Here is a 57,008-nt window from a genome sequence, read left to right as displayed (position 1 = left end):
GAGCACCCTCACCGCGCCCGTCGACGCGTCCCCGGCCGCCCCCGCCCGTCCCGCGTACCGGGTGACCGGACGGCGCGTACTGGCCTCGGAGTGGGCCAAGCTGTGGTCGCTGCGCTCGACCTGGATCACCCTGGGCCTCGGTCTGCTCTTCCTCGTCGCCTTCGGCCTGATCGCCGCGAACCACTACAGGTCCGGCGTCGGCTCCCCCCACCAGGACCGCGACTTCGCCACCGCGACGGCCCTGAGCCTGTCCCTCTTCGGCACCAACTTCGCCCAGCTCGCCCTCGGCGTGCTCGGCGTGCTGGTCACGGCGGGGGAGTACTCCACCGGGATGATCCGCTCCACGCTCACGGCCGTACCGCGCCGGCTGCCCGTGCTGTGGTCCAAGGCGGCCGTGTTCGGGCTGGTCGCGCTGGTGGTGGCCACACTGGGCGCGTTCGTCGCCTTCCTGTTCGGCAGCCAGATCGTGTCCGGCACGCCCGCGGCCATGAGCCTCTCGCACGCCGGTGTCGTACGGAGCCTGCTGGGCGCCGGGCTCTACCTCGGCCTGGTCGGCGTCATCGGCACCGCCCTGGGCGCCCTGCTGCGGTCGGTGGCCGGCGGCATCTCGGTCCTGGTCGCCTCCCTGATGCTGGTCCCGGGCCTGATCTCGCTGCTGCCGAGCTCCTGGCAGGACAACATCAGCCCCTACCTGCCGTCCAACGCGGGCGAGTCGATGTTCGCCCTCACGCACGACTCCACGACCCTGTCGCCGGGTGCCGGACTGCTGGTCTTCCTCGGCTGGACGGTGCTCGCGCTGGCGGGGGCGGCGTACCGGCTGGTGCGCTGCGACGTCTGACCGCCTGCACCATGGGCAGGTGACAACCTTGACCACCAGCACGATCACTGACGACGTCGGCGCGATGGGCCCGCTGGTCGCCCGGTTCGCCCGGGCCGGCCAGCGGCTCCGCCAGGCGGACCGGGCCCGCCCGTGGGTGCTGGACACCGCGGTGGTGGTGCTGGTCCTGCTCATGTTCTGTCTGCCGGACCTGCTGCACCACGGCGGCGCGGGGGACGGGGACGGGGACGACCGGCACAGGTTCCGGTTCGTCTTCACCCAGCTTCCCCTGGCGGCCGTGCTGGCCCTGCAGGCCGGGCTGGTGCTGCCGTTGCTGTGGCGGCGGCGCCGGCCCCTGGCGGCCTTCGGCGCCATCGCCGCGGTCTTCGTCCTGCAGTGGTCGCTGGATGCCGTGCTGCGCGCGGACGTCGCCCTGTTCGTCGCCCTGTACAGCCTGGCCCTGCACGGGCAGCTGCGCCGGCTGCCGTGGGCCTGCGCGGTCATGGCCGCGGGGATGGTGCTGGTCGCGGTGCGGGTCTCGCCGGCCGTGTCCGTCTGGGACGCCCTGTTCTTCCTGCTGAGCACGGCGACCGCGGCCCTGGCCGTCGGCCTGATGGTGCGGACCCGGCGGGCCCGGCTCGCGGGGCTGCGGGAGCGGGCGGCGCGGCTGGAGACGGAACGCGACCAGCGCATCAGACTCGCGACCGCCACGGAACGCGCCCGGGTCGCCCGTGAGATGCACGACATCGTCGGGCACAACCTGTCCGTCATCATCACCCTCGCCGACGCCGGCGCGTACGCCTGCGACACCGCTCCCGAACGCGGCAAGGAGGCCCTCCAGCTCATCGGCGACACCGGCCGCACCGCCCTCGGCGAGCTGCGCAGGGTGCTCGGCGTCCTGCGCGAGGCGTCGGACGGCGCCCGGCAGGCACCCGAACTCAGCCCCCAGCCCGGGCTCGCGGACATCGAGACGCTGTGCGACGGCGTACGCACCGCCGGACTGGAGATCGTCTACCGCACCGTCGGCGAGGTGGACGCCCTGGACCGCGGGATGCAGCTGACGGTCTACCGCATCGTCCAGGAAGCCCTGACCAACACCCTGAAGCACGCCGGCGCCGGCACCCAGGTGAACCTGACGGTCGTCGTCGAGGACGAACGGCTGGTCATCCGGATCCGGGACAACGGCCCGGCCGGACCCGCCGGACCATGGAACGAGGAAGGACACGGACTGGTGGGCATGCGCGAACGAGCGGCGCTGTACGGAGGGACCGTGAGCGCCGGACCCGCGGCCGACGGGGGCTGGGCCGTGCAGGCCGTCCTCGACCTGGCCCCGCAGGGAGGCACCCGGTGACCACGGTGCTCGTCGTCGACGACCAGCAGCTGCAGCGCTACGGCTTTCGGGTGCTGCTCGACTCCATGCCCGAGACGGAGGTGGTCGGCGAGGCCGCGAACGGCGCCGAGGCCGTCCGCAGGACCGCCGAACTCCGTCCCGACGTGGTGCTGATGGACGTACGGATGCCCGGCATGGACGGCATCGAGGCGACCCGCCGGATCGCCGGGGCCGGGGGGCGGTCCCGGGTCCTCGTGCTGACCACCTTCGACGTCGACGAGTACGTGCATGCCGCCCTGCGGGCCGGGGCCAGCGGTTTCCTCCTCAAGGACGCGCGCCCCGACGAGCTCCTCGCCGGGATCCGCGCGGTCGCCGGAGGCGACGCGGTGATCGCGCCGGCCCTCACCCGCCGCATCCTGGACGAGTACGCCCGGCACGTGCCGGCCGGCCGGGGCGACCCCGGCGAGGACCCGCGCCTGGCCTCCCTCACCGAACGCGAGCGGGAGATCCTCGTCGCCATCGGCAAGGGCTGGACCAACGGCGAGATCGCCGCCCGCTTCGTGGTGGCCGAGTCCACGGTGAAGACGCACGTGGGCCGCGTCCTGGCCAAGATCGGCGCCCGGGACCGCGTCCAGGCCGTGATCTTCGCCTACGACCAGGGAATCGCCCGCCCCGGCGCCGGCTGAAGGGAACGGGCGCCGAACGGAACGGCCGTCTTCTCACCCGCCTCTCACCCTGTGAGCCGTAGGGTGGGATGTCCTCCTACGAGCTGTAGGAGGATCCGGCCCCGCGGCCGGTTCGACGGAGTGCGACGACGAGAGGCACACGATGACCGAGGGCCCGACCGCCACGACGACCGGCGTGCCCCGCATCGGCCTCCCCGCACGGGCCGTCCGGACCCGGCGCCCTCGGGGCGAGCCCCGGCTCGGGGCCGTGGCAGCCGCCTTCACGCTCGCCCAGCTCGTCCTCGTACGGCCGGATCTCGGTCTCGGCTGGGACGAGTCCGTCTACGTCAGCCAGGTCAGCGGTCACGTTCCCGCCGCCTACTTCAGCGCGCCCCGCTCCCGCGGCATCTCACTCCTCGTGGCGCCGATCGCGTCGTGGTCCGACTCCACCGTCCTGCTCCGGATCTACCTGGCCGTCCTGTCCGGCCTCGCCCTCTACCTCGCCCTGCGCGTCTGGCGAGGCCATGTCGGTCGCGGCGTCCTGGCCCTCGCCGGCGCCCTGTTCGCCTCGCTGTGGGTGACGCTGTTCTACGGTCCCGAGGCCATGCCCAACTACTGGGTCGCCATCGGCGCCCTGGCCTGCGTCGGCTGCTTCCTGCGGGCCCGCGCGAACGCCCGGGACCGGGCGGCCTGGTGGGGGGTGTTCGCGGGCGCGGCGCTGATGGCGTGGATGCGCCCGATGGACGCGGTCTACGTCGTGCTGCCCCTGCTCGCTCTCTGCGTGCGTCGGCCGCGTCTGCTCGTCGTGCTCGGCATGGGCCTGGCGGCCGGTGCCGGCGAGTGGGTGATCGAGGCGTACACGAGCTACGGCGGCCTCGCTCAGCGCCTGTCCGCCGCCTCCGCCATCCAGGGCGGACTCGGCTGGCACCTCGCGGTCGTCGACCAGCTGCGCAGTCTCGGCGGACGTACTCTGTGCCGGCCCTGCACCGGAGCGGCCCCCAGCCCTGTGGTGACGTTGTGGTGGTTCGTGCTGCCGCTCCTCGCCGTCCTGGGAGCGGTGGCCGCCGTTCGCGTCCGGCGCGCGCTGCCCGTGCTGCTTCCACTGGCCTGCGCGGTCACCGCTGCCGTCCCCTACCTGTTCCTCATCGGCTACGCGGCCCCCCGCTTCCTGCTGCCCGCCTACGCCCTGCTCGCCCTGCCCGTCGCCCACGGCCTCGCCCACCTGGTCACCGCCCCGGCGGGCCGGACGGCGCGCACCGTCGCCTTCGGCCTGGTGGCGATCGGTGTGGCGGGTCACCTGGCCGTGCAGTACGTCGTCCTGGAGCACACGGTGGACAGCTCCGCGGCCTCCCGCGCCGACTGGTCCCGCACCGCCGCCGCCCTCCATGCGCTCGGTGTACGGCAGCCCTGTCTGCTCAGCGGGTACGACGCCGTGCCGATCGCCTTCTCCGCCGGCTGCGGCTCCGCCCAGACGACGGGGCACGACGCCAGCACCACCGTGGCCGAACTGAGGCGCGCCGCTCACCGCACGTCCTTCGCCGTCCTCGCACCACCCGGGGGCCGCCCGCCCGCGTACGCGCGCACCTGGCCCGCGGAACAGGCCGGCGGGCTCCGGGCGTACGTGGCACCCGGTGCAGGGACGGGAAGGTGAGCGTGGTGACCGCCACCGAGAGCCCGCCGATCCCTGTGGGCAGGCGCCCGTACGTCCAGCTGGGCGTCACCCTGATCGTGCTCGCCGCCGCCGGCTGGGTGCTCGCCGCGCACCGGGCCACGCTGGACAGCGGCACCGACCGGCTGGCCGCCGCCGACCGGGAGTGGCTGGTGCTCGCCTGCCTCGCCGCCATGGGCACCTGGGTGTGCGCGGCCGTGGCACAGCAGGGGGCCGTGGTCGAACGGCTGCCCAGGGGGCGGCTGGTGGCGGCGCAGTTCGCGGCCGGCGCCGCCAACCACCTGCTCCCGGCGGGGGCCGGGGCGACGGTGGTGAACCTGCGGTTCCTGACGCGGTGCGGGCTGTCCACCCGGCGCTCGGCGACCGCACTGGCGGTGAAGGCGGCCGTCGGCGGACTGGTGCGGTGTGCGATGGGCGTGGCTCTGCTGATCGCCTCGCCCGGCACGGTCCCTCTCTCCGTGCGGGTCCCGCACGTCCTGGTCCTGCTGCCGGTGGCGGCCGGAGCCGTCGTCCTGGCGGCCGCGGTCAGCGGCCGCCTCAGACGACTGGTGGCCCGCGCCTTCGCCGACGTGCGGGACGTGCACCAGTGCCGAGCGCGGGCCTGCGCGCTGTGGGGCGGGTCGGTCGCGTTCGCCCTGCTGCATGCCAGTGTGGTCCTCGCCGTGATCCATGCGATCGGCCTCGGCCTCCCTGTGAACCGCGTGGTCATGGCCTACCTGGTCGCCAGTGGCGCGGCAGCGCTGCTGCCGACGCCGGGCGGGCTGGGGTCTCTGGACGCCGCGCTCGCCCTCGCGCTCACGGCGGCCGGCGCGCCGGGAACGGCGGCGGTGACGACGGTCCTCGGCTACCGCCTGCTGACCGGCTGGCTGCCGATGGCCCCCGGACTGCTGGTCCTGGCGCTCCTGGCCCGCCGCTCGGCCCTGTGAGCCGGCGCGGTGTTCGCCGTCCCGGGGTACTCCGCCCGCCCCCTGCCCGGCCGAACTCCCCGGCCCCCGGCGGAACTTCGGGATCGCGCAGGGCACGGCGGTAAGAGACGGGTGCCTTCCCGGTGGGAGGTTTCACGCGAACCGCTTACCGACTACGTCCTTGTAGACGCCAGGTGAACTGGAGAGGATCGAAACGGGACGCCCATGCGTCCCTGCCCTGAACGACGGGAGCGCGAACTCCGTGCCGGGGCGGTCGGACGAGCCTCCGGCCCGGCGGAACCGGCCGGCCCCACACCTGCGGTCGCCGCCCGGCGGGGACGAGGCAGAGGAGGCAGATCTTGGCTGACACCCATCGGGGCGGAACGGGCGTCGAGATCCGTCCTCGTGCCACGACGCACCTGGCGGCACCCCCCTCCACCCGGGCCCCGGCCCTCGGCGTCCCGGACGCCGGACCCCAGCAGTGGCACCGGGGGATGACCCTGCTGGCCGCGATCAGCCTCTTCATCGGCACACGCGCCGCCTGGACGACCGCGATGGACTCGCGTCCGCCGGTCGCCGCCGTCATCTCCGTCTGCTACGCCTCCATCCTCGTCTGCGCCGTCCTCGCGCTCCTCGTACCGAGCCGACGGGCCCTGGTCAGGGTCGACGCGGCGGTACTGCTCACCGCCGTCGCACTGGTCATCTGCGGCTACCTGCTCGACCACGCGGGCGCGGACGAGGCCGCGCTGACCTCCCAGGCAGCGGACCAGATCCTGCACGGCCGTCCGGTCTACGGCCAACCGTGGCCCTGGTTGTTCGGCACACACGGCGTCGCTGTCACCAAGACCATGTCCGGCGGCGCCGACTACACCTACGGCTACCCCCCGCTGACCGCCCTGCTGGCCGCCCCGGTGGACGCCGTCCTCCACTCGACGGCAGCCGCGACCCTGGTTCCCACCGCCGCGCTGCTGGCCTCCTCGGTCCTGCTGTGGTTCCTGCTGCCGGCGCCCTGGCGCTCCGCCGGCACGGCCGTCTGCCTCGGCTTCGGCCTTCTGCCCCACTACGCCTACGCCGGCTACCCGGCGGTCACGGCCCTCGCCCTGCTCGTCCCCGTCGTGGTCCGCTGGCCCGGCACGGGCGAGCGCGGTGTCCTCGGACCAGGGGGCGTCCTGCGGGCGGCCTGCCTGGGCGCCGCCTGCGCCGCCCAGCAACTCGCCTGGTTCCTCGCCCCGTTCCTCCTGATCGGCCTCTACGCCGTCCGGCGCGGCGAACTCGGCCCCCGGCGCGCCCTCGCGGTCACCGCCCGCTACACGGCCACCGCCGCCCTCACCTGGTCCGCGGCCAACGCGTACTTCGCCGTCCAGGACTTCCCGGCCTGGCTGAACGGAATCCTGCTGCCACTGGAGCAGAAGGCGATCCTGCACGGCCAGGGCGTGATGGGCATCTCCTACTACTTCACCGACGGCAGCAGCCGCCTCGACTACTACTCCTACGGCAGCCAACTGCTCCTGCTCGGCCTCCTCGCGGCCACCCTCCTGTTCGTCCGACGGCTGGGTCCGGCGCTCACCGTCCTGCCGTGGCTCGCGTTCTACCTCGCCACCCGCTCCCAGGACGGCTACTTCCTGATGATGACCCCGCTGTGGCTGGCGGCCGCCGCCACCGTCCCGGCCGCCGCGTTCGCCACCGCCTGGCAGCCCCGCCTGCCCCGCCTATCCCGCCGCCGCGCCAAGGCCGTTGTCGCGGCCGGCCTGCTCGCCCCCGCCCTCGCCTGCGTCGCGATCGCCGCCGCGAGCCCGCCGCCGCTGCGCATGAGCCTCGCGCCGCACTTCGCGGAACACGGCGCACGCATCGGGGTCACCGCCATCGACGTCCGGGCCGTCAACACCACGGGCACGGCACTCCGGCCGCACTTCGCGAGCCGCACCGGCCAGGGCGCCTCCGACTGGTGGACGATCGCCTCGGGACCGGCCGTACTGGCCCCGCACGCCTCCGCGGACTACCGCGTGAAGCCAGAGGGCGGCTTCCTCGCGATGCCCCGTGGCCACGGGCCGGGCAGCTCCCTCATCGCCGTCACCGGCACGCCGATGACGATCACTTCCGCCCACATTCCCGTCAGCCGGAAGCCGAGGGCGCGTTGACCGCCGAGAACGGCGCCGCCGGTGGGTTCGGGACTCCGGCCGACCGCGGCGACCGACGGTGAACGAGTGGCAGCAGGCGCTCCTCGACTCGCGGGTCTCCGGCGACCTCTGGTGCCCGCACCTTCGTCATGCGAGCCACGCGGACTCCTTGTGACGTATGCGCGGGGAGACGTCCGAGTGGCCCGAGACGGCCGACGTGCCCGTGGTGCCGGGTGCGGCCGAGTGCCCCAGGTGCCGGTGCACGAAGTGGATGGCCATGGCGCCCTCACCGGCCGCGGAGGCCACCCGCTTCACCGAGCCGCTGCGGACGTCCCCCACCGCGAAGACCCCGGGGAGGCTGGCCTCCAGGGTCATGCACGAGCGCCCGCGGCCGTGCCACACCTCGGGGGAGGCGCAGGCTTCCTGGGCCTCCGGCCCGGTGAGGACGAAGCCGCGGGCGTCCAGGGCGACGGTGCCGGCGAGCCACTCGGTGTGGGGCTCGGCGCCGGTGAAGACGAACAGGCTCCGTACCGCGAGCCGGCGGTGGCCGCCCGTGCGGTTGTCGACCACGTCGAGCTCCTCCAGCACTTGCTCGCCGATGACCTCGGTGACCTCGGTGTGCAGCATGACCTCCACCCGCGGATGGCGCTCGACCTGGTCGATCAGGTAGCGGGACATGTTGGCCTCAAGGCTGGCTCCTCGGACCAGCAGGTGCACCTTGGGCGCGTACCCGGCGAGGAACAGCACCGCCTGGCCCGCCGAGTTGCCGCCGCCGACGACGGCCACCGGGTCGTTGCTGCACTGCTGGGCCTCGTAGACGGTCGCCGAGTAGTGCACGCTCGTTCCCTCCAGGCGTTCGATGCCGGGCACCTGGAGCCGGCGGTAGCGGGCGCCCATGGCCAGGACGACGGCGCGGGCGGCGATCTCGCTGCCGTCGGCGAACGCCACCACGTAGTGGTCCTCGTCCTTGGCATGGAGGCCGGTCGCCTCCAGCGGAAGGCTGATCCTGGCGCCGAACTTGTCCGCCTGGAGCACGGCGCGTTCGGTGAGTTCGGCGCCGGAAATGCCGGACGGGAAGCCGAGCAGGTTCTCGATGCGGGACGACGTGCCGGCCTGGCCGCCGGTGGCCATCGCCTCCACTACCGTGGTGCTCAGGCCCTCGGAGGCGGCGTACACCGCGGCGGCGAGGCCCGCGGGTCCGGAGCCCACGATGAGGACGTCACCGTGACGGTCTCCGGCGGGCAGTGACGGCAGGCCGATGAGCCGGGCCAGTTCCGCGTTGCTGGGGTTGCGCAACAGGGTGGTGTCCCGCCAGATGACGAGCGGTGTCTCCGCCGGGCCGACGCCGAAGCGGCGCAGCAGCTCCTCGGCCTCCTCGTCGGTCTCCAGGTCGATCCACCGGTGCGGCAGCCGGTTGCGGACGGCGAACTCGCGCAGCCGTCTGGTGTCGGGCGAGTAGCGCGAGCCGACGATGCGGAAGCCGGCGCCCTGTCCGACGAGCAGCGCGCGCCGGCCCAGACAGGCGCGCAGCACGACGTCCCCGATGCCGGAGTCCCGGGCCACCAGGCGGCGCAACTGGTCCAGGGAGACGACGAGGACCTCGCCGGGCTCCCTGGCGACAGCGGTGTAGAAGGCCACCTGTCCGTACAGCAGGCCGAGTTCGCCGATGAAGCGACCGGGGCCGTGCACGCGCAGCACGTGCTCCTCGGGAGTGCCGTAGTCCTCGACGACAACGACGGTACCGCTGAGGACGACGAAGAACGTCTCGCAGCGTTCCCCCTCCCGGATCAGCACGTCGTTCGCAGCCATGCTCCGGCGTTGCCCGTGCTCCGCCAGCCGTGCTATCTGGTCCTCCGTGAGGCGCGGATACGCGCCGTAGATGTCCGGGGTCTCCCAGAAGGTGGCCTCGTCCGCCGTCTCCGGCACCGGCTCTTCGCCCGGCAGCGACCGCTCGCCGGACATCAGACGAACGCCTCGTGGACGTAGCACCAGCGCCAGTCCTCGCCGGGCTGGAACGACTGCACGATCGGGTGGGCGACAGCAGCGGCGTGCTTACGCGCGTGCTTGTTCGGCGAGGAGTCGCAGCAGCCGACGTGTCCGCAGGTCAGGCAGAGCCTCAGGTGGACCCACGGGGAGCCGAGCATCAGACACTCCTGACACCCTTCTGGGGTCAGCGGCTGGACCGGCCGGACGAGCGCGAGGTGGGGGTCTGCGTGCAGGGTCATCCGGATCACCCTTTCCGGGCGGTGAGCGACTGTTCCACCCACTGGCGCAGAGCGGGGGCGGGCGCCGCCCCCGCCTGCCGGGCGACCGTCTCGCCCCGGTCGAGGATCAGCAGGGTCGGTACGGCCTGCACCTCGAAGCGCTGCGCCAGTCGCGGGTTTTTGTCGATGTCGACCTTGACGAGTTTGATGCGGCCGGCGAGATCGGTGGCGACCTTCTCCAGTGCGGGGCTGACCATGCGGCAGGGGCCGCACCAGGTGGCCCACAGGTCGACCACGACGGGGATGCCGGCCCGCTCGGCGACCTCGGCGAAGTCGTCGTCGCCCGCGTCCACCATCCACGGCAGGGGCTGCTTGCAGTGGCCGCACTTGGGGCGGCCCTCCGCGGCCACGGGCACCCGGTTGGTGCGCCCGCAGTGCGGACATCTGACGGTCGTCGCCTGCATCGTGCTCATGCCGCCCGCGCTCCCTTCACGTCCTCGGGCTGGTCGTAGGTGACGACCAGTTCTCCGTGTTCGGCGTCGACGCGGACCGTCGCGCCGTCCTGGACGTCACCGCGCAGCAGGGCACGGCCGATCATCGTCTCGACCTCGTGGGAGATGTAGCGGCGCAGCGGCCGGGCCCCGTACACCGGGTCGTAGCCCTCGTGGGCGATCACCTCGCGTGCGGCATCGGTGAGTTCGACGGTGACGCGGCGTTCGGCGAGGCGGCGGCGCAGTTCGTCGAACTGCAGCTCCACGATCCGCTCGATCTGCCGCTCGCCGAGCGGCTTGAACAGCACGATGTCGTCGACGCGGTTGAGGAACTCCGGGCGGAAGTGCCCGCGCAGCTCGCCCATCACCAGAGCGCGGGCGTCCGGCTTGATCTCGCCCTCGGCGGTGGCGCCGTCGAGGAGGTGCTCGGAGCCGATGTTCGACGTCATGATGATCACGGTGTTGCGGAAGTCGACGGTGCGGCCCTGGGAGTCGGTGATGCGGCCGTCGTCGAGGACCTGCAGCAGGGTGTTGAAGACATCGGTGTGCGCCTTCTCGATCTCGTCGAACAGCACGACCGAGTACGGCTTGCGGCGTACGGCCTCGGTGAGCTGGCCGCCTTCCTCGTAGCCGACGTATCCGGGCGGTGCGCCCATGAGCCGGCTGACGGTGTGCCGCTCCTGGTACTCGCTCATGTCGAGGCGGACCATGTTCTCCTCGGAGTCGAACAGGGCCGCCGCGAGGGTCTTGGCCAGCTCGGTCTTCCCGACGCCGGTGGGCCCGAGGAAGATGAACGAGCCGATGGGGCGGCGCGGGTCGCGGATGCCCGAGCGGGCGCGGATGATGGCGTCGGCGACGAGCTTGACGGCCTCGTCCTGGCCGATGACGCGCTCGCGCAGGATCTCGTCGAGGCGCAGCAGCTTCTCGCGTTCGCCCTCCTGGAGACGGGCGACCGGGATGCCGGTCCAGGCGGCGACGATCTCGGCGATCTCCTCCTCGGTGACGACCTCGCGCAGCAGCCGGTTCTGCCCCTGTTTGGCGGCCAGTTGCTCCTCCTCGGCCGCCAGCCGGCGCTCCAGGTCCTGGAGGCGGCCGTAGCGCAGTTCGGCGGCGCGGTTGAGGTCGTAGGCGCGTTCGGCCTCCTCCGCCTCGAGGCGGACCTGCTCCAGTTCCTGGCGCAGTTCCTGCACGCGGCGGATGGCCTGCCTCTCGGCCTCCCACTGGGCGCGTTTGGCGTCGGCCTCGCCGCGCAGGTCGGCCAGTTCCCTGCGCAGTTCCTCCAGGCGGGCCTTGCTGGCGGCGTCGGTCTCCTTGGACAGGGCCGCCTCCTCGATCTCCAGGCGGGTGACGCGGCGGGTGATCTCGTCGAGTTCGGCCGGCATCGAGTCGATCTCGGTACGCAGCCGGGCGCACGCCTCGTCGACGAGGTCGATGGCCTTGTCGGGCAGGAACCGGTCGGTGATGTAGCGGTGGCTGAGGGTGGCCGCGGAGACCAGGGCGGTGTCCTGGATCTTCACGCCGTGGAAGACCTCCAGGCGTTCGCGCAGTCCGCGCAGGATGGAGATGGTGTCCTCCACGCTCGGCTCGTCGACCAGCACCTGCTGGAAGCGGCGTTCGAGAGCGGCGTCCTTCTCGATGTGCTTGCGGTACTCGTCGAGGGTGGTGGCGCCGATCATGTGGAGTTCACCGCGGGCGAGCATCGGCTTGAGCATGTTGCCCGCGTCCATGGCCCCTTCGGCGGCGCCCGCACCGACGACGGTGTGGAGTTCGTCGACGAAGAGCAGGATGCGCCCCTGGGCGGCCTTCACCTCGGCCAGCACGGCCTTGAGGCGTTCCTCGAACTCGCCGCGGTACTTGGCGCCGGCGACCAGGGAGCCCATGTCGAGAGCGAACACCGTCTTGTCGCGCAGGCCCTCGGGGACGTCACCGCGGACGATGCGCTGGGCCAGGCCCTCGACGATGGCGGTCTTGCCGACGCCGGGATCGCCGATGAGGACGGGGTTGTTCTTGGTCTTGCGGCTGAGGATCTGGGTGACGCGGCGGATCTCCGCGTCACGGCCGATGACCGGGTCCAGCCGCCCGGACCGGGCCTCCAGGACCAGGTCGCGGCCGTACTTCTCCAGAGCCTCGTAGGCCACTTCGGGGTTGGCGGAGGTGACGCGCTGGTTGCCGCGGACCTGGGTGAGGACGTTCAGGAACGAATCCCGGGTCACGCCGTGCTCCTTGAACAGGCGTCCGGCGGCGGTCGCCGAGCCCTCCTCGGCCAGGGCGAGCAGGAGGTGCTCCACGGACACGTACTCGTCCTTGAGGCGTTTGGCCTCCCGCTCGGCGGCGTCGAGCAGGCGGGACAGGCGCTGGGTGACGAAGACCTGGCCGGGTGCCGCGCCGGGGCCGGTGACCTTCGGGCGACGGGAGAGTTCCTCGCGCACGGCCGCGCGCAGTTCCTTGGGCTCGGTGCCGGCCTGCTGCAGCAGCCGTGGGATCAGGCCGTCCTCCTGATCGAGGAGCGCGAGCAGCAGGTGTTCCCCGTCGACCTCGGTGTGCCCCATGCCGATGGCCGCGCTCTGGGCCTCCTGGAGGGCTTCCTGCGACTTCTGGGTGAGACGGTTCATGTCCATGGGGGTGTTTCACTCCTCGTGCCGCGGCCGCGCAGGGCGGCTTCGAGCAGGCTGATGCGGTCGAGCAGGTCGAGCACCAGGCCGATGGATGCGTAGTTGAGGCAGAGTCCGGTGCGCAGCCGCTGGATACGGGCGAGAACCGCCGGGGCCGTGGGGTCGAACACCAGTCGTCCCGCCGAGTCGCGTTCGGCGTCGACCAGGCCGAGGGCGACGAACCGGCGGATCAGATCGGGGTGGAGGCCCGAGCGAAGGGCCACGGCGGCCAGGGAGAGCCTGGGGACGGGTACGAGCGCGTACCGGACAGCCGTCGCGGTGCTGATGTCGGCGCCCGTTCGTACCGGGCGGGCGCCCACGCCGGTCCGGCCGATGCCTCCCGCTCCCGCGGGTCGGTCGTTCATCGCGTCCTCCTGGGGTCGAACGAGGAAGTGGCGGCCAGTTCCTCGAACAGTTCGCGCTCCCGGTCGCTGAGGACGGGAGGCACCATCACGCGGAGCTCGGCGTACAGGTCGCCGTTCGGGCCCCGCGGGTTGGGCATGCCCTCGCCGCGCAGCCGCAGCCGCCGGCCGCTGGAGGAGCCCGCGGGCACCGTGACCTTGGCCGTGCCGCCGCCGGGCGTGGGCACCGGCACGGTCGCGCCCAGGGCCGCCTCCCACGGGGCGACCGGGACCTGGACGTGCACGTCACGGCCGTCCAGCCGGAACCGGGGGTGGGGCTGGATACGCACCCGCAGGTACAGGTCGCCCGCGGCGGCGTCACCACTGCCCCGGCCGCCCTCGCCCGCCAGCCGGATGCGCTGCCCGTCGGTGACGCCCGGCGGCACGTCGACCTCGTACCGCCGCGGCTGCCCGGTGGGGCCGGCGAGGGTGACGGTGCGACGGCCGCCCCGGTACGCCTCCTCGACGGTGAGCGGCAGTTCGGCCTCCTGGTCCGCTCCGGGGACGCCGCCCCGGGCGGCGCCGCCTCCGAACATGGAGCCGAGCAGGTCCTCGATGTCGATGCCCTCCGCGCCGAAGCCGTCCCCGAATCCGTCGCCGAAGCCGGTGGCGTACCGGACGCGAGGACCGCCACCGCCCGCGGTCCGGCCGCGGAAGCCGCCGCCCGCCCCGGCCGCGACCCGCTCGTCGAAGTCCTCGGGGATCTTGCGGAAGTCCTCGCCGAAGCGGTCGTAGCGGGCCCGGGTCTTGGGATCGGACAGGACGCTGTACGCCTCGTTGAGGTCCTTGAAGCGTTCCTCCGCCTCGGGGTCGTTGTTGACGTCCGGGTGGTACTTACGGGCGAGTTTGCGGTACGCCTGCTGGATCTCGTCCTGGCTCGCGGTCCGCGACACGCCCAGTACCTCGTAGAAGTCCCGTGCCATCGCCGTTCACTCCCGCTTCGCGACGGTCACGGCGGCGGGCCTGAGCTGCCGGTCGCCGTCCCCGTAGCCGGGGCGCAGCACCTCGACGACGGTGCCCGGTGCGGCGTCGGGGTCCTGGACGACGCCGACCACCTCGTGCCGGGCCGGGTCGAAGGCGACGCCGGTCTCCGCGTGCCGCGGGTAGCCGAGCAGTTCGAGGACGTTCACCGCCTGGTCGCGTACGGCCCGGACGCCCTCCACGATCGCGCCGGGATCGGCGCCGGCGTGGGTCAGGGCGAGTTCGAGGTTGTCGAGGACGGGCAGGAAGGCGGCCGCCGTGCGGGCCCGCTCGACCGCCCGTTCGCGCTCCAGTTCCCTGGCGTGACGCTTGCGGAGGTTGTCGAGGTCGGCGAGTGCGCGCCGCCAGCGGTCCTCCAGTTCCCGGATCGCGGTCGTGTACTCGTCCTCGGCAGGCGCGGGGCCCGCGGCATCGGGCCCCGGTTCGCCGTTCGCCCCTTCGGGCCCGGCCGGGCCGGGCCGGGGCAGATCCTCGCGAGGAGGAGGCCCGGCGCCTTCCGGGACCCGCACGTCCGGATCCGACGCGGTCCGGTCGGGTTCCTGGGGTTGGGTGGGCATGGCGCGCCTCAGCCCTTGTCGAACTCGGCGTCGATGACGTCGTCGTCACCGACACCACCACCGCCACCGCCAGTCGTGGGACCACCGGTGTCGGTCTCCTGGCCGGGACCGCCGCCCGTGGCGGAGGCGCCCTGATGGGATGCCAGCCCGGCGAGCACCTGCTGGAGTTCGGAGGTCAGAGGCCGCACGCGCTCCACGCCCGCCTCGTCCTTGACCGCCGCCCGGGCGTCGGACACGAGCATCTCGGCGCGTGCCCTCTCGTGCGCGGGCGCCGCGTCGCCCAGTTCGGCGAGACGCTTCTCGACCTGGTACGCGACGGCGTCGAGTTCGTTGCGGGCGTCGACGGCCTCGCGGAGTGCCTGGTCCTGGCCCTGGTTGCGCTCGGCCTCCTGGACCATGCGTTCGACCTCACTGCGGTCCAGGTTGGAGCTCTCGCTGATGGTGATGCCCTGTTCCTTGCCGGTGTCCCGGTCGCGGGCCTTGACGTCGAGGATGCCGTTGGCGTCGATGTCGAAGGTGACCTCGACCTGTGGTTCGCCGCGCGGCGCCTGCCGGATGTCGGTGAGCTGGAACCGGCCCAGGGCCCGGTTGTCGGCGGCGCGCTCGCGCTCGCCCTGGAGGACCACCACGTCGACGGCCGGCTGGTTGTCCTCGGCGGTGGAGAAGGTCTCGCTGCGGCGCACCGGGATGGTGGTGTTCCGCTCGACGATCTTCGTCATCACTCCGCCGCGCGTCTCCACGCCCAGCGACAGAGGCGTGACATCGAGCAGCAGGACGTCCTTGACCTCGCCCTTGAGCACCCCGGCCTGGATCGCGGCGCCCAGGGCCACGACCTCGTCGGGGTTGACGCTCATGTTGGGTTCCTTGCCGCCGGTCAGCCGGCGGACCAGGGCCTGGACGGCGGGGATGCGGGTGGAACCGCCGACGAGGATGACCTCGTCGATGTCGCTCTCGCCGACCTTCGCGTCGGCCATGGCCTGCTCCACCGGTCCCAGGCAGCGCTCCACCAGGTCGCTGGTGATCTGCTCGAAGGTGGACCGCATGATCGAGTCGGTGAGGTGCTTGGGGCCCGAGGCGTCGGCGGTGATGAACGGCAGGCTGACCTGCGTCTGCGTCACCGAACTGAGCTCGGTCTTGGCCTTCTCCGCCGCCTCGAACAGCCGTTGCAGCGCCTGCGGGTCCTTGCGCAGGTCGATGCCGTTCTCCTTCTGGAAGTCGTCCGCGAGGTAGTCCACCAGACGCCGGTCGAAGTCGTCACCGCCCAGGTGGCTGTCACCGGCGGTGGAGCGCACCTCCACCACGCCGTCGCCGACGTCGAGGATGCTCACGTCGAAGGTGCCGCCGCCCAGGTCGAAGACGAGGACGGTCTCGTGCTCCTTCTTGTCCATGCCGTACGCGAGGGCGGCCGCCGTCGGCTCGTTGATGATCCGCAGCACCTCAAGACCGGCGATCCGTCCGGCGTCCTTGGTGGCGGTGCGCTGGGCGTCGTTGAAGTAGGCGGGCACCGTGATGACCGCCTCCGTGACCCGTTCCCCCAACTGCTTGGACGCGTCGTCGGCGAGTTTGCGCAGCACCTGTGCGCTGATCTCCTCAGGCGCGTACAGCTTGTCGCGCACCTTGAAGCGGGCCGCCCCGCCCTCGCCCTCGACGACGTCGTACGCCACCGCCTTGGCCTCGTCGGAGACCTCGTCGAAGTGCCGGCCGATGAACCGCTTGGCCGAGTAGATGGTGCCCTTGGGGTTGAGGATCGCCTGGCGCCGGGCCAGCTGGCCCACCAGACGTTCCCCCGTGTCGGTGAAGGCCACCACGGACGGTGTCGTGCGGTTGCCCTCGCTGTTGGGCACGACGGACGGCTCGCCGCCCTCCCACACGGCGATCACCGAGTTGGTGGTGCCCAGGTCGATGCCCACTGCCTTGGCCATGAGGAACTCCTTCCGCGGCGGTCGACGTCCGTCGGCGACCGTTCTTCCTCCGGGCCCTGTCCGCCCGGCTTCGAAACTCGTTCAGCTGGGAGCGGGGTGGCTGCGCGGGCGCCGGCCCCCGGAGGAGGCGCCCTCCGTGTTCGTGCCGGCCCGGCTGTCCAGCCCGGCGACCAGCCGGACGGCCTCATCGGCGACGTCCTCGTCCGCCACGACGTCGTACCGGCTGGGCTCGATCGAGCGGACCGATGCGAAGTCCCGGCGGCCGCCCTGGGCCGCGTGCAACAGCACGGCGAACAGCGCACCGACGACCGCTCCGAAGATCAGCCCGTACAGGGCGAGGAGCAGACCGGAGACGACCGGATCCAGCCAGTTCAGCAGCCCGAAGATCCAGCCGACGAGCACGCCGGGCAGCGCTCCGGTGGCTGCGCCGTGGAGAGCGGTGTCGCCATAACCCATTCGACCGATGACCTGTTCGACCAGGCGCATGTCCCGACCGATGATCGCGACCTTTTGAACGGGAAAGCCGTGGTCGGCGAGGTGATCGACCGCACGTTCGGCTTCCTGGTACGTGGAGTACGAGGCGAAGGCCCTGCGGGCCTGCTCGGTCATGGCCACTCCTTCCGCCGACGGACCGCCGAGCGGTCCCGACAGGCCCCAGAGTGGCTGTTCGCCCGGTCACCCCGCCTGCGCCCAGCGGGTCGAAAAGTGGCACCGGCGGTTGGTCTGCGAGGACAGGAGGCGGGACGAAGGCCCTTTCTCCCCGCTTGTGAGCGAACGGCCCCCGTCATCGGGCAGGTCGCCGTACCGCTCCGGCCCGGCGGTCCCGCGCACCGGCGCGGTGCGCGAGCGCGCCGACGTTACGGCAACCGCGGGACCCGACCTGGCGTGGCAGTCCCGCAGCCCGGCGTGCGCGGTGGCGTGTGGCAAGAATGGCGCCATGCGCATGGTGATCGCGGGTGGACACGGAAAGATCGCGCGCCGGCTGACCCGGCTGCTCTCGGCGCGCGGCGACCACGTCACAGGGCTGATCCGCAACCCGGAACACGCCGACGACCTGCGCGCGGACGGCGCGGAACCGGTGGTGTGCGATCTGGAGCACGTCTCGGTGGACGAGGTGACCGGCCACCTCCGCGGCGCCGACGCGGCACTGTTCGCCGCGGGCGCCGGACCGGGCAGCGGCGCGGCTCGCAAGCAGACGGTGGACCGGAACGCGGCCATCCTCCTCGCCGACGCGGCCGAGCGCGCCGGGGTACGCCGCTTCCTGGTGATCTCCGCGATGGGCGTGGACAGCCCGCCGCCGCCCGGCACGGACCCGGTGTTCGCCGCCTACTTGAAGGCCAAGGGCGAGGCGGACGCCGACATCGACTCGCGCCCGGGACTTGACTGGACGATTCTGCGCCCGGGGATGCTGACCGACGACCCCGGTAGCGGCCGCGTCCGGCTCGCCGAGCACACGGACCGCGGCCAGGTGCCCCGCGACGACGTGGCTGCGGTACTCGCCGCCCTGCTCCACGAGCCCAGGACCGCCGGGCGCATCCTCGAGCTGATCAGCGGGTCCACCCCGATCGAGGAGGCGGTGCGCGCCGTGGTCGGCGGCTGACGCCGCACTCCGCCCTCACCCGGGCGCGGGTGACTCCTCACGTCCAGGCGCCCCGATTCTGCTCGAACGGCCAGACCGCGGACGCCGCATCACGGCCTGAGAGGGGAGGATGGAGGTGAGCGAAGCGACGAAAGGAGGCCCGTCATGAAATCCCGGTCCCCTGATGACGACGCCTGGTACGCGCGCACACCCTCGCAGGCCGAGGGCGAGCGGGACGAGGCGAGTGAGCGCACCGCAACCGAACAGCACCCGGACGTCCCCCGGAGCGAGCCGTCCCAGGCGGAGGGCGAGCGGGACGACGACGCCTAGCCGGCGCCACTCGACGACACCGTCGCCGGGGGCGGGTGAGGGTGGTGCACTTTCCGGCACTGTCACCTGTTCCCGGCCCGCCTGCCGTCCAGCAGTCCGTGCAGGTGCGCGACGGCATTCCCGATGTCCGCGTACTTCTGCTGTCCGGCGCGCACCGCGGCGGAGAGCACACCGCAGCGGTGGACGCGCTCGAAGTCGCCGTAGGGGAACTTGTACCGGCCCTTGCTCTCCTCTCCCATCTCGTCGTCGATGCCCAGGTACCACCTGGCGTACTCGGTGAATCCATGCTCCTCGAGGTAGGCGTTCTCGTCCGCCGTCGAAGGCCGGTGCTCGCTCCAGTCGTCCCGGTCGTCCAGGACGATGCGGCCTTCTTCGGTCAGTTTCTTGGCGTGGCCGAACGCCGTCGCGTTCAGTTTCACTGTCATGCCGTTCACCGCCCGATCGGTTTGAAGTGGTGCCGCCGGCACCGCCCACTACGCGTACCCCGTCCAGCTCGTTCTGGCCGGCCAAGGCGACGCGAGCCCGCTGACTGCGGAACGAGCCGGCGTGGTCTCGAGCACTCCCCGGGGTGGCGGACCGGGTGGCTCCACGGCCTGCGTCCGGCGAGTCGGCCCCGAGAGAAAGGATCCTGGCATTTCGGGTATTCGGACCGTGAGCGGGTACGCGACATGCCGCTCGGTTCTCTGCTCTCCGAAGGCGTCGAGGGACGGAGTGATCCCATGGTCAGCAGGCGGGCGCACAGCCTGTACCGCCGCCCCTCCCACCGGAAGGGAAGCCTTGCACGGGGCGGCGTCGGGCGGCGCCCCACGTCCGCGCGCGGAGAGCCTCGTCCGCCCGCCCGCACCCCGGCCGGCCACGCCCACCTCGATCTGGTCGCGCTCTCCCGCGCCCTGTTCGGCGCTCCGGACGAAGTCGAGATCCTGCGCCTGGCCATGGACCACGTGGCCGCCGCGGGGCCGTACAGCGCCGAGGCCGGATACCTCCAGGTGGGCGGCGACCTGGTCCCCAGTCCGAGGAACGGCCAGACGCATGCCTCGGCCGTGGGCCGGAGGGTGCGGGAGCTGGCCGGGCAGGACGGTGAGGTGGCCTTCCCCGGCAGGCGCTGGGGCTGGGCCCTGGGGCTACGCGGACCTGCGGGACTCCACGGCTACCTCGTGGTCACGTCCCGCTCCCGGCCCACCGAGGCGCAGCGATCCCTGCTCGCCCTGCTCGTCCGGCACACCGCCGCCGCGCTGTCCGCCGCCGTCGCACACCGCCGCCAACGCGAGGACGCGCGGGAGCTGTGCCGGCTGCGGGAGGAACGCACACTCCTCCAGCGGCAGCTGATCTCCGTGATGGCTGAGCTGAGCTACGAGCGAGCCGTGCACGCTGTCATGGCAGACGTCGCCGCCTCGGGTGACGGCGTGGATGCTGTCACCCGAGCCCTGCACAGGCTCACTGGGCTTCCCGCGCTGGTCGAGGACCGGTTCGGCCGGCTGAGGTCCTGGTCCGGCCCCAGCCGCCCCGCCCCCTATCCCGAACCGGACCCCGTGCACCGGGACGAGATGCTGCACGCCGTCGCCCGTCAGACCGGGCCCGTGCGGATCAGGGACCGGCTGATCACCCTGATCCGCCCGCACGGCGAGATCCTGGGCGTGCTGGCCCTGGTCGATGCCGGGGACGAGGCCGACGAGCACACCGTGCTCGCGCTGGAACACGCCGCCGCGTCGCTCGCCGCGAAGCTGACGCACGTACGCGATCTGGCCGAGGTGGAGCTGAGACTGCACCGCGAGTTGACCGACGACCTTCTGGCAGGGACGGACGAGTCGAGCGCGTACGCCCGGTCCGAGGCAGTCGGACACGACCTGCACCGCATCCACTACATCGTCGTCGTGCAGTGGTCGAACCGGACCGCGGACGATCACTTCGCGCAGACCGTGAGCCGGGCGGCCGCTGCCGTGGGCATGCGCTCGCTGCTGACCCGACATGCCGACCACGTCGTCCTCATCGCCGACGACAGGCCGCACACCCGCGCGTTGTACGAGGAGCTCGCCCGCGAGACGGGGACACGGTCCGGGACGATCGGGGTGAGCGCCCCCTGCGACTCCGTCAACGACATCCCCCGCCACTACGAAGAGGCGCAGCGCGCCCTGGAGGTGCGCCGCCACTGCCGCGAGCGCTACGGCACGTCGTTCTTCGACGAGCTCGGCCTCTACCGCATCCTGGGACCCGGCAGCGACTACCGGGAACTCGAGGCATTCGTACAGGAGTGGCTCGGGCAGCTCATCGACTACGACTCCCGGCACCACGCGACCTTGGTGGAGACCCTGTCCCGGTACTTCGACTGCGGCGGCAACTACGACGAGACCGCCGACTCCCTCGCGATCCACCGCAGCACACTGCGCTACCGGCTCCAGCGCATCCGCGACATCAGTGGCAACGACCTCGCGGACGTCGAGGACCGGCTGAACCTCCAGGTGGCGACCCGAGTGTGGAGGATCGTGCTGGGCGGGCCAGGCTGACGCCTCGCTGGAACACAGGTGGCAGCGGGAGTGGGTGTGGGCACCGCCGTCCGTGCGCGGGCGCGGCCCGGGCCGGTGTGACAGGCTTGCAGGGGTCCGCGCCGTTCGTCGCACCACAGCAGCGAAGGAGGACCACACATGGATGAGCAGGAATTCGTCCGTACCGTCGCCGAGCGCACCGGACTGGGCCGGCAGGAGGCGGCGGACCTGACCCGGGCCACGCTCGAGACGCTGGCCCACAGGCTGAGTTCGGGGGAGGCCAGGGACCTGATCACCGAACTCCCCGAGGGCCTCGCGGAGGCGGTGCGCCGGGGAACCACGGACCGCATCGAGCGCTTCGGCCACGGCGACAGCGTGCGGCGCGTTGCCGAACGCACCATGCTCAAGGAGGAGGAAGCCGACCGGGGTGTGCGGACCGTACTGGCCGTGCTCCGGCAGGCGATCAGCGAGAAGGAGTTCAACGACCTGATGTCGCAACTCGGAACGGACTTCTCCGAGGCCGTCGAATCCGCCGAGTGAACCCGGATCCTTCGGCATGCCGACCGCGCCACGGCGCGTGAGTCCGTCCCGGGCACGTCCATCCGACGGCAGGTCGGCGCCCGGAGGCGGCCGGGCGTCACAGGGCGATGACGTGGAGATCGACCAGGTCGAGCAGCGCCCGCAGAGCGGCGCTGGGCCGCCGGGTCGACGACGTGCCGAGATGCATGCTCCAGCGGAGCATGGTGCCGTCGACGTCCAGGACGTGCAGGCCGGGGGTGCGGGCCACGGCGAACGCGGGCAGGAAGGCGATGCCCAGACCGTGCCGGACCAGTGCCGCCCCCATGTCGATGTCGGGCACTTCCAGTGCCACCCGGCGTACGACGCCGGCCGCCGCGAACGCCCGGTCGACCACCTCGCGGTTGCCGTAACCCGGCGGGAAGTCCACGAAGGGCTCCCCCGCGAGGTCCGCGAGCGCCACCTCTCCCCGCCGCGCGAGCGGATGGGCGGCGCTCACCACCAGGACGAGCGGCACGGTGGCCAGCTCCCGCGCGTCGATCCCGGCGGGCTTGCGTTCGGGGAGCGACAGGAAGGCCACGTCAAGGTCCCCGCCGAGCAGCGCGTGCGCCAGTCCCGCCGAGCCGGCCGTCGCCAGCCGCAGCCGGACGTCGATCGCCGGGTGCCGCGCGTGCAGCTGCCCGAGGAGCGCGGGCAGGTCCACCACCTCGACCGAGGCCATGGCGCCCACGTTCACCGTGCCGCGCACCGTGTCCTGTGCGGCGCGCACGGCGTCCTGGGCGGCCTGGGCGGCGTTCAGGGTGGCCCGCGCGTCCGGCAGCAGCGCGGCGCCCGCACCGGTGAGCCGGACCTGCTGCGACGTGCGCTCGAACAGCGCGCAGCCGAGCTCGCGCTCCAGTGAGCGGATCGCGGCGGACACCCCTGACTGCACCACGTGCAGCCGACGGGCGGCACGCGTGAAACTCAGCTCCTCGGCGACCGCGATGAAGTGCTCCAGCTGACGTAGCTCCACACCAGAAGTATCACTCACATTGCTGGAGCTCAGCAAAAACATTCGTTGGCATTGATGGTGGCTGGTGAGGAGGATGGAAAGTGTCATCCACCGCCACCCGAGGAGGGGTACCCCTGCCTGCCGTTCCGACGCCGCTGAGCCGTCCCACAGCCGACGCTCCCGGCGACCCGACCCCGACCACGACCCCGACCCCGACCCACCGGATCCCAGCACCCGCTCCCGCCGTCCTGTCGCCCCGTGGCCCGGCCCGGCGCCGTGCCTCGCACACCACCGGCTTCTGGTTCGTGGCGGTGGCCTTCACCGTGCTGATGGCCTTCGGCACCGCACCGACCCCGCTGTGGCCGCTGTACGAGGCGCGGGACCACTTCGGCGCGACCACGGTCACGGTGGCGTACGCCTCGATGGTCGTGGGCGCGGCGGCCGCCTTCCTGGGGCTGGGACACCTGTCGGACCGGCTCGGCAGGCGGCGCATCATCGTCCCGGCGCTGCTGGTCGGCATCGTCGCGTCGGTCGTCCTGATCGTGTGGCGGGACCTGCCGGGGCTGATCGCGGGCAGGGTCCTGAACGGTGCCGGACTGGGGCTGATGGCCTCGACCGCGACGACGTACCTGCACGACCTCCACCACGAGGTCCGTCCGGAACGCACGGGTTCGGTACTGCCCGGCATCGTGGCCACCGCCGCCAACCTCGGCGGCCTGGCCACGGGGCCCCTGGTCGCCGGAGCCGCCGCCGAGTGGCTTCCCGCGCCCCTGATCACCACGCAGGCGATCTTCACGCTCGCCATGGCGGTGTGCCTGGCGCTGGTGCTGTGCACCCCGGAGACCGTGGACCTGGAGTTGCCCGCGGTTCGACCGCCCAGCAGGTTCGTCCTGCGTCCCGGCGGCCGGCGGTCGTTCGGTGCGGCCGGCGCGCTGGGCGCCTTCGCCTTCGCGATCCTCGGCCTGATCTCCTCCCTCGGGGCGAGCGTGCTCCACGGCACCCTGCACACCGACTCGCACCTCGTGGTCGGCCTGGCGGCCTTCCTCATGTTCGGTTCCGCGGCGGCCGCCCAGCTGGTGCTGGGCCGCCTCCCACTGCCCCGGCTCCTGACCGTTGGGGCAGTGGTCTTCCCGGTCGGCCTGGTGCTGTGCGCCGTCGCCCTCTACCACCCGGCGCTCTGGCTCTACCTGGTCGCCGTTTCCCTCTCGGGAGCCGGCTCCGGGCTGCTGTTCAAGGGAGGAGTCGAACGTGCCGGTTCAGCGGCCGAGCCCGCCTCACGCGCGGGGGTCCTCGCCGTGTTCTTCGTCGTCGCGTACCTGGGAATGGGCCTGCCCTCCGTCCTGTTCAGCATCGCCCTGCGGCACTTCGCCGTGCAGACAGCGATGATCGGCTTCGCGGCGGTCCTCTCCTGCGGCGCCGTTGTGTCGGTGGTCGTCGCGCTGCGGGATCGCGCACCCGGTCCCGGCGAGCTCTCGGCGCAGTCCGCTCGTCCTTTCTGACCTCCGTGCAGCGCATCCGGCAACGGTTGTCTGGGAGCCGTGGGCCTGGGCACCCGGTGCAGACGCGTGTGACGCAGACCCGCGGCGGACAGGAGGCCTGAGATGTCTGCAGCATCGGCCAGAACCATCACGCTCCCCTCCAGTGAGGAGATCGCGGCGCTCGGGCAGGGCACCTGGTACCTGGGGGAGGACCCGGCCCGGCGTGAACAGGAGATCGCGGCGCTGCGGCTGGGCGTGGACCTGGGCATGACCGTCGTCGACACGGCGGAGATGTACGGCGACGGCGCGGCCGAGGAACTCGTCGGGGAGGCCGTCCGGGGACGCCGGGAGGAGGTCTTCCTCGTCAGCAAGGTGCTGCCCGGCCACGCCGACCGGAAGGGCACCGTCGCCGCCTGCGAGGACAGCCTGCGGCGGCTCGGTACGGAACTCCTGGACCTGTACCTGCTGCACTGGCGGGGACGGTGGCCGCTCGAGGAGACCCTTGCGGGATTCGCCGACCTGATGGAGGCGGGGAAGATCCGTTCCTGGGGGGTGAGCAACCTGGACGTCGCCGACATGGCCGAGTTGACCACCCTCCCCGGTGGCGACGCCGCAGCCGTCGACCAGGTGCTGTACAACCTCTCCCGGCGCGGCATCGAGTGGGATCTGCTCCCCTGGTGCCGCCAGGCCGGGGTGACGGTCATGGCCTATTCCCCTGTCGAGCAGGGGCGGATCCTGGAGGCCGAGGCGCTGGATGCCGTGGCCCGGGCCCTCGGAGCGACGCCGGCCCAGGTGGCACTCGCCTGGGTGCTGGAACAGGGGGTCGCCGCGATCCCGCGTTCCGGATCACCCGACCACGTCCGGGAGAACCGCGGCGCAGCGGACCTCCGCCTTCCCCCCGAGGCGCTCGACGCCCTCGACGAGGCGTTCCCGCCGCCCGGCGGGCCCACGCCCCTGGAGATGCTCTGAAGGAGTTGACAGCATGACGCGGCCGCTCGTCGTCGGAATGGGAGGCTCGCTGCGCACGCCCTCGACCAGCCTCACCGCACTGCGTGTAGCGGTCGAGGGGGCGGCCGATGCGGGCGCCGGCACCCTGGTGCTCGACCTCAAGCGGCTGGCTCTCCCGTTCTACACGTCCGAGCACGGGATCCCCGCGTCCGCCCGCCGGCTTGCGGACACCGTTCAGGCCGCCGACGCCCTGCTCTGGAGCAGCCCGACCTACCACGGGTCGGTCAGCGGCGCGTTCAAGAACGCGGTGGACTGGCTCGCCCTCCTGGCCGACCACGACCCTCCCTACCTCAGCAACAAACCCGTGGGGATGCTGACGACCGCCGGTGGAGTGCAGGGCCTGCAGGCGATCAACGCGATGGAGTTCATCGTGCGGTCGCTGCGCGGCTGGGCCGTGCCGCTGGTGTTCGCGGTCCCGCGGTCCTCCAGGGTTTTCGACGGCGACGGACGCCTCACCGACCAGGCGGTCGCGGACCAGTTGCGCGGCCTCGGCGCGGAGGTGACCAGGGCGGCCCTGCAGTTCCGGGCGGAGGGCACGTGCGACTACGCGCAGGAGCCGCCTTCCGGGGCCGTGCGGTACTGAGCGCGGCCCTGACCCGCAGGCCCTTGTCGCAGGCCCCTGACCCGCAGGCCCCTGACCCGCAGGCCCCTGTCACGCAGATGTGCCGGGATCGTGCTTCCTCAGCGCCCGGTCCGCTCCACGGGCCTCCGGTGCTCCCCGCGCGCCCCGGGGCGCCCGGGCGGGAAGTGCGGCAGCACGTGTTCGGCCAGTTCGTCGATCACTTCGGCGACCGGACGGCGGCTGTGCTTGAAGTTGATCATCAGCTGGTCGATGCCGATGTCCTGCCAGGCCCGCATCATCGCCAGCAACGACACCCGGCCCACCGAGAAGCCCTGGTGGATGCGGCGGGGCAGGGCCAGCGGATCCTCGGTCAGATCCAGATAGGTGGCCTGCGCGTACGGCTTGAACCCACCGCCGTCGCCCCGGGTCAGCTCCCGCCACCGCTCGATGTTCTCGGCCTGTTGCTGGAGCGGCGGGGTGTAGTAGAGCCAGCCGTCCGTGTTCTCGGCGATCCACCGGACGTCCTGCCTGCCGCGTCCCGTCATCAGTACGGGGATCCGCCGGTACACCGGCTTGGGCAGCAGGTCGGTGCCCCGCATCCGGCCGAGCGGCGACTCCACCTGCGGGAAACGGTGCTCAAGGACGATACGGAAGTACTCCAGCGACTGCCGGAACCTCTCGGCCCGGACGCCCAGGTCCTGGCCGAAGGCCGGGAACTCCACGGGCCGGTCACCGGTGGCCACCCCGAGCAGGAGCCGTCCCCCTGACAGCCGGTCCACCGTGGCGGCCGCCTTGGCGGTGTGCAACGGATGCCGCAGCGGCATGACGATGCTGGCGGTCCCCAGGGTGATCGAGGTGGTGCGGGCACTGAGCTGCCCCAGGTACACCCACGGGTCGAAGACCTGCCCGGCGTCCCCGAAACCCGGGTCCAGCAGCGGCACGTCACGGACCCACACCGAGGCGAAGCCGGCCCGCTCGGCCTGCTGGATCCGCTCGATGTGCCCGGCCAGGGACGGCACGGGCCCGTCGAAGCCCTCCAGGGGCGTGATGGCGCCCACGGTCATCCGGCCGCCGGGATACGCCCTGGCCATGGCCGCGTGCTCGGAGAACGGCCGCTGCGCCCCGCCTTCGACGTCCACGGGTGCGCCGGCTGAGGGAACTGTCGACCGTGTCATGCGATCCTCCGGCGGTTTCATGCCGAGTCCGAGCCTGCGCGCCGTGTGGCGGGACGTGGAGACGAACATGGTGCTGTAGGGGGAGGGAACGGGGAGGTGGTGGTGCGCCGGTGGGCGTCGCGGAGGAACAGCCCCTGCGGTACGCCGGTCACGTTTCCTGCTAGCCCGGGGCGCCGACGACGGCCTCGAAGTCCCGGGGCAGCTGGGACAGCACGTGGCGGAACTCGCCGTCGCTGACCGCGTCCCTCAGGGTGCTCAGCTCCGCCCGTACGCCCTCGCGGGCCTCGTCCGGGCTCACCCCTGCTCGCCTGCTCACCCGATGGATGAACTCGTCGAGTCCGAAGGGCTCGGCCTCCGGAGTGGGAGAGACCAGCGGTTCCTTCAGCTGCTTGGGCAGTTCGGACGCGAGGTCCTCCGCCTCACCCCTGGTGAGCCGCTCGGCCAGCGTTTCCAGGGTGGCACGGGTGAGGGGCTCCGCCTTCTCCGGCGGGACGGGGGCGCGCCGGGTGATGGTGTCGAGGAAGGTCTTGTAATCCATGAGCCGTTCCCTCTCTGAAGCTCTGCAACTGCCTGGCGTGGGACCTGAGGCAGGCCCCGGAGGCCGCGTCGTGCGAGTGGGGGTGGTGGCCTGACACGCGTCCCGGTACGTGCGTGTCACCAGTGGCCCTTTCCATGCTCCGGATGCGGGCCCCTTCCGGCCTGCTCCCGGCGGGCGGAAAAGCGGCCGGCTCCATGGACCTCCGAGCACAAGTGCGGAGGCCTCCGCCACGGGACACGTGCGGACGGCCTCCGCCACGGGAAGGGGCACACCGGCGCCGGACGGGCGTCAGGGCGCCGTGCCTGTGGGCGCGGTCGACTTTCCCGCCGTCGCGTTTCCGGTTCCCCGCCGTCGCGTTTCCGGTCGGCCCGTTCGGCGTCGGGAGCGGTGGCCGATCTGCTGGGCGCCGGCTTGTCGAGGGGCCCGGTGGAGCCCTCTCATGCTGCTCTGCCAGGGCAGGAGGGGGCGCCCCTTTTCGGCCTGGAGTGCGGAGGCGCTCAGCAGGGGGCTCTGCGAATCTCGACCGGGTACAGCCGATGGCGACGCCGGCGGGAGCGAAGGACGCCGGCCGGTTTCCCGTGAGGAGGCGAGAGGCATGGCCGTGATGGGTGTGTCGAAGTTCGAGAGGTTCTTCCGCGCCGCCGCGGGCCTCGACGTGGACAAGAACGACCTGAAGCGGTACGGCGACTTCGTCGACGCCAAGCTCTACGACCTCCTGGTCGTCGGGCAGGCATCGGCCAAGGCCAACGGCCGGGACACCCTCGAACCGTGGGACCTGCCGATCACCAAGGGCCTCCAGGAGAGCATTCACCGGTTCCGGCGGCTCGACGAGGAGGTCGAGCTGAAGCCGATCCTGGAACAGCTGGCCGCGCACCCTCCCCTCGACAGGACACCCACCGAGCAGACCGAAGAGCGCTACCCCGAGATCATCGGCGGTCTCAGCGTCGCCCTCGCCGAGACGTTCAAGATCATGTATCCGGACATCAAGAACCCGCAGACCAGCCACTGGGACGGCGTGACCGCGGTGTTCGACCGGCTGCTTTAGCGGTCGCGCTCGCGGCCTGCAACCAGCGACTCGTGAAGGGAGCCTTGACCATGGCACAGGAACTCCGGGGGATGCGGGTGGGGATTCTGGCCACCGACGGGGTCGAGCGTGTGGAACTCGACCAGCCGCGCGGTGCGCTGGAGGGCGCCGGGGCGAAGACCGAGATCGTCTCGCTCCACCACGGCGAGATCCAGGCCCGCCAGTTCGACCTCAACGCGGCCGGAACCTTCCCGGTGGACCGCCTGGTCGCCGACGCCTCCGTCGGCGACTATGACGCGCTGCTCCTGCCCGGCGGCACCATGAACCCCGACCAGCTGCGCATGGACCGCGACACGGTGCAGTTCGTCAAGGACTTCATGGCCAGCGGGAAACCGGTCGCATCGATCTGCCACGGCCCGTGGACCCTGGCGGAAGCCGACGCCGTGCGCGGCCGCCGCCTGACGTCCTGGCCCAGCATCCGCACCGACCTGCGCAACGCCGGCGCGGAGGTGGTCGCCGACGAGGAGGTGGTCGTCGACGGACAGCTGATCACCAGCCGCAGCCCGGCCGACCTGCCGGCCTTCTGCGCCGCCATCGTGGAACAGTTCGCCCGGGCGCACCACCCCATGCCCGGCTGACCCGGCAGTCCGTTCGCGGGCGCCGCACAAGTCCGGCTGACCGGTGCTCAACCCCTCGCGTTGTCGTCAGGAGCGCGCGAGCCGGGCCGCGAGATAGGGCGCGGTGGCGCTGCGCCGGGTTCTTGCCACCTTGGCCGGCGGGCCTGCCGCGACCACCCGCCCGCCCGCGTCGCCGCCGCCCGGACCGAGGTCGATGACCCAGTCGGCGGTGGCGACCGTGTCCAGGTCGTGCTCGACGAGGACGACCGTGTTGCCGGCGTCGACGAGCCGGTGCAGCTGTCGCAGCAGCAGCGCGATGTCCGAGGGGTGCAGCCCCGCCGTCGGCTCGTCGAGCAGGTAGAGCGCGTGCCCGCGCCGGGCCCGCTGCAGTTCGGTGGCCAGCTTGATGCGCTGCGCCTCCCCGCCGCTGAGTTCCGTCGCGGGCTGGCCCAGCCTCAGGTACCCCAGCCCCACCTCGCGCAACGTCTCCAGACTGCGGGAGGCGGCCGGGACGTCGGACAGGAACTCGGCGGCGGCGTCGACGGACATCGCCAGTACGTCCGCGATGTTCTTGCCGCGGTAGGTGACTTCCAGCGTCTCGGCGTTGTAGCGGGCGCCTTCGCAGGTCGGGCACGGCGCGTAGGTGCCGGGCAGGAACAGCAGTTCCACCGCGACGAAGCCCTCGCCCTGGCAGGTCTCGCACCGGCCCTCGGGCACGTTGAAGGAGAACCGCCCGGCCGGGTAGCCGCGCGCCCTGGCCTCGTCCGTCGCCGCGTACAGCTTGCGCACCGCGTCGAACATCCCGGTGTACGTGGCCAGGTTGGACCGGGGGGTGCGGCCGATGGGCCTTTGGTCGACCAGGACCAGCCGGTCGAACGACTCGACCCCCGACGCGTCCTGGACGTCGACCTCCAGCTGCGCCTCGTCGGGCTCCTCGGGCGCGAGTCCGAGGTGGCCGCGGACGACCTCGGCGAGCACCTGCGTCACCAGCGTCGACTTTCCGGAACCGGACACGCCCGTCACCGCCGTCAGCACGCACAGCGGGACGTCGACGGACACGTCGTGCAGGTTGTGGCGGGAGACGCCGCGCAGGTGCAGCCACCCGTGCGGCGTCCGCGGGCGGTGGTCGAGCGGCTGGGCGCGCCCGAACAGGTACCGGCTCGTGGCCGACTCCTCGACCCGCTCGAGACCGGCGACCGGGCCGCTGTACAGCACCCGTCCGCCGCCCTCGCCCGCACCGGGGCCGATGTCGACCACCCAGTCCGCCCGCCGTACGACGTCCATGTCGTGCTCCACGACGAACAGCGAGTTGCCCGCCGCCTTGAGGCGGTCCAGCACGTCCAGCAGCGGTTCCGCGTCGGCCGGGTGCAGGCCCGCGGAGGGTTCGTCGAGGACGTAGACGACGCCGAACAGCCCCGAGCGCAGCTGGGTGGCGATCCGCAGGCGCTGCGCCTCGCCGGGCGACAGGGTCGTCGAGCGGCGCCCGAGGCCGAGATACCCGAGGCCCAGGTCGAGCAGTACGTCGATGCGCGCGACCAGGTCGCCGCAGATCCGGACCGCGACCTCGGTCGTCTCCCCGGACCGGGCGGTGGACGTGGTGGCGTCGGCCCCGGACCGCCCCGCGACGGGCCGCAGCAGCGCCACGACCCCGGTGAGCGGCATCGCGTTGATCTCGGCGATGGAACGTCCGGCGAAGGTCACGGCGAGCGCCTCGGGCCGCAGTCCGCTGCCGTGGCACTCGGGGCAGGGCACACTCCTGACGAACCGGAGCGCCCGTTCGCGCATCTTCTCGCTCTTGGAGTCGGCGAGGACGTGCATGACGTGCTTGCGGGCGCTCCAGAACTTTCCCTGGTAGCCGTAGTCGATGCGGTCCTCCTCCGGCTCGATGTACACGGAGGGCTGCTCGTCCGTGTACAGCAGCCAGTCCCGGTCCTTCTTCCTGAGCCTGCGCCACGGCCGGTCGATGTCGATCCCCAGGTTGCTCACGACGCTGCGCAGGTTGGCGCCCTGCCAGGCGCCGGGCCACGCGGCGATCGCCCCCTCGCGGATGCTCAGCGAGGGGTCCGGGACGAGCAGGTCCTCGGCGACGTCGTGCACGACGCCCAGCCCGTGGCACTCCGGGCAGGCGCCGGCCGGGGTGTTGGGTGAGAACGACTCGGCGTCCAGCCGGGCGGCCCCGGGCGGATAGGTGCCGGCGCGGGAGTACAGGATGCGCAGCAGATTGGACAGCGTGGTGAGGGTGCCGACCGTCGAGCGCGAACTGGGCGCCCCGCGTCGCTGCTGCAGGGCCACGGCCGGTGGCAGGCCGGTGATCTCCTGCACGTGCGGTGCGCCGACCTGTTGCAACAGCCTTCGGGCGTACGGTGCCACGGACTCGAAGTAGCGCCGCTGGGCCTCCGCGTAGAGCGTGCCGAACGCCAGCGAGGACTTGCCCGAACCGGAGACGCCGGTGAAGGCGACCATCGCGTCCCGCGGAACGTCGACATCGATGTTGCGCAGGTTGTTCTCACCGGCGCCCCGGACATGCACGAAGGGGTCGGTCGCGTCCTTGTTCACCGTTCCTGACTACCTGATCGTGCCGGGAACCGCGCGACAGACGCCGTCACCGGGCCTGTCACCGGGCCCCGCTCGCACGAGTGCCGACGTCCGGCGGCGCACGCAACCACCTGCGGGCAGGGGCCAGCGTGTCACGGGGAGTCGGTGTCACATCGGGGGGCATTCTGTGGGCACTCGCGGTCGCGGGGGCAGCCGACGAGCAGGAGGCATGCGGTGTCGTCTCAGGGCGTTACGGTCGTGACTCTTCTGGCGGATCCGGATGCGCCGACGGAGATCGCGCAGCGCATGGCCCGGATGCTTCCTGACCGGCTGGCCGACAGGTCGGGCCAGGGACGACGATTCGACGTCGAGGTGGTCAGTGAGCCCTTCACCGCAGCGGCCGAGGACCCGCTCACCCTGATGCAGCGGATCAGGGACCGCGGAAGTGCGGGGAAGTGGGACATCGTCGTGGCCCTCACCGACCTCCCGCTGCACTCACATGGGCACAAGCTCGTGGTGGATCTGAGCCACGAACACGGCTTGGCGCTGCTGTCCCTTCCCACGCTGGGGGGCTTCCGGCTGCAGGCCAGGGCCCAGCGTGCCGTGGAAGAAGCCGTGCTCAGTCTGGCGGGCCCGCAGGCCACCGGGCCTGAGGGGACTCCTGGAAGTCAGCCGCCGCGCGGGCGTTTCGTCGGTCGTCTCGCGCCTGTCCGTCCGGGCAGGATCGGTGAGCAGGAGATCGCCGATCTGCGGTACGTCGTCAGCGGGCCGCGCGGTTACCTGAGGGTGCTCCTCGGCATGGTCCGCGCCAACCGGCCGTGGCGCCTGGTGCCGGGCTTGTCGAAAGCCCTGGCGGCCGCACTCGCCACGGGAGCGGTCGCCACCGTGAACTCCACCATCTGGATCCTGGCCACCTCCCTGAGCACGCCACGACTGGTGATCGCCACGGTCGGGTCTGTGGCGCTGATGATCGGCTGGCTGATCGTGGACGCGGACCTGTGGCATCGAACGGACGAGGTTTCGCCGGAGGCGAGGAACAAGGCGGCTCTCTACAACGCCTCGACGGTCGTGACCCTGGGTATCGGGGTGATCGTCTGCTATGTGGGTCTGGTGGTCATCAACCTGGTGTGGGCGCTGTTCATCCTCAACGACCGGCTGTTCGCTTCCACGACGCGAACGCCGCTGCACGCCACGGAGTACTGGACGCTGGCCTGGTTCGTCGCCTCGGTCGCCACGGTGGGCGGCGCGCTGGGATCGGGCCTGGAGAGCGACGAGGCGATCCGGGCAGCCGCCTACTCCAAGCGCGAACAGGAGCGTCGCACCGCGCTGCAGGACGACCAGGGTGCTTAGCGGGCGCTCAGCGGGTGGCCTCGGTCGCCGGCCGTGCCGTCGCCCGGTGGTCGTCCAGGTCCGGAGATTCCGCTGATCGGCCGGTACGTATGTGTTTCGTGTGTTTCGTACCGGGTCCGACGGGGACTCGCACGGAACGCCGCCGAAGCGCCCAAGCCCCTTCTGGCGGGCCCACGGCGGAGCCACCGTTCCACCTGATCCAGGTGAACGGCTCCCAGAGGCGTGTTGGAGCCCCGGACCCCGTCGCAGCACTTCCGAGAGTCAGGCTTCAGGCGCCCTCCCAGCGTCATGAGACGACATCTAGGGAAGTCATCATGAAAGCAGCGGTATACGAAGGCCCGCGAACGGTCACAGTGACGGACGTGCCGGACGCGAAGATCGAGCACCCCTGCGACATCATCGTCAAGATCACCACCACCAACATCTGCGGTTCGGACCTGCACATGTACGAGGGCCGCACCTCGTTCGAGTCCGGCCGCACCCTGGGACACGAGAACATGGGCCAGGTGGTGGAGGTCGGCTCGGCCGTCCGCAAGGTCCAGGTCGGTGAGTACGTGGTCCTGCCCTTCAACATCGCCTGCGGCTTCTGCAAGCAGTGCGAGCAGGGCCTGACCAACTACTGCCTGACCATGCAGCCGGAACCGGCTCTCGCGGGAGCCGCCTATGGGTTCGCCGACATGGGGCCCTACCAGGGCGGCCAGGCGGAGCTGCTGCGCGTGCCCTATGGTGACTTCAACGCGCTGCGTCTGGGCGAGGACGCCGCCGAGCGGCAGACCGACTACGTGATGCTCGCCGACATCTTCCCCACCGGCTATCACGCCACCGAGATGGCCCACGTCAAACCGGGCGACCAGACGATCGTCTTCGGGGCCGGTCCGGTCGGGCTGATGGCGACCTACTCCGCCCTCCTCAAGGGCGCCGGGCGCGTCTGGACGGCCGACCACCAGCCCGACCGGCTGCGCAAGGCCGAGGAGATCGGGGCCATCCCGATCAACACCGCCGAGCAGGACCCGACGGAGGTCGTCAAGGAGGCCACCCTCGGTCTGGGCGCCGACAACGGCTGCGAGTGCGTCGGCTACCAGGCGCACGACCCCCAGGGACACGAGGACGCCAGCCTCACGCTCAACGGACTGATCGACTCGGTCAGGTTCACGGGCGACATCGGCGTGGTGGGCGTGTTCCTGCCCCAGGACCCCGGTGGCGCGGAGGCCCAGGGGGAGCTGGAGGCGCAGGGCAAGGTCCCGATCGACTTCGGCATGATGTGGTTCAAGGGCCAGCGCATGGGGACCGGGCAGGCGCCGGTGAAGAGGTACAACCGGGCGCTGCGGGATCTGATCGCCGGCGGGAAGGCGAAGCCGAGTTTCGTCGTCTCCCACGAGCTCAGCCTGGACGAGGCCCCCACCGCCTATGAGCACTTCGATGCCCGTGACGAGGGGTGGACCAAGGTGGTCCTCCATCCGAACGGGCACGGGAACGGCCACAAGCGGTAGGAGCCCCGGGGCCGCCGTGCCCCGTGTCTTGCCTGGACCGGTCCGGGGGACGGGTGGCGATCCGCCCGTCCGCCGGACGCGGTGCCGGGGGCATCACGGCGCTCCGGCCGGACAATCACCGCGCTCCGGCCGGACCTGAACCGACAACGCGTGCCCGAACTCCGGCCTGGACGGCGGACGGCGGACGCTCAGCGATGTCCGCAGCGGCAGCACCCCGTCCAGCGGCTGCGGCCGCCGGCCGGTCAACGGGCCGCATGGGAGGCTTCCTTGCCCGACGGCTACCGGACCCCCACCGGGCCGACGCGACGCGGCAGAGCGCTCCGGCCGGGCGGACACCCGTGACGTGGCTGCGGGCCTTCGGGGAGGTCGTGCGCTCCGGGCTCACGATCGAGGAGACGCGCCTTGAGCCCCTGCTCGCGCTGCGCGCGGCCGCCGGGGTGGCGATCGTCATCGGGCCGGCGCTGTGGCTGGTCTCCCCTGCGTACGCCGCGTCCGCAGCCCTCGGCGCCTACTCCGCGGGCGGGGCCACCTTCCAGCGCACCTGGCGTCCGCGCAAGGTGATCGCGCTCGGCGCGGGCGCGGGTCTGGCGCTCAGCACCTTCGTGGGCTACCTGGCGGCGGGGCGACTCGTGACGTTCCTGCCGTTGCTGGCCGTATGGGCCTTTGCCGCGGGAATGGCGTGGGCCGTCGGATCGACCGCCGGGATCGTCGCGGCGACGACCGTGGGCAGCATGCTGGTGACCGTCACCCTGCCCACGAGCGTCGGGCGCGCCCTGGAACACGCGGGGGTCATCGCACTCGGGGGCGTGACGCAGGCCGTGCTGATCCTGCTGTTCCCGATCCGGCGTTGGGGAGCGCATCGTGACGCGCTCGCCGACGCCCTGGCCGCCGTCGCGGACTACGCCCGCCGGTTGCGGCACGACCCGACCGCCCCGTTCGACCCCGAGCCGTTGATGACGGCCCGGGACGCGGCTGCCGTGACGCCGTCACAGGCCCGCACCCGTCCCCCCGTGCTGCACGGCCCCCGGGGACTCGCCGAGCGCATCCGGCCGGTGGTCGCGGCGCTCGCCGACCCGGACGTCGGAGCCCCGGCGGAGGGGCCCGGACGGGACCGCGCGCGCGAGCTGCTCGACGCGGCCGCCGACGTCCTGGACGCGGCCGCACGTTCGATCCGCCGCGGCACTCCCGCCGAGGTGCGGCCCGAGAGCATGGACGCCCTGCGCGTCGACGAGGAGCACGAGGTGCTGGAGGGCCCCGCGCGGCAGGCCGCCGAGCAGCTCGCGGAACTGCTCGGCGAGGCATTGGAGATCGCCGGGTGCGGCTGCGCGCCCGGGAGGACGCCCACGCCCGGCCGCGCCGGCGCCCAGTTCCTCGTGCGCCCGACCATGCTCCGGCTGATCCCGGTCGTCATCCAAGCGGCCCGCCGTGAGTTCCGCCCCGACTCGCCGGTCTTCCGGCACGCCGTCCGCCTGGCGGCGGTGGCCGTGCTCGGCTATCTGATCGCCGCCCGGCTGCCCCTGGGCCACGGCTACTGGGCGCCCCTGGCCTCGGTGATGGTGATGCGTCCGGACTTCCACCGGACGTATGCGCGTGCGGTGGCCCGTTTCGCCGGGACCCTGGCGGGGGTCGCGCTCGCCACCGGGGTGGTGCGGGCCCTGGGCCCGGACGCCCATGTGTCCGCCGCGCTCGCGGTGGTCTCGGCGGGCCTGTCGTTCACGCTGAACCGTACCGGCTACGCCTACACCCAGTGCTTCACCGCCGCGTACGTCGTCTTCCTGCTCGGCATGGGCGGCCAGGCATGGGAGCAGACAGTCCCGGAGCGGGTGTTGCTCACCCTGCTCGGCGGGGTTCTGGCGATGCTGGCGTACGTGGTGTTCCCCGCATGGGAGACACCCCGGCTGCCGGGCCGGCTCGCGGACTGGCTCGCCGCGAACGGCCGCTACGCGGCCGCGGTGCTCCGCGACTACGCCGAACCGACCCGGGAACATCACGCCGCCATGCGCAGGGCACTGCTGGAGAGCAGGGAGGCCCGTGCCACCTGGCAGGAGGCATATGAACGGGCAAGGCAGGAACCGGTCCGTCCCAGGGGTCTGACGTCGCGCGAGGCGCAGGAGGCGCAGGAGGCGCTCAAGGGGTTCGGCCGGGCGGCGATGCTCATGGAGGGTCACGTCCCGCGGGCCGAAAGCCGTTCCGTCCCCGAGGCGGAGCGGTTCGCCGAGGCGCTGGAGACGGACACCGCGAAGGCGGCAGCCGCCGTGCGCGAGCACAGGAATCCGGACTGGGGACGCGTGGAGGAGGCGCTCCACGCGTGGAAGGAGGCCGCCGCCGGCAATGGGAGCCCGGTCGTGCGGCGCGAAGCGGAACTGCAGAAACGGGCCTTGGAAGACCTCGCGACTGCCGTGAGCCGCACACCCCTGGAACGGGACGTCGGCTCCGCTCGCGAGGAACAGCGGGTGCGGGCCGCCGCGGCGGCGGAAGGCGACGGATCAGGCCCCGCGCACCGGAGTGGGTGACGAAGTCGGCAGCGCGGCGCGCGGCACGCGGACACCCCGCCGCGTCGGGCGCGGCCGCACTTACCCCGCTGTCGCGGGCCGGTCGGGTTGTGGCGGCGGGCGCGTGCCCTGAGCGAGGCCGCCGTCGGCATCCACGCCACCGCGGCTGCACCGGCCCCTGCGGCTCGGCCGGTTGCTCAGAGCCAGTCCTTCCGCTTGAAGATGAAGTACGGACTGGTGCACACGACCGCCATCAGGACGATCGCGAAGGGGCATCCCAGCGCCCAGTGCAACTCCGGCATCTCCCTGAAGTTCCTCCCGTAGATCGTCCCGACCAGCGTCGGGGCGAACAGAATGGCCGCCCAGGAAGAGATCTTCCTGAAGCCGTCTACCTGGTGGCGCTGAACTGCGGCGATGCTGCTGGGAACGTCTCTGGCCTGCCGCGCCGCTCAAACTCCCCGGATTCTCCCCAGGGATGGCCCGAGCGGGGGCGGTGAGGCGTACTGGCGAAGCTGCTTCGGTGGGTTCGACGAGCACAGACGGTCGCTGCCCAGGGCTGGGGCGGATGTCGTGAACAGCCGCTGCCACGAGCCGCGTTCCCCGCTTGCGCGTTCGTGCGCCTACGGCAAGGTTTCGTCGACCTTGTAGATCATGCTGCGGATCAGGGTGAGCTCCTGGAGGCGGGCCGTATCGGCTGCGGCGGCGCGCCCCTCGGGGGAATCGAAAGCTGCACGGAGTTCCTCCATCGTGTCCCATTCCAGTTCGGCGATCAGGTGGTACGGTCCGCCGCCGCGGACGGCGACCGCGTCGCGGCCGAGCGTGTAGCGGCGCAGCCCCGGGAGCCTGCGCGCGAGGGGGAGGTGGATGTCGCGGTAGTGGCGGTCGAATGCCGCGGGGTCAGCCGGTGTCTCGTACAAGACGATGAAGCGGGCGGTCATGCGGCAACCCTGCGGTGGCGGGTGAGGACGACGGGGCCGACCTGTTCCGCCGACAGGCACTCCACCTCCGCATGCGGGCAGCCCGCGGGGAAGAGCCGGTCGCCGGTACCGAGGACGGTGGGAAACGTCAGAAGCCGGTACTCGTCGATCAGCTCCTCGGCCATCAGCTGGTGCACGATGCTGAGGCTGCCGGTGACGACCACATCGCGCCGCTCGTGCTTGACGGCGTCGACGACGTCGCCCTCCAGAATCCGCGAGTTCGCCCACGCCGCGGCGTCCGTGCCGCTCAACGTGCGGGAGGCGACCAGTTTCGGGGCGGCGTTCATGCGTGCGGCGAACGGGCCCTCACGTCCGGGCCACAGCCGCGAGAAGATCTGCCAGGTCGTACGCCCGAACAGCAGCACGCCGTCGTCCAGCGTGCGGCCGAGCCGGAACTTGTCCCCGTCGATGGCTTCCCGGCCGTGCCGCAGCGCCCAGCCGCCCAGCTGCGTCCCCTCCGAACCGGTGGGGTCGGACATGATCCCGTCCAAGGTGACGAACCCGATCACGATGATGCTCACAGCGATATTCCTCTCGCTCAGGTCGAGTGCTCACCGGTACATACCGGCGGCCCCCGCCCGGCTCATCGCTCCGGCGTGAAATCCCCCGCAGGAATGTGCCGCGGCAGCTCGAAGACGTCGAAGACGCCCGGATCGGCGAAGACGACGTTGTGCGCCACCAGGCCGCCGGTGACGGTGAGCACCTGGAGGGTGTGCAGCCGGTGCCCTCCGCCGGGCTGTGGCGCGTACGCCGCCAGCGCGGGCTGCCCGTTCGCCGTGAGCTCCCGCACGACCCAGCCGGTGCCGCGCATTCGGAAGACGCGTTCCAGGAACAGGCCGTAGTCGGTGCTGCCCCGGTACCACAGCGCAACCGGCGGCATCTCCAGGGTCGCGTCCTCGGCCAGCAGCTGTACCAGTGCGGGCACGTCGGCGGCCTCGAACGCCCGCACATACCGCTGCACCACGGCCCGCGCCCCGGGATCGTCCGGCTCACGCACCGTATCGGGACCGCCCGCGCCCGCGAGGGTGGCACGGGCTCGCTGCAGCGCGCTGTTGACCGCCGCCACCGTGGTCCCCAGCTGCCCGGCGACCTCGGCCGCGGTGAACCCCAGCACCTCCCGCAGCACCAGGACGGCGCGCTGCCGCGCCGGAAGCACCTGCACCGCCGCCACCCACGCCAGGCGCAGATCAACCCGCGCCTGGACATCCGACCGTGCATCAGGAAACGGCTCCAGCCAGGGGATACCGAGCGACGGTGTCAGTGCGGCGTCAGGGTCGTCGCTCGGCGCACCCAGCCCGGACGGCAGCGGGCGCCGGCCGCGCCCCTCCAGCGCGGTCAGGCACGCGTTCGTGGCGATCCGGTACAACCAGGTCCGCACCGACGCGCGCGCCGGGTCATACCGATCCCGGGCCTTCCAGGCACGCAACAGCGTCTCCTGAACCACATCCTCGGCCTCGTGGAACGAGCCCAGCATCCGGTAACAGAACGCGAGCAGTTCACCCCGGTACGACTCGAAGTCCACCAGCCCATCATGCCGTACGCCAGTCTCAGCCTGACATCCAATCCAGTCCGCCCAGATCGGCACGCTGCACCCGACTGACTTCGCCGTCGAAGGACAAAGGCTGCGGCCACCGCTGATCATCGGTGATGGACTCGCGGGGATTGCACGGCGGCCGGATCGACTCGCTCGGGCTGGACGAGAACGGCTCGCCGGTCATCGTCGAGTACCAGCGCGGCACGGATGCCGGGGTGATCAAACAGAGCCTGTTCTACCCGGCCTGGCTGATGGACCACCGCGCCGAGTTCGAGCACCTGGTATCCGCGTCTCGGCTGCTCCGGCGCGGAGCGCCGGAGACTCGGACCCGACCTCGCCCTGTCCCTGTACAGCCTTGCCCTTCGCTTCGCCAAAGTGGGTCAATTCGAGGAAGCGCTGGCCGTCGCGCAGGAATCTGTGACGATTTACCGTCGACTAGAGGTTGTCCCGTATGGGGCGTGAGTTATCCGGTGAGGGCCAGGTTGTGGAGCCGAGCGATGCCGAGCATGGCCTGGTGCACGCCGTTGCCCCTGAGCCGGCAGTCCCGCAGGATTTTCCAGTTCTTCAGCCGCGACAGGGCGTGTTCCACGCGTGCTCGCGCCCGGCGATGAATGGCATTCTCCGCTTCCTGGTGTGGACTGAGGTGCGTCTGACCTCGACGTTTGCGGTACGGGATGAGCAGGCCGGTGCCCTGGTATCCGCCGTCGGCGAGGGTCGGTACGCCGCGGCAGACCTGGTCGACGCCGGACTCCGAGAACGCCCGGCAGTCGTTGCGGCTGCCGGGCAGCGGCAGGCCGATCGCCACGGCGGCTGTTGGCATCGATGACAACCTGAAGGTTGGTCGAGTACCGGTAGTTCTTGCTCGACGCGGCCACGCTGCGATCACGGGTGGGCACCAGGGTGCCGTCGACGATGTAGACGGTGTCCTTGCGCGGCCGACGGGCCGGCGAGATGGCCAGCAAGGGCGCGAGGTGATCGAGGATGCGGTCGGCCGCAGACTTCGAGACCCCAAACAACGGTGCCACCTGCCGCAACGTGAGGTTCGTGCGCCAGTACGTCGCCACCAGCAACACCCGGTCCTCCAGTGGTAGCCGCCACGGCCGGCCGCGCTGTACGTCGCCACCGCGACGCCGCACCAACGCCACCAGCTTGGTGAACTGCGACTCGCTCAACCCGGAAAACGGCTCGATCCACTTCGGATCATCTGCTGAGATCACCCCACCCATGCCCAGCCAACGCACCAACCGCCCCACCGGTTACGGGACAACCTCAACCGCGACCAGGTCCGTTCCCGCCGCATCGTTCCCGCCGTCGCCCGACGCGGAACCCTGCACGGCACCGGCCCGGGTACCTACCGGTGGGTGGTCGTGCGCACAATCGCCTGGCTCCACGGCTTCCGCCAGCTCCGCATCCGCCGGGAACGACGCGCCGGCATCCACGAGGCCTTCCTCAAGTTCGCCTGCTGCCTGAGTAGTCACCACCAACTCATATCGTTGTGTTAGCCCCTGTAAACGGACGCCCGCCTACTACGCCGAAGCCCTGGGACCCGCCGAAAATAACTTCATGATCAGCATGCCGCTGACCAGCGGTGCCAAGAGGCTCACCACGCCAGTTGTTTCCCGACCACGCCCTGCGGTTGCGGCGCCAGTCGACACGGGTTAGATTCGCACTACACGCGCCAGCTCGTCTCTGGTTTCGCGTCCCGGACCCTCAGCACCTATTCGTGCAGCCCGGCGCGTTTCAACGGCCTCTCCGTGCGCTGCGTCCCCCATTCCGCAAGGCCGCTTCAGGTGTGCCCGTGGTTATGATCCATAGGATGGGTGAGAAGTGTGAAGGACTATCAGGTTGTCTTCGATCTCGATGATTCCGCCTATAGGGATGTATTCCAGGATCAGGTCATCGACCGGGGTTACAGAATAGAAGACCTCAGTGGCTACGAGGTAAATGGAGAGGCCCGCTTCGCAGCGATATTTGCGGAGGGTCACTACCGTGATCAATGGTCGAATCACTTCATGAGGGAGAGTGACTGGCTGGATTCGTTCCTGAAGAGAACTCAAGACGGGTACCAGCTCGTCCGCGATCATTCCTTTGAGGTGGCTGGCCAGAGGTTCTATTCAGTGCTTTGGGAGAACTTCGGATACAACGATACTTCGGCGTGGCTGCTTAGTCATGATCAGCGCCTCCAGCGATGGGGGCCTATGGTCGATGAGGCGCTCCGGGATGGATTCAGAATCGTCGATATCGACGGAAACCCGCTTATCGGCGCTGAGGAGACATTCAACGCCACCCAGCACGTCAACGACGGACGCGACTGGAAGATCACGTTCGACACCTTCGCCAGTTTCGTTCAGACTCGCGACAGCATGAAGAATCAGGGCTACCGTGCGGTGCGAGTCAGTGGCTTCAATAACGCCACCTCCTACGGTAAGGACTTCCAGTTCATTGTCGCGCTCTGGGAGAAAAATGACGGGCGAACTTGGACTGTATTCCACGATATCTCCCCGAGTGCGCTGATGGACACGATCAAGCAAGGGGATGCTCTGCAGCAGAGACTGACCAGCCTGAGAGGCTTCTCGCGTGGGCATGGGAGCGATGCTGTTCAAAGGTTCAATATCGTGTGCGAGAAGCGTGACGCGGATCCAGTAGTGGACACTATGGTCAAGCGCTTCATGAACCTTCATCAGGTCCCTGGAATGGCGCTCGCAGTATCTCAGTACGGAAAGCTTGTCTACTCACACGCATACGGATTCAGCGACCAGGCGAGGCGAACGCCGGCAACACCCAACACCCTGTTCCGGGTGGCTAGCTGCACCAAGCCAATCACGGCCGTGGCTGTTCTGCGCCTGGTGGAGCACAACCAACTCAAGCTCAGTGACCACGTCTTCGGGACAAACGGGATCCTCAGCCAGTACGTGACAGCGGATACCAGAGCGCACGCGATAACGGTTGAGGATCTCTTGCACCACACCAGCGGCGGATGGCCGAACGATGATAGTGACCCCATGTTTTCGAACTATTCAATGTCCAGGGATGAGCTCATAACTTGGACTCTAGGCCATACTTCTCTCACTCACGATCCACATACGACGTACATGTACTCCAACTTCGGATACTGTCTGCTTGGGCGCATCATAGAGAAGATCACGCGGCAAACCTATGAGAACCACGTTCGGACAGCCATTCTAGCTCCTTGTGGAATCACTGACATGCGGATCGCTGGCAATACTCTGGCGAACCGCCTCTCAGGGGAAGCTGTCTACTATGGCGAAGGCCATGACGACCCCTACGGCATACATATTCAACGGACAGACTCTCACGGCGGGTGGGTCGCCAGCGCACTCGACTTGCTACGCTTCGTCCTAAGAGTAAATGGCTACGCTGATCCGCCGCAAATACTGTCCACCGATGCCATGGCCGAGTACATGGTGACGCCTTCTGGACTCCTCGACAAGAAGGGCATAGACGAGCACTATGCCTGCGGATGGTGGATCCAGAATCGTGACTGGGTATGCAATGGCGACCTTCCCGGCACCACTGCCACGCTTGGCCGAGCCTCCGACGACGTCTGCCTGGCAGCTGTGATGAACACGCGCCGACGTTCGCCTGCACACCTAGACACGCCAGCAGGTCTTAGTCACCTAATGTGGGGCATACATGACGAGGTGGACTTCTGGCCTCCGGGATCCCCGATCTAACCACTGGCGGTGAGTGCTCAGGCAACAGGCGGGCTTGAGGAAGTCGTCGTGGATGTCGGCTCGTCTTTTTCAACGGATGCGGAGCCGGCTGAAGCCGTGCAGCCAAGCGATTGTGCGCACGACCACCCTCGGCTCCAGAACCTGGCCCTCACCGGATAACTAACGCCCCATACGGGACAACCTCTAGCCGGAAGGAATGCCGCCGCTCATCGAGTGGACCTTGCCGATGCCATGCAACTCGTCGAGGACATTTCAATAGAAGGCCGCGCCGTAAGGCGTATAGGGGGAGGTCGGGTACCTAAATGGCTTTTTCCCCGAAGGGGTTCTCAGTAGGGTTGGGGACTGGTGCAATGCCACCTCAACCAGTGAAACGCGCGGGACGCCGACGCCACCGTGCGGCACATACGAAAATACGGCAGGAACGCATCGCGTCCGTCGTACGCGCTGGAGGTGGCCCTGTCCAGCGACGACTACCCGGCTGAGCTGGCAGAGCGGTACGGCTGGGTCAACCGCACGGTCCCCGACGGCGAACTCGACGCGCTGGTCGACACCCTCGCCCGCCGGATCGCCTCCTTCGACAAGGAATCGATCGCCGCGGTCAAGCAGCAGGTCAACCGGTACACCCTGCCGTCCGCAGAGGACCTGCAGTCCTCCTACGACCTCTACATGCACTCATTCAACTGGCCGGGCTCCCAGCGCAGGCTTCCGGCCGCGCTCGCCGCCGGACGCAACCAGGCAGGCGACTACGAGATGCACCTGGGCTACTACCTCGGACGCCAGCCGGAAGGAGACACACAGTGAAGCTCGTGAACTGGGCCGCAACGGTCGGACAGGATCCGGCATGGCCTCCGAAGGAGGGCCGGACGACGGGTACGCCATCGACGCCGCCGGCTTCGACGCAACCCTGACCGGCGTCGACGATGTTGGGTCCGGCTGCGGCACGGGCGTCGATGAGCCGGGAGACCGCGGGGTCCGACGACACCGGGCCGAACACGTCGGGTTCAGCCCGCAGCATGGCGACATCGGCGAGGCAGTCCCCGCCCAGAGTCGCCGCGAGCGCGACATCCAGCAGGACCTTGCCCGGGTCGTGCACTGCCCGAGACCTACGCCACGGCGCCAATGCCGCCGATATCGCGGTGTCCAGGCCGGACTTGCGGACTGTCTCGACCAGCAGCACTGCCCCGGCCTGCGAGACCGCCCCGCTGCCACCGCCCTCGACGCGGACACGCGGGTACAACCCGATCGCTTGCTTACCTGGAGAGTGCTTCTTTCCGTGCAGCCAACAGGACCCTGGACAAGTCCGCTGGGGCTGCACGGGCGGGTGGGTTGGCGAGGCGGATGGTGGGTGGCTGCCGTGTCGTCGGCCGCGGTCCTCCGGCCGTTTGAGGCGGTAGCTGTGGTGGCGGGTCCGTTTACTCCGGCCTCGGCGGCGAGCTGGACGACGACTTGGGCTCCAATGGAGCGGGTCGGTGTGCCGGCCAGGAGGCGTTGCATAGCCGCTTGGATGGCGTCGCGTTCGGCTGTGCGGTTCGTGCTCACGGCCGGGGCTCCTGCCCCAGATTCTCCCCAGCGTCCTTGGCCGGGTCCTCTGACGACTGCCTCGGCTCCCGCGAGGCCCTGGCGTAAGCCCTCGTCGACCGGTTACTCAGAGCCAGTCCTTGCGCTTGAAGATGAAGTACAAACTAGTACACACGACCGCCATCAGGACGATGGCGAAGGGGTATCCGAGTGCCCAGTGCAACTCCGGCATCTCCCGGAAGTTCATCCCGTAGATCGTCCCGACCAGCGTCGGAGCGAACAGAATCGCTGCCCAGGAAGAGATCTTCTTGATCTCCTCGTTCTGTTCGAAGCCCGCCTCCGCCAACGCTCGCATCTCCGCGTTCTGTTGCTGGGTGACGAGGGTCGCGTTGACCGTGAGGATCTCGGTGAGGGCCTGGCGGAAGCCGTCCACGCGTTCGCTGATGTGGGTGACGTGGTCGGCGACGTCGCGGAGGTAGCGCTGGAGTTCCTCGTCGGTCTCGTACTTGGTGAAGCCGGCCATCAGGCCGTGCAGCATGCCGACGAGGGGGCGCGTCGCTCGCTGGAACTCCACCATCTCGCGCGAGAGTTCGTAGATGCGGCGGGACACCGACGGGTCGCCGCGGAAGACCTCCGTCTCGATCTCGTCGATGTCGTTCTGGACGCCCTCGACGACCGGGGCGTAGCCGTCGACCACCGCGTCGAGTATCGCGTAGAGGACGGCCTCCGGGCCGAGTTTGAGGAGGTCGGGGGAGTCCTCCATGCGGCGGCGGACCGCCGAGAGGTCCGGGGCCGCGCCGTGCCGGACCGTGATCACGAAGTCGGGGCCGACGAACACGTGCAGCTCGGCGAAGTCGACCTCCTCGGGCGCGTCCAGGTAGCGGGCGGCGCGCAGGACCACGAAGAGCGTGTCGCCGTACCGCTCCAGCTTCGGCCGCTGGTGGGCCTCCATCGCGTCCTCGACCGCGAGCGGGTGCAGGTCGAACTCGCTTGCAAGGGAGAGGAGTTCGTCCGAGGTGGGCCGGGCAAGGCCGATCCACGCCATGCCCGAGGGCGTGTCGCGCAGTTCGCGGTAGGTCTCCGCGAGGGTCGCCGGGGCCGACACCCGCACCCCGTCGCTGTACAGCGCCGCCTCCACGATGCTCGGCGGCTCGGCGGACTCCCCGCCCGACGCGGACGCCGCCGCCGGCAGCTCGGCCGTGTCGTCGTGCTCCTGCGACAGGGCGCGACGCCAGACGGACCTTCTGGTGCCCCGGCCGTTCCGGCCGTTCGCGGTGTTCTTCGAGGCCGGGCTGGGGCGTCGCTCGGACATCGCGGCCGCCTCTCGGTGGAGCCAGTATCGGCGTGAGCTGTGTGATCCGCGTGGTCGGAGTGATCACACGTGATCGATGAGTCTCGTCGCAGGATATACGGGGCATACGGGCCCGGCGGAGGGAACGAGGACGGGATTCGGTGAGAGATGCGGTGCGATCGAGGACAAGTGCTGTCCTCATTCGGCGTTAGCGTGCCCGGTATGAAGAACCAGCCGTCCGGCCCGGTCCTCGGCACCCGCGCCCTCAACCGCGCCACCCTCGACCGCCAGCTCCTGCTGCGCCGCTCGTCCCGGTCGGCGAAGGAGACCGTGGCGCACCTCGTCGGCCTCCAGGCGCAGAACGTCAAGCCGCCGTACTACGCCCTCGCCGCCCGCCTCGACGGCTTCACCCCCGAACAGCTCTCCGGGCTGATGGCCGACCGGGAGGTGGTCCGGATCGTCACCCTGCGGTCGACCATCCACACCCACACCGCCGCCGACGCGCTGACCCTGCGCCCGTTGGTCCAGCCCGCCCGGACCCGGGAGCTGGCCGCCTTCCGCAAGGGGCTGGCCGGTGTCGACCTGGACCGGCTCGCCGCGCTCACCAGGGACCTTGTCGAGGCCGAGCCCCGCACCATGGCCGGGCTGCGGGAGGCGCTGCACGCCGAATGGCCGGACGCCGACCCGCAGTCCCTCGCCGTCGCCGCCCGCTGCACCCTGCCCCTCGTCCAGGTCACCCCGCGCGGACTGTGGGGCCGGTCCGGGCAGGTCGCCCTCACCACCGCCGAGCACTGGCTCGGCCGCCCTGTCGAGCCGGCCTCCGTCCTCGACACCGCGGCCGCCACGGACACCGCGGTCCTGCGCTACCTCGCCGCCTTCGGCCCGGCCTCCGTCAGGGACATGCAGACCTGGGCCGGACTGACCCGGCTCGGCGCGGCCTTCGAACGGCTGCGGCCCCGCCTCCTCACCTTCCGGGCCGAGACCGGTGCCGAACTCTTCGACCTTCCCGCCGCCCCCCGCCCCGACCCCGCGACCCCGGCCCCGCCCCGCTTCCTCCCCGAGTTCGACAACCTGCTCCTCTCCCACGCCGACCGCACCCGCGTCGTGCGCCCCGAGCACCGTGGCCGTGCCTGGCGGGGCAACCAGGCCCACCGCACCCTGCTCGTGGACGGTTTCCTGGCCGGCGTGTGGAAGCTGACGGAGAACGCCCTGGTCGTCGAGACCTTCGAGCCGCCACGCGGCGGGGCTGCCGAGCGGGCCGCGATCCTTGCGGAGGGCGAGCGGATGCTGGCCACCCTGCACCCCGGTGAGCAGTACGACGTCCGGTTCGGGACCGTCGTGGCGCAGACGGGGTGATGAGGGGGCGGCGCATCCGCCCGACCACCGGCGCGCCGCCGGAGGCGCTGCCCCACCGCAGCGGACTTCGCCAGGACCCGCTTAGAGTCGGGGCCATGGAACTGCGGCAGCTCAGCTACTTCGTCGCCGTCGCCGAGGAACTGCACTTCGGGCGGGCCGCCGAGCGCCTGCACATCGTGCAGTCGGCCGTCAGCCAGCAGATCCAGCGTCTTGAACGGGAACTGGGCGCCGAACTGTTCGACCGCTCGCCGCGCCGGGTCCGGCTCACCGGTGCGGGGGAGCGGCTGCTGCCCGAGGCGCGGGCGGTGCTGGCGGCGGCCGAGCGGGCGCGGGCCGCGGTCGCCGCGCCGGCCGGCCTGCGGATCGGGACCAGTACGGGACTCGGCGCCCACCTGGACCGGGTGCTGGACGCGTTCGCGCGCCGCGCGCCCGGCGTGCCCGTCGAGCTCTTCTCACTGCCTGCCGCGGAACGCCTCGCCCGGGTCGCGGGGGGCCGCCTGGACGCGGCGTTCGTCCGGGCCGTCGAGCCCGTGCCCGGCGTCCGGGTCCGGCCGCTGTGGCCCGACCCCCTGGTGGCCGCCGTCCCCGCCACCCACCCCCTCGCCGGCCGCGCCGAGATCGGCGTCGAAGAACTGGCCGGCCTCCGCCTCGCGCTCGTTGAGCGCCGTGCCAACCCCGCCCTCGTCGACCTGGTCGTCGGCGCCTGCCGCGAGGCCGGCTTCGAGCCGCTGCCCGGACCGTCGACCGGTTCCCTCCAGGACACCCTCGCCAGCATCGGCACCTTCCCCCACTCTCGGCTTCGCTCGAGCGGGGGGACCCCCATGCTCTGGACGGTCGTGTACGCGTCCCACGCGTGCGTGCTGCACAGCCCCCGGGTCGCCTTCGTGCCGTTCCGGGCACCGGGCCTGGCCCTCACCACGGGCCTCGCCGTGCCCGCGGCCGCCCCCTCCCCGCACCTGGCCGACCTGCTCCTGGCCTGCGGCGATCACGGAAGCTGATCGCTGCGGTCGGGATCTGCTCCTTGGCCGCGGACGCCAGGCGCGATGGACTGGACCCATCGAACAGGACCGAACGGGGCTCCCGGCAGCACTGCGGACAGGACCCCGAACGGGCCACCCACTCGAAGGAGTTCAGCGATGCCGATCGTCACCGTCCAGCAGGGACCCCGCGACCCCGAACTCAAGCGGGACCTCGTCCGGCGCGTCACCGGCGCGTTCGTCGACGCGTACAAGATCCCCGCCGAGACCGTGCAGGTCTGGATCCACGAGGTCCCGGCCGACAGCTGGGGTGCCGCGGGGAAGCTCACCGCGGACAGGTAGGCACCCGCATGGATAGGGGGCGCTGCGGGCTGCTCGTGGTAGCCCGCAACGCCCCCTGGTCACTCACCCGAGGGATGCTCGGGAGACCTTCTGGTTATGAGTTGACCTGCGCGGTCACCAGGTTCGAGAAGGTGGTCAGCCGGGTGTAGACACCCGGGTAACCGGCCTCCGCGCACCCCTCTCCCCAGGAAGTGATCCCTGCCAGGACGCCCCCGATGAGCAGGGGACCGCCGCTGTCGCCCTGGCAGGTGTCTACGCCGCCGGACGTGTATCCGGCGCAAACCATGTCGGTCTGGACGAAGTCCGAACCGTAGGAGCTCTTGCAGCTGGAGTCGGACACGATCGGGACGGTCGCGGTCCGCAGCTGGTTGGAGGAGCTGCCGTTCTCCGAGGTGGTGCCCCAGCCGAGGATGCGGGCCGTGGTGCCGGCCGCGTACACGCTCGTCTGGGAGGACGTCACGTACGACGCCGGGGTGTACGACATCGCCGTCGAGAGCGTCAGGACGGCCACGTCGTCGCCGTTGGTGGCGTCCGTGTAGTCCGGGTTGATCCAGATCTTGCTGACCTTGCTGACCGTGCCGTTGGTGCCGTTGAGGTACGTGCGGCCGCCGACCACGCGGACGCCGCTCGCCGACTCGCCCTCCATGCAGTGCGCGGCGGTCACCACCTTGGTGGCCGACACCAGGGTGCCGCCGCAGAACTGGCTGCCGGACGCGTCCGTGATCTGCATCATGAACGGGTACGCGGTCGTGGTCGTCGTGGTGCCGCCGACGATCGGCTGGGGGGCGGCTGACGCGGTGGGGGACGCGATCAGCGCGGTCGCCGCGGCGGCGGCGGTGGCCACCAGGACTGCGGCGGACTTTCTTGCGCGGTGGTGCCCGAACATGAGTCTCCTCAGTGGGGGTTGCCGGTGGGGGTCGCGCGGGTGTGGGGGGTGCAGCACGGGGGTCGCGGGACCGACCCCCGTATGCCCGGGCGAGCGGCACATCCATAAGCTAGGACCCGGAACCCCACCCTCCCAATGAGGGAACCCCCTAGGGGGATGGGGGAGGGAAAACCCTCGGTCCGCCTCAGTTAACCGGGAGCGTTCTCACTTCGCGCGTCGTCCCGCGGCCAAACGGACTATGTCCACGCGGGATCGGATGCCCAGCTTGCGGTAGACCCGGGTGAGCGTGGCCTCCACCGTCTTGACGCTGATGAACAGCCGGGCGGCGATCTCCCGGTTGGTGGCGCCCTCCATGACCAGCGCGGCGACCTGACGCTCCATCGCGGCCAGCCCGTCCAGGGCGTCGAGCGCGGCGGGTGCCTCGACCGGCGGCTCCGGCGCGGAGACGGCCTCGTCCACCTGCCGCAGCCACGGCAGCGCCCGGCACCGCCTGAACAGCCGGGTGGCCTCGTCGAACGCGGTCGGGGAGCGCCTTTCGCGCAGCACGGCCAGGGCGAAGGCGGCCCGCGCCTCCTCCAGGCCGTGGCCCAGTTGGGCGAACCGGTCCTGAGCCGAGGTCAGCAGGGCGACGGCGGTGTCGCGTTCCCCGTGCGCGGCCCGGACCAGCGCCTCGGCCCGGTCGAGCGCGGCCAGGACACTCTCCCGGCCGAGTCTGAGCGCGTGCTGACGGGTGACGTCGATGACGTCCTGCGCCTCGGCGGGTTCACCCACCCGGACGAGTGCCTCCGCGAGGTCGCCCTGCCAGCGGCCGCGGGCCGGGTCGGTGATGCCGAGGCTCTGCTCCAGCTCCCGCACCCGGCGCAGCGAGCGGACCGTGCCCGCCGGGTCGCCCGCCACCAACTGGGCGTATCCGAGGGCGCCCAGGGCCCGGGACAGGTACATCGTGTCACCGTCCTGCTCGGCGTGCTCCACCGCCTCCCGGGCCAGTGCCAGGCCCCGGTCCACGTCGCCGCCGGACGCCTCGGCCAGCGAGGTGAGCATCGCGGAGGCGGTCTCACCGATCCCGGAGTCGTGGGCGAGGCGCAGGCCCTCCCGGGCCAGGTCGAGGGCGCGCCCGCAGTGCCCGGAGCGCAGCTCGGTCTCGGCGAGCCCGCGCAGGAAGTGCACCTCGCTCTCCACCTGCCCGCGCCTGCGGACCTCGCGCAGCAGGGCGGTGACGGTGGTGCGCGCCTCGGCCAGCTGGTCGCCCATCACCAGCCAGCGGAACCTGGCGCTGCCCGCCCCGTTGTGGTGGCAGGCCACGTACGGGTCCTGTGGCTCCTTCAGGGCGCGCTTGATGGTGGCGGGCGCCGCCGGATGGCCCATCAGGGTCTCGACCTGGGCCTGGAGGGAGAGCGCGAGGAGTTCGGTGCGCCGGTCGCCGCCCTCGGCCGCGAGGTCCGCGGAGTGCGCCGCCGCCTGCCGGGCCTCGGTGAAGTCGCCGCCCACGATCAGTGCCCGCCAGGCCAGCTGGTAGTGGACCTTGCCGAGCAGCCGCGGGTCGTCGCCGGCGTCGGCGAGGGCGTGCGGGAAGGCCGCGTCGACCTCGGTCATGGTGTGGCCGGCGGAGTCGATCACCAGGATCCAGGCCCGCACCCGGTCCGCCGGCCGGGTGGCGTGCGTGAGCACCTCGCGGGCGATGTCCTGGGCGAGGTCGATCTCGCCCGCGCTGGTCGCGTCCTCGGCCGCCTGGAGCCGGCGTTCGTCCGGGGTGGGCGTGTGGTCGCCGGGGGTGTGCCGGGCGGCGAGCAGGCCGATCTGCGCGGCCACCGAGGGGGCGCCGCGGTCCCGTGCCTCGGTCGCGGCCTCGGCGAGCCGGTCGGCGACCTCCGGGTCGGTGCCGGTGGTGGCCAGCGCCAGGTGCCGGGCCCGCTCGATCGGGTCGGAGGCGGCCGTGGACAGCGCCGCGTGCGCGGCCCGGCGCTCCTGGGCCGGCGCCTCCGCGTACAGCGCGGCGGAGATGAGGGGGTGCGCGAACCGTACGGCGGGTCCCTCCGGCTCGGTGGCCAGCAGCCCCAGTTCGGCCGCCTGGGCGCACTCGGCCTCGGCGTTCTCCCGGCCGGCCGCGTGCAGCAGGGCGTGGGTGGGGCGGGCGCCGGCGCTGGCCACCAGCAGGGTGCGGCGGGCCTCGACGGAGAGCATGTCGAGGCGGCTGAGCACCAGGGCGCGCAGCGAGGTCGGCACCGGCAGCGGCTCGCCGGGGCGGGGCGGGGTCGGGTTCTCGGCGAGGGCGCGGCCCAGTTCGAGGGCGAACAGCGGGTTGCCGCCGCTGGTGCGGTGGATCTCCCGGACCGTGGACCGGCTCAGCCCGGTGTGGCCGCGGTGGTCGAGGAGGTCGGAGACCTGCTTGCGGTTGAGCGCGCCGAGGCGGACGGCGACGGTGTCCGGGGGCGACGCGCGTAGGTGACGGTCGTACTCCTGGCCCTCGGTGCGGACCGCGCTGAGCAGTTGGACCGGGGTGCCGCCGAGGCGGCGGGCCGCGAAGCCGAGGAGTTCGGCGCTGGCCGGATCCAGCCACTGGAGGTCGTCGGCGACGATCAGTACGGGCCCCTCGGCGGCCAGCGCGCGCAGCGTGGACAGCACGGCGAGGCGCAGGGCGAGGCCGTCGCGCTGGAGGGTGGACTCGCCGCGGCCGGTGAGGGCCGACTCCAGGGCGGTGCGCTGGGCGCCGGGCAGATGGGCGGAGACGTCGTCGAGGACCAGGCCGAAGAGGTCGGCGAGGGCGAGAAACGGAAGATGGGATTCGGACTCCGTGGCCGAGCAGCGCAGCACGGTGCGGGCGGTCCCGGCGTATTCCGCGTCCAGCGCCCGCAGGACGGTCGATTTACCTATTCCGGCGGGCCCGTGCAGGAGGACGCTGCCCCCCGAGGCGAGCTGCTCCCGGGCGGCCGCGAGCAGCTCCGCCCGGCCGATGACCAGGTCGGGGCGGCATCTGGCAGGCTCCTGGAAGTCCCGTCGCACGGTCACCGCTCCCCTCGTGTGTCGTGTCCGGGCCAAATTCTAGGCAATGAACCCTGAAATCCGGCCGAACGGCGTGGTGAGGGAAATAACAGGGGCTTCGCATAGGGCAATTCACCGCGCGTCCGCATGAATGGAATGGGTCCCCTCCGGCTATGGCAACACCCCCGTCCGACGAGCCGCCGACACCGCCTCCCCCCGGGTGTGCGCGCCCAGTTTCCGCATCGCGGAGCGCAGGTAGCCCTTGACCGTCTCGGTCCGCAGCCCCAGCCGCTCGGCCACCGCCGCGTTGGTCGCCCCCGCCGCCACCCACGTCAGCACGTCCACCTCCCGGGGCGCCAGCACCGCCTCCGCCTCCGCAACCGGCGCCGGCGCGGTCAGCAGCCCGCAGGCGGCCAGCAGTTCGGCGCGCAGCCCCGGGTCGGTGATCCGCGGCGCCAGGGCCCGCAGCGCGGCATGCGCCTCCCTCACCTGCTCCCAGGCGGTCCCCCGCTCCGTCACCGCACCCGGTGCCGGCCGCGCCGCCGCCAGCAGCCCCCTGGCCTCGTCCTGCACGACCAGCGCCTGCTCCACGTCCCGGGCCGCCGCCACCGCCGCGCCCAGCGTGCGGTCGCCCAGCGGCTGGGCGGTGCGCAGCGCGCCGTACAGCACGCCCCGCACCCGGCGCCGTACCACCACCGGTACCGCGAGCACCGAGCGGAGGCCCTCGGCCGCCACCGGGATGTCGTACTCGTGGCTGATCTGCCGCGAGGCCGAGTAGTCGACGACCGCGCAGGGGCGGGCCAGGGCCACCGCCCTGCCGCCCAGACCGTTTCCCGAGGTGACCGCGAGCGAGCGCAGCGAGGCCGTGTTGGTCCCGGTCAGCTCACTGATCCGGACCTGTGTCCGGCCCGCCTCGACCAGCCCGCCGAAGGCGATCGGAAGCCCGGTGGTGCGCCGGAGTCTGGACAGCGCACCACGTATCTCCAGCGCCCCCGCGACCTCTGCTGCCACCTGTCCTGCCCCTTCGACCCCGGCCTTGTGCGGTCCACACCCCCGTTCGGGGGTAGTGAGACCTGCATCACGGATTACACGATGCCAGAGAGCCGCCCGGCAATGGTCCGGTACTGAAGGAGACGCGAATGACGAGTGCGACGGAGGACTTCCGCAGGGCACGGGACTTCCTGCTGGAACACCGTGCGGACTACGCCACCGCCTACGAGGGCTTCGAGTGGCCGCGTCCGGACCACTTCAACTGGGCGCTGGACTGGTTCGACGTCATCGCCGAGGGCAACGAACGCACCGCCCTGCACATCGTCGAGGAGGACGGCTCGGAGACGAAGCTGTCCTTCGCCGAGCTGTCCGAGCGCTCCGACCGGGTCGCGAACCACCTGCGCGCGCGGGGCGTCGAGCCGGAGGACCGCATCCTGGTCATGCTCGGGAACCAGGCCGAGCTGTGGGAGACCGCGCTGGCCGCGATGAAGCTGCGGGCCGTGGTCATCCCGGCCACCCCGCTGCTCGGCCCGGCCGACCTGCGCGACCGCGTCGACCGGGGCCGGGTGAAGCACGTGGTCGTGCGGGCCGAGGACGCCGCCAAGTTCACCGAGGTGCCGGGCGGGTACACGCGGATCGCCGTGGGCGGGCTGCCGCCGTCGGAGGCGGGGCCCTGGGAGCCGTACGAGGACGCGTACACCGCCTCGGCCGACTTCGTCCCCGACGGCCCCACCCTCGCCGACGACCCGCTGATGCTCTACTTCACCTCGGGCACCACCGCCCGCCCCAAGCTGGTCGAGCACACCCACACCTCGTACCCGATCGGGCACCTGGCGACCATGTACTGGATCGGCCTCAAGCCCGGTGACGTGCACCTGAACATCTCCTCGCCGGGCTGGGCCAAGCACGCCTGGTCGAACCTCTTCGCCCCCTGGAACGCCGAGGCGACGGTCTTCATCCACAACTACGCGCGCTTCGACGCGGGCCGGCTGATGGCAGAGATGGACCGGCACGGCGTGACGTCCTTCTGCGCCCCGCCGACGGTGTGGCGCATGCTCATCCAGGCGGACCTGAGCCGGCTGGCGACCCCGCCCCGCGAGGTGGTGGCGGCGGGCGAGCCGCTCAACCCCGAGGTGATCGAGCAGGTGCGGCGGGCCTGGGGCGTGACCGTCCGGGACGGGTTCGGGCAGACCGAGACGGCCGTGCAGGTCTCCAACAGCCCCGGGCAGCCCCTGAAGACCGGGTCGATGGGCCGCCCCAGCCCGGGGTACCGGGTGGAGCTGCTCGACCCGGTCAGCGGCGCCCCCGGAGCGGCGGAGGGCGAGATCGCGCTCGACCTGTCGGCGCTGCCGGTGGGCCTGATGACCGGCTACCACGGGGACGCGGACCGTACGGCGGAGGCGATGGCCGGCGGCTACTACCGCACCGGCGACATCGGCTCCCGCGACGAGGACGGTTACCTCACGTACGTCGGCCGCGCCGACGACGTGTTCAAGGCGTCCGACTACAAGATCAGCCCGTTCGAGCTGGAGAGCGCGCTCCTGGAGCACGAGGCGGTGGCCGAGGCGGCCGTCGTGCCCGCGCCGGACGACCTGCGCCTTTCCGTGCCCAAGGCGTACATCGTCCTGGCGGCGGGCTGGGAGCCGGGCCCGGACACCGCGAAGGTGCTCTTCGAGCACTCCCGGCAGGTTCTGGCGCCCTACAAGCGGGTCCGGCGGCTGGAGTTCGCCCCGCTGCCCAAGACCGTGTCCGGGAAGATCCGCCGGATCGAGCTGCGCGAGGCCACGGCCGCCGGCTCGGCCGCCGAGTACCGCGAGGAGGACTTCCGGTGAACTCGTCGTACACCCAAGGGTCCTACGCGCACGGCACCAGCGGCACCACGCTGCTCGGCGACACCATCGGGGCCAACCTGGACCGGGCCGTCGCCACCTGGCCGGACCGCGAGGCGCTGGTGGACGTACCGACCGGCAGGCGCTGGACGTACGCGCGGTTCTCCGCCGACGTCGACCGGCTGGCGTACGCGCTGCTCGCGAGCGGGGTCGCCAAGGGCGACCGGGTGGGCATCTGGGCGGTCAACTGCGCCGAGTGGGTGCTGGTGCAGTACGCCACCGCGCGGATCGGCGCGATCATGGTCAACATCAACCCGGCCTACCGCACCCACGAGGTCGAGTACGTCCTCAACCAGGCCGGGATCTCCCTGCTGTTCGCCTCGCTCCGGCACAAGGGCAGCGACTACCGGGCGATGGTGGAGGAAGTGCGGGGCAGGTGCCCCGAGCTGCGGGAGACCTTCTACGTCGGCGACCCGAGCTGGGACGCCCTGACCGCGCGCGGGAGCGCCGACAGGGCCCCCGAACTGGCAGCCAGAGCGGCCGAGTTGTCCTGCGACGACGCCATCAACATCCAGTACACCTCGGGCACCACCGGCTTCCCGAAGGGCGCCACCCTCTCCCACCACAACATCCTCAACAACGGCTACTTCGTTGGCGAGTTGATCGCCTACACGGAGCAGGACCGGATCTGCATCCCGGTCCCCTTCTACCACTGCTTCGGCATGGTGATGGGCAACCTGGCCGCCACCTCGCACGGCGCCTGCATGGTGATCCCGGCCCCGTCCTTCGATCCGCAGGCCACCCTGGAGGCGGTCCAGCGGGAGCGCTGCACCTCGCTGTACGGCGTCCCGACCATGTTCATCGCGGAGCTGAACCTCCCCGACTTCGCGTCGTACGACCTCTCCACCCTGCGCACCGGCATCATGGCGGGCTCGCCCTGCCCGGTCGAGGTGATGAAGCGGGTGGTCGCCGAGATGCACATGGCGGAGGTCTCCATCTGCTACGGCATGACGGAGACGTCACCGGTCTCGCTCCAGACCCGGAGGGACGACGACCTGGAACACCGCACCGGCACGGTCGGCCGGGTACTGCCGCACCTGGAGGTCAAGGTCGTCGACCCGGCCACCGGGGTCACCCTGCCGCGGGGCACCTCGGGCGAGCTGTGCACCCGCGGCTACAGCGTGATGCTCGGCTACTGGAACGAGCCCGGGAAGACCGCGGAGGCCGTCGACGCCGGCCGCTGGATGCACACCGGCGACCTGGCGCTGATGCGCGAGGACGGCTACGTGGAGATCGTCGGCCGCATCAAGGACATGATCATCCGGGGCGGCGAGAACATCTACCCGCGCGAGATCGAGGAGTTCCTCTACGCCCACCCCAAGGTCCGGGACGTCCAGGTGGTCGGGGTGCCGCACGAGAAGTACGGCGAGGAGGTCCTCGCCTGCGTCATCCCGCACGACCCGGCCGCCCCGCCCACCCTGGACGACCTCCGCGCCTTCTGCGCGGGCCGCCTCGCCCACTACAAGGTGCCGACCCGCATCCAGATCCTGGAGACCTTCCCCATGACGGTCTCGGGTAAGGTCCGCAAGATCGAACTGAGGGAGAAATACAGCGCCCCGTAGGGGCGCGGGGCTGTACCGATGTGCGGCTCCGCCGCGTGGGCGTGGGGAGGCCCCCCCCGCCCGAAGATGCTCCCGCACCCCAAACACCCCACCCCCCGGCGCCCCCCTTTGCCCGCTTGGGGGTTCCCACTCAAGCC

48 protein-coding genes and 5 pseudogenes (2 of these 53 only partly in view) are annotated in these 57,008 nt (G+C 71.4%); 28 read left to right on the top strand and 25 right to left on the bottom strand.

Going from position 1 to position 57,008, the window contains the following annotated elements:
* Positions 1-2 carry a 2-nt sliver of an ABC transporter ATP-binding protein gene (locus ACZ63F_RS20525; RefSeq protein ID WP_469712709.1) on the top strand. It extends 943 nt beyond the left edge of the window, so only 2 of the gene's 945 nt are visible here; its start codon lies off the left edge, out of view; its stop codon straddles the left edge of the window (only 2 of its three bases are visible, at positions 1-2).
* Positions 1-838, top strand: partial view of an ABC transporter permease gene (locus ACZ63F_RS20520; RefSeq protein ID WP_469712708.1) — the 3' portion only. Its footprint begins 2 nt before the window's first position; 838 of the gene's 840 nt are visible here — the last part of the coding sequence; its start codon straddles the left edge of the window (only 1 of its three bases is visible, at position 1); the stop codon is at positions 836-838. Before ACZ63F_RS20525 ends, ACZ63F_RS20520 begins: the two co-directional genes overlap by 4 nt.
* Positions 839-902: 64 nt before the next feature.
* Positions 903-2,168 (top strand): sensor histidine kinase, encoded by a 1,266-nt coding sequence (locus ACZ63F_RS20515; protein ID WP_469713075.1) that lies wholly within the window; start codon positions 903-905, stop codon positions 2,166-2,168.
* Positions 2,165-2,833, top strand: coding sequence for a response regulator (locus ACZ63F_RS20510; RefSeq protein WP_469712707.1), 669 nt, complete (start codon positions 2,165-2,167; stop codon positions 2,831-2,833). Before ACZ63F_RS20515 ends, ACZ63F_RS20510 begins: the two co-directional genes overlap by 4 nt.
* Before the next feature lie 142 nt (positions 2,834-2,975).
* Positions 2,976-4,463 carry a hypothetical protein gene (locus ACZ63F_RS20505; RefSeq protein WP_469712706.1) on the top strand — a complete coding sequence of 496 codons (1,488 nt, stop codon included), beginning with the start codon at positions 2,976-2,978 and terminating at the stop codon, positions 4,461-4,463.
* A gap of 5 nt (positions 4,464-4,468) precedes the next feature.
* The gene (locus tag ACZ63F_RS20500) at positions 4,469-5,407 is read left to right on the top strand and encodes a lysylphosphatidylglycerol synthase transmembrane domain-containing protein (RefSeq protein ID WP_469712705.1); all 939 of its coding nucleotides are present in this window, start codon (positions 4,469-4,471) and stop codon (positions 5,405-5,407) included.
* 473 nt (positions 5,408-5,880) lie between these two features.
* Positions 5,881-7,524 (top strand): hypothetical protein, encoded by a 1,644-nt coding sequence (locus ACZ63F_RS20495; protein ID WP_469713074.1) that lies wholly within the window; start codon positions 5,881-5,883, stop codon positions 7,522-7,524.
* Between the two features lie 126 nt (positions 7,525-7,650).
* Here the strand turns inward: ACZ63F_RS20495 and ACZ63F_RS20490 are convergent, their stop codons facing one another.
* The 9 genes from ACZ63F_RS20490 to ACZ63F_RS20450 all read right to left on the bottom strand — a co-directional run bounded on the left by ACZ63F_RS20490 (position 7,651) and on the right by ACZ63F_RS20450 (position 17,319).
* The gene (locus tag ACZ63F_RS20490; protein WP_469712704.1) at positions 7,651-9,465 is read right to left on the bottom strand and encodes an FAD-dependent oxidoreductase; all 1,815 of its coding nucleotides are present in this window, start codon (positions 9,463-9,465) and stop codon (positions 7,651-7,653) included.
* The gene (locus ACZ63F_RS20485; RefSeq protein WP_355150821.1) at positions 9,465-9,728 is read right to left on the bottom strand and encodes a UBP-type zinc finger domain-containing protein; all 264 of its coding nucleotides are present in this window, start codon (positions 9,726-9,728) and stop codon (positions 9,465-9,467) included. The genes ACZ63F_RS20490 and ACZ63F_RS20485 overlap by 1 nt, the downstream gene beginning before the upstream one ends.
* 5 nt (positions 9,729-9,733) lie before the next feature.
* Positions 9,734-10,180: a thioredoxin gene (gene trxA / locus ACZ63F_RS20480; protein WP_469712702.1), complete on the bottom strand. Its 447-nt coding sequence runs from the start codon at positions 10,178-10,180 to the stop codon at positions 9,734-9,736.
* Positions 10,177-12,816 (bottom strand): ATP-dependent chaperone ClpB, encoded by a 2,640-nt coding sequence (clpB, locus tag ACZ63F_RS20475; RefSeq protein WP_469712701.1) that lies wholly within the window; start codon positions 12,814-12,816, stop codon positions 10,177-10,179. Before clpB ends, trxA begins: the two co-directional genes overlap by 4 nt.
* Positions 12,807-13,214: a chaperone modulator CbpM gene (locus tag ACZ63F_RS20470; protein WP_469712699.1), complete on the bottom strand. Its 408-nt coding sequence runs from the start codon at positions 13,212-13,214 to the stop codon at positions 12,807-12,809. The genes clpB and ACZ63F_RS20470 overlap by 10 nt, the downstream gene beginning before the upstream one ends.
* A complete protein-coding gene (locus ACZ63F_RS20465; RefSeq protein WP_469712697.1) occupies positions 13,211-14,173 on the bottom strand; it encodes a DnaJ C-terminal domain-containing protein in 963 nt (320 codons plus the stop codon). The genes ACZ63F_RS20470 and ACZ63F_RS20465 overlap by 4 nt, the downstream gene beginning before the upstream one ends.
* A gap of 6 nt (positions 14,174-14,179) precedes the next feature.
* Positions 14,180-14,788, bottom strand: coding sequence for a nucleotide exchange factor GrpE (locus ACZ63F_RS20460; RefSeq protein WP_469712695.1), 609 nt, complete (start codon positions 14,786-14,788; stop codon positions 14,180-14,182).
* Positions 14,789-14,796: 8 nt separating this feature from the next.
* Complete coding sequence (dnaK, locus tag ACZ63F_RS20455) at positions 14,797-16,710, bottom strand: molecular chaperone DnaK (RefSeq protein ID WP_469712694.1); 1,914 nt, start codon at positions 16,708-16,710, stop codon at positions 14,797-14,799.
* Positions 16,711-16,791: 81 nt separating this feature from the next.
* Positions 16,792-17,319 carry a YflT domain-containing protein gene (locus tag ACZ63F_RS20450; RefSeq protein ID WP_469712692.1) on the bottom strand — a complete coding sequence of 176 codons (528 nt, stop codon included), beginning with the start codon at positions 17,317-17,319 and terminating at the stop codon, positions 16,792-16,794.
* A 328-nt stretch (positions 17,320-17,647) separates the two neighbouring features.
* Between ACZ63F_RS20450 and ACZ63F_RS20445 the strand changes: the two genes are divergently transcribed.
* Both ACZ63F_RS20445 and ACZ63F_RS20440 read left to right on the top strand, forming a co-directional pair.
* Positions 17,648-18,310 carry an SDR family oxidoreductase gene (locus ACZ63F_RS20445; protein ID WP_469712690.1) on the top strand — a complete coding sequence of 221 codons (663 nt, stop codon included), beginning with the start codon at positions 17,648-17,650 and terminating at the stop codon, positions 18,308-18,310.
* A 144-nt stretch (positions 18,311-18,454) separates the two neighbouring features.
* Positions 18,455-18,619, top strand: a complete 165-nt coding sequence (locus ACZ63F_RS20440; protein ID WP_469712688.1) for a hypothetical protein — start codon at positions 18,455-18,457, stop codon at positions 18,617-18,619.
* Between the two features lie 62 nt (positions 18,620-18,681).
* On the opposite strand, the gene ACZ63F_RS20435 is transcribed toward ACZ63F_RS20440, so the two are convergent.
* On the bottom strand, positions 18,682-19,044 hold the full coding sequence (locus tag ACZ63F_RS20435; RefSeq protein ID WP_469712687.1) for a hypothetical protein: 363 nt from the start codon (positions 19,042-19,044) through the stop codon (positions 18,682-18,684).
* Between the two features lie 294 nt (positions 19,045-19,338).
* Between ACZ63F_RS20435 and ACZ63F_RS20430 the strand changes: the two genes are divergently transcribed.
* Together ACZ63F_RS20430 and ACZ63F_RS20425 are read left to right on the top strand one after the other, a co-directional pair.
* A complete protein-coding gene (locus ACZ63F_RS20430; RefSeq protein ID WP_469712685.1) occupies positions 19,339-21,120 on the top strand; it encodes a PucR family transcriptional regulator in 1,782 nt (593 codons plus the stop codon).
* Positions 21,121-21,258: 138 nt separating this feature from the next.
* Complete coding sequence (locus ACZ63F_RS20425; RefSeq protein WP_469712684.1) at positions 21,259-21,639, top strand: DUF2267 domain-containing protein; 381 nt, start codon at positions 21,259-21,261, stop codon at positions 21,637-21,639.
* A 97-nt stretch (positions 21,640-21,736) separates the two neighbouring features.
* Here ACZ63F_RS20425 and ACZ63F_RS20420 read toward each other — a convergent pair whose 3' ends face one another.
* The gene (locus tag ACZ63F_RS20420) at positions 21,737-22,627 is read right to left on the bottom strand and encodes a LysR family transcriptional regulator (RefSeq protein WP_469712682.1); all 891 of its coding nucleotides are present in this window, start codon (positions 22,625-22,627) and stop codon (positions 21,737-21,739) included.
* Positions 22,628-22,707: 80 nt separating this feature from the next.
* On the opposite strand from ACZ63F_RS20420, the gene ACZ63F_RS20415 reads away from it, so the two are divergent.
* The 3 genes from ACZ63F_RS20415 (at position 22,708) to ACZ63F_RS20405 (ending at position 25,675) form a co-directional block, all read left to right on the top strand.
* Positions 22,708-24,105 (top strand): MFS transporter, encoded by a 1,398-nt coding sequence (locus ACZ63F_RS20415; protein WP_469712681.1) that lies wholly within the window; start codon positions 22,708-22,710, stop codon positions 24,103-24,105.
* A 102-nt stretch (positions 24,106-24,207) separates the two neighbouring features.
* On the top strand, positions 24,208-25,053 hold the full coding sequence (locus tag ACZ63F_RS20410; RefSeq protein WP_469712679.1) for an aldo/keto reductase: 846 nt from the start codon (positions 24,208-24,210) through the stop codon (positions 25,051-25,053).
* Positions 25,054-25,066: 13 nt separating this feature from the next.
* Positions 25,067-25,675, top strand: coding sequence for an NADPH-dependent FMN reductase (locus ACZ63F_RS20405; protein WP_469712678.1), 609 nt, complete (start codon positions 25,067-25,069; stop codon positions 25,673-25,675).
* Between the two features lie 98 nt (positions 25,676-25,773).
* Here ACZ63F_RS20405 and ACZ63F_RS20400 read toward each other — a convergent pair whose 3' ends face one another.
* Both ACZ63F_RS20400 and ACZ63F_RS20395 read right to left on the bottom strand, forming a co-directional pair.
* The gene (locus ACZ63F_RS20400) at positions 25,774-26,829 is read right to left on the bottom strand and encodes an LLM class oxidoreductase (RefSeq protein WP_469712677.1); all 1,056 of its coding nucleotides are present in this window, start codon (positions 26,827-26,829) and stop codon (positions 25,774-25,776) included.
* Between the two features lie 160 nt (positions 26,830-26,989).
* Positions 26,990-27,367 (bottom strand): DUF2267 domain-containing protein, encoded by a 378-nt coding sequence (locus ACZ63F_RS20395; protein ID WP_469712675.1) that lies wholly within the window; start codon positions 27,365-27,367, stop codon positions 26,990-26,992.
* A gap of 595 nt (positions 27,368-27,962) precedes the next feature.
* Here ACZ63F_RS20395 and ACZ63F_RS20390 point away from each other — a divergent pair.
* Both ACZ63F_RS20390 and ACZ63F_RS20385 read left to right on the top strand, forming a co-directional pair.
* Entirely contained in the window at positions 27,963-28,412 is a 450-nt protein-coding gene (locus ACZ63F_RS20390) for a DUF1931 family protein (protein ID WP_469712672.1), read from the top strand.
* A gap of 50 nt (positions 28,413-28,462) precedes the next feature.
* On the top strand, positions 28,463-29,029 hold the full coding sequence (locus ACZ63F_RS20385) for a type 1 glutamine amidotransferase domain-containing protein (protein WP_469712670.1): 567 nt from the start codon (positions 28,463-28,465) through the stop codon (positions 29,027-29,029).
* A 66-nt stretch (positions 29,030-29,095) separates the two neighbouring features.
* Here the strand turns inward: ACZ63F_RS20385 and uvrA are convergent, their stop codons facing one another.
* Positions 29,096-31,564, bottom strand: a complete 2,469-nt coding sequence (uvrA, locus tag ACZ63F_RS20380; RefSeq protein ID WP_469712668.1) for an excinuclease ABC subunit UvrA — start codon at positions 31,562-31,564, stop codon at positions 29,096-29,098.
* Between the two features lie 237 nt (positions 31,565-31,801).
* Between uvrA and ACZ63F_RS20375 the strand changes: the two genes are divergently transcribed.
* The 3 genes from ACZ63F_RS20375 (at position 31,802) to ACZ63F_RS20365 (ending at position 36,896) form a co-directional block, all read left to right on the top strand.
* Positions 31,802-32,893, top strand: coding sequence for a hypothetical protein (locus ACZ63F_RS20375; RefSeq protein WP_469712667.1), 1,092 nt, complete (start codon positions 31,802-31,804; stop codon positions 32,891-32,893).
* A gap of 314 nt (positions 32,894-33,207) precedes the next feature.
* On the top strand, positions 33,208-34,383 hold the full coding sequence (locus ACZ63F_RS20370) for a glutathione-independent formaldehyde dehydrogenase (RefSeq protein ID WP_469712666.1): 1,176 nt from the start codon (positions 33,208-33,210) through the stop codon (positions 34,381-34,383).
* A 338-nt stretch (positions 34,384-34,721) separates the two neighbouring features.
* Positions 34,722-36,896, top strand: coding sequence for an FUSC family protein (locus ACZ63F_RS20365; protein ID WP_469712665.1), 2,175 nt, complete (start codon positions 34,722-34,724; stop codon positions 36,894-36,896).
* 176 nt (positions 36,897-37,072) lie between these two features.
* Here ACZ63F_RS20365 and ACZ63F_RS20360 read toward each other — a convergent pair whose 3' ends face one another.
* The 4 genes from ACZ63F_RS20360 to ACZ63F_RS20345 all read right to left on the bottom strand — a co-directional run bounded on the left by ACZ63F_RS20360 (position 37,073) and on the right by ACZ63F_RS20345 (position 39,431).
* On the bottom strand, positions 37,073-37,291 hold the full coding sequence (locus tag ACZ63F_RS20360; RefSeq protein WP_469713073.1) for a CorA family divalent cation transporter: 219 nt from the start codon (positions 37,289-37,291) through the stop codon (positions 37,073-37,075).
* Between the two features lie 204 nt (positions 37,292-37,495).
* The gene (locus ACZ63F_RS20355) at positions 37,496-37,813 is read right to left on the bottom strand and encodes an EthD family reductase (protein ID WP_469712664.1); all 318 of its coding nucleotides are present in this window, start codon (positions 37,811-37,813) and stop codon (positions 37,496-37,498) included.
* Positions 37,810-38,373 carry a dihydrofolate reductase family protein gene (locus tag ACZ63F_RS20350; RefSeq protein WP_469712663.1) on the bottom strand — a complete coding sequence of 188 codons (564 nt, stop codon included), beginning with the start codon at positions 38,371-38,373 and terminating at the stop codon, positions 37,810-37,812. Before ACZ63F_RS20350 ends, ACZ63F_RS20355 begins: the two co-directional genes overlap by 4 nt.
* Before the next feature lie 62 nt (positions 38,374-38,435).
* Positions 38,436-39,431 (bottom strand): sigma-70 family RNA polymerase sigma factor, encoded by a 996-nt coding sequence (locus tag ACZ63F_RS20345; RefSeq protein WP_469713071.1) that lies wholly within the window; start codon positions 39,429-39,431, stop codon positions 38,436-38,438.
* Between the two features lie 68 nt (positions 39,432-39,499).
* Between ACZ63F_RS20345 and ACZ63F_RS20340 the strand changes: the two are divergent.
* A pseudogene (locus tag ACZ63F_RS20340) lies at positions 39,500-39,670 on the top strand (DUF5655 domain-containing protein); the annotation flags it as partial.
* A gap of 179 nt (positions 39,671-39,849) precedes the next feature.
* On the opposite strand, the pseudogene ACZ63F_RS20335 reads toward ACZ63F_RS20340, so the two are convergent.
* Positions 39,850-40,612, bottom strand: a pseudogene (locus tag ACZ63F_RS20335) (transposase).
* A 60-nt stretch (positions 40,613-40,672) separates the two neighbouring features.
* On the opposite strand from ACZ63F_RS20335, the pseudogene ACZ63F_RS20330 reads away from it, so the two are divergent.
* A pseudogene (locus ACZ63F_RS20330) lies at positions 40,673-40,888 on the top strand (IS5/IS1182 family transposase); the annotation flags it as partial.
* A gap of 327 nt (positions 40,889-41,215) precedes the next feature.
* Positions 41,216-43,081, top strand: a complete 1,866-nt coding sequence (locus tag ACZ63F_RS20325; RefSeq protein ID WP_469712661.1) for a serine hydrolase — start codon at positions 41,216-41,218, stop codon at positions 43,079-43,081.
* Here the strand turns inward: ACZ63F_RS20325 and ACZ63F_RS20320 are convergent.
* Positions 43,025-43,207: pseudogene (locus tag ACZ63F_RS20320) on the bottom strand (hypothetical protein); the annotation flags it as partial. The gene ACZ63F_RS20325 and the pseudogene ACZ63F_RS20320 sit on opposite strands and share 57 nt — an antisense overlap.
* Positions 43,208-43,474: 267 nt before the next feature.
* Between ACZ63F_RS20320 and ACZ63F_RS20315 the strand changes: the two are divergent.
* Positions 43,475-43,882, top strand: coding sequence for an enoyl-CoA hydratase/isomerase family protein (locus tag ACZ63F_RS20315; protein WP_469712660.1), 408 nt, complete (start codon positions 43,475-43,477; stop codon positions 43,880-43,882).
* Between the two features lie 109 nt (positions 43,883-43,991).
* Here ACZ63F_RS20315 and ACZ63F_RS20310 read toward each other — a convergent pair.
* Positions 43,992-44,360: pseudogene (locus tag ACZ63F_RS20310) on the bottom strand (transposase); the annotation flags it as partial.
* Positions 44,361-44,726: 366 nt separating this feature from the next.
* A complete protein-coding gene (locus ACZ63F_RS20305) occupies positions 44,727-45,911 on the bottom strand; it encodes a magnesium and cobalt transport protein CorA (RefSeq protein WP_469712659.1) in 1,185 nt (394 codons plus the stop codon).
* Positions 45,912-46,112: 201 nt separating this feature from the next.
* Here ACZ63F_RS20305 and ACZ63F_RS20300 point away from each other — a divergent pair, with 201 nt between their 5' ends.
* From ACZ63F_RS20300 to dmpI, 3 genes are all read left to right on the top strand, one after another.
* Positions 46,113-47,246: a winged helix DNA-binding domain-containing protein gene (locus tag ACZ63F_RS20300; RefSeq protein WP_469712657.1), complete on the top strand. Its 1,134-nt coding sequence runs from the start codon at positions 46,113-46,115 to the stop codon at positions 47,244-47,246.
* Positions 47,247-47,341: 95 nt separating this feature from the next.
* Complete coding sequence (locus ACZ63F_RS20295; RefSeq protein WP_469712655.1) at positions 47,342-48,244, top strand: LysR family transcriptional regulator; 903 nt, start codon at positions 47,342-47,344, stop codon at positions 48,242-48,244.
* Positions 48,245-48,382: 138 nt separating this feature from the next.
* Complete coding sequence (gene dmpI, locus ACZ63F_RS20290; protein WP_469712653.1) at positions 48,383-48,565, top strand: 4-oxalocrotonate tautomerase DmpI; 183 nt, start codon at positions 48,383-48,385, stop codon at positions 48,563-48,565.
* Positions 48,566-48,659: 94 nt separating this feature from the next.
* Here the strand turns inward: dmpI and ACZ63F_RS20285 are convergent, their stop codons facing one another.
* From ACZ63F_RS20285 to ACZ63F_RS20275, 3 genes are all read right to left on the bottom strand, one after another.
* Positions 48,660-49,451: a S1 family peptidase gene (locus ACZ63F_RS20285; RefSeq protein WP_352358987.1), complete on the bottom strand. Its 792-nt coding sequence runs from the start codon at positions 49,449-49,451 to the stop codon at positions 48,660-48,662.
* Between the two features lie 204 nt (positions 49,452-49,655).
* The gene (locus tag ACZ63F_RS20280; protein WP_469712651.1) at positions 49,656-52,457 is read right to left on the bottom strand and encodes a helix-turn-helix transcriptional regulator; all 2,802 of its coding nucleotides are present in this window, start codon (positions 52,455-52,457) and stop codon (positions 49,656-49,658) included.
* A 144-nt stretch (positions 52,458-52,601) separates the two neighbouring features.
* A complete protein-coding gene (locus tag ACZ63F_RS20275) occupies positions 52,602-53,441 on the bottom strand; it encodes a helix-turn-helix transcriptional regulator (RefSeq protein WP_469712650.1) in 840 nt (279 codons plus the stop codon).
* 128 nt (positions 53,442-53,569) lie between these two features.
* Here ACZ63F_RS20275 and ACZ63F_RS20270 point away from each other — a divergent pair, with 128 nt between their 5' ends.
* Both ACZ63F_RS20270 and ACZ63F_RS20265 read left to right on the top strand, forming a co-directional pair.
* Positions 53,570-55,252, top strand: coding sequence for an AMP-binding protein (locus ACZ63F_RS20270; RefSeq protein WP_469712648.1), 1,683 nt, complete (start codon positions 53,570-53,572; stop codon positions 55,250-55,252).
* The gene (locus tag ACZ63F_RS20265) at positions 55,249-56,871 is read left to right on the top strand and encodes an AMP-binding protein (RefSeq protein ID WP_469712647.1); all 1,623 of its coding nucleotides are present in this window, start codon (positions 55,249-55,251) and stop codon (positions 56,869-56,871) included. Before ACZ63F_RS20270 ends, ACZ63F_RS20265 begins: the two co-directional genes overlap by 4 nt.
* Positions 56,872-57,008: the final 137 nt, after the last annotated feature.

The sequence above is a fragment of the Streptomyces sp. NPDC104761 genome (assembly GCF_055583445.1).
The sequence above is the reverse complement of the archived record's forward strand: the minus strand, read 5'-3'. Positions and strand labels throughout refer to the sequence as shown.

Coding starts and splice junctions, on each gene's coding strand:
- dnaK (WP_469712694.1), bottom strand. CDS start 16,710: ATGGCCAAGGCAGTGGGCATCGACCTGGGCACCACCAACTCGGTGATC.
- ACZ63F_RS20515 (WP_469713075.1), top strand. CDS start 903: ATGGGCCCGCTGGTCGCCCGGTTCGCCCGGGCCGGCCAGCGGCTCCGC.
- ACZ63F_RS20270 (WP_469712648.1), top strand. CDS start 53,570: ATGACGAGTGCGACGGAGGACTTCCGCAGGGCACGGGACTTCCTGCTG.
- ACZ63F_RS20445 (WP_469712690.1), top strand. CDS start 17,648: ATGCGCATGGTGATCGCGGGTGGACACGGAAAGATCGCGCGCCGGCTG.
- ACZ63F_RS20430 (WP_469712685.1), top strand. CDS start 19,339: ATGGTCAGCAGGCGGGCGCACAGCCTGTACCGCCGCCCCTCCCACCGG.
- ACZ63F_RS20435 (WP_469712687.1), bottom strand. CDS start 19,044: ATGACAGTGAAACTGAACGCGACGGCGTTCGGCCACGCCAAGAAACTG.
- clpB (WP_469712701.1), bottom strand. CDS start 12,816: ATGGACATGAACCGTCTCACCCAGAAGTCGCAGGAAGCCCTCCAGGAG.
- ACZ63F_RS20295 (WP_469712655.1), top strand. CDS start 47,342: ATGGAACTGCGGCAGCTCAGCTACTTCGTCGCCGTCGCCGAGGAACTG.
- ACZ63F_RS20385 (WP_469712670.1), top strand. CDS start 28,463: ATGGCACAGGAACTCCGGGGGATGCGGGTGGGGATTCTGGCCACCGAC.
- ACZ63F_RS20410 (WP_469712679.1), top strand. CDS start 24,208: ATGTCTGCAGCATCGGCCAGAACCATCACGCTCCCCTCCAGTGAGGAG.
- ACZ63F_RS20300 (WP_469712657.1), top strand. CDS start 46,113: ATGAAGAACCAGCCGTCCGGCCCGGTCCTCGGCACCCGCGCCCTCAAC.
- ACZ63F_RS20370 (WP_469712666.1), top strand. CDS start 33,208: ATGAAAGCAGCGGTATACGAAGGCCCGCGAACGGTCACAGTGACGGAC.
- ACZ63F_RS20505 (WP_469712706.1), top strand. CDS start 2,976: ATGACCGAGGGCCCGACCGCCACGACGACCGGCGTGCCCCGCATCGGC.
- ACZ63F_RS20465 (WP_469712697.1), bottom strand. CDS start 14,173: ATGGCACGGGACTTCTACGAGGTACTGGGCGTGTCGCGGACCGCGAGC.
- ACZ63F_RS20425 (WP_469712684.1), top strand. CDS start 21,259: ATGGATGAGCAGGAATTCGTCCGTACCGTCGCCGAGCGCACCGGACTG.
- ACZ63F_RS20490 (WP_469712704.1), bottom strand. CDS start 9,465: ATGTCCGGCGAGCGGTCGCTGCCGGGCGAAGAGCCGGTGCCGGAGACG.
- ACZ63F_RS20405 (WP_469712678.1), top strand. CDS start 25,067: ATGACGCGGCCGCTCGTCGTCGGAATGGGAGGCTCGCTGCGCACGCCC.
- ACZ63F_RS20440 (WP_469712688.1), top strand. CDS start 18,455: ATGAAATCCCGGTCCCCTGATGACGACGCCTGGTACGCGCGCACACCC.
- ACZ63F_RS20460 (WP_469712695.1), bottom strand. CDS start 14,788: ATGCCCACCCAACCCCAGGAACCCGACCGGACCGCGTCGGATCCGGAC.
- ACZ63F_RS20470 (WP_469712699.1), bottom strand. CDS start 13,214: ATGAACGACCGACCCGCGGGAGCGGGAGGCATCGGCCGGACCGGCGTG.
- ACZ63F_RS20495 (WP_469713074.1), top strand. CDS start 5,881: ATGACCCTGCTGGCCGCGATCAGCCTCTTCATCGGCACACGCGCCGCC.
- trxA (WP_469712702.1), bottom strand. CDS start 10,180: ATGAGCACGATGCAGGCGACGACCGTCAGATGTCCGCACTGCGGGCGC.
- ACZ63F_RS20450 (WP_469712692.1), bottom strand. CDS start 17,319: ATGACCGAGCAGGCCCGCAGGGCCTTCGCCTCGTACTCCACGTACCAG.
- ACZ63F_RS20285 (WP_352358987.1), bottom strand. CDS start 49,451: ATGTTCGGGCACCACCGCGCAAGAAAGTCCGCCGCAGTCCTGGTGGCC.
- ACZ63F_RS20400 (WP_469712677.1), bottom strand. CDS start 26,829: ATGACACGGTCGACAGTTCCCTCAGCCGGCGCACCCGTGGACGTCGAA.
- ACZ63F_RS20305 (WP_469712659.1), bottom strand. CDS start 45,911: ATGTCCGAGCGACGCCCCAGCCCGGCCTCGAAGAACACCGCGAACGGC.
- dmpI (WP_469712653.1), top strand. CDS start 48,383: ATGCCGATCGTCACCGTCCAGCAGGGACCCCGCGACCCCGAACTCAAG.
- ACZ63F_RS20485 (WP_355150821.1), bottom strand. CDS start 9,728: ATGACCCTGCACGCAGACCCCCACCTCGCGCTCGTCCGGCCGGTCCAG.
- ACZ63F_RS20355 (WP_469712664.1), bottom strand. CDS start 37,813: ATGACCGCCCGCTTCATCGTCTTGTACGAGACACCGGCTGACCCCGCG.
- ACZ63F_RS20390 (WP_469712672.1), top strand. CDS start 27,963: ATGGCCGTGATGGGTGTGTCGAAGTTCGAGAGGTTCTTCCGCGCCGCC.
- ACZ63F_RS20395 (WP_469712675.1), bottom strand. CDS start 27,367: ATGGATTACAAGACCTTCCTCGACACCATCACCCGGCGCGCCCCCGTC.